Raw genomic sequence first — 56,118 nt, 5'->3', positions numbered from 1 at the left:
CGGCGGCGTCGATGTAGGTAGCGACATTGCCCTCGATGCGAGGCCGTGGCAGGTCCTTGAGCCATGACAGGGCGAAGCGCTGCCCCTTGTCACGCTCCAGAGAAGCGAACGGCCCATTTCCACCCTGCGAGAACCGCACGTCGGCCTTGGCCAGCTTGGGCTTCAGGACACCATCCTTCTCCACCAGCGTGGTGTCGATCCATGCCCACGAACCATCCACCTGTTTGAGCTGCGAGGGACCGGCGTATGACTGCGTTGTTAGATGCCCGTCCGGATATGCCCAGGTGCGAGATGTCTCCGTATAGGCGGTCTCAACCGCGACCGGCGCGTTCCTTTTCTTCGCCTCTTGGATCGCGGCACGTAACGGCGCGTCCGGATCTTCGGGGCGCGGGAACGTGGTACTGACAGGACCTGTAGGGGTGGCGGCCGGTTCGGGGTCCGCCTGTGCGCTGCCGGAAACGCCTGCGACCAGCAGCGATGCTGTCACGGCGAGCACCGAAGCCGTCGCGACCGGCCCTAAGGCAGATCGGCCCCGTTTGGGCGTGCTGACTAGCTTGTTCACTAACACCCTCAATCTAACGTGGGCAAGAAAAAAGCAAACAAGCTTTACCGTTTGTCAAGATCACTCTGCAATATGAGAAAGATCACCATTATGCGATGATGGATAGGTGTAACGTCCCAGACTTTAATAGCGATATATATCCTCATGAGAAGCATGTGAACTGGTAATTGCTCTTCTCAAAGTCGCCGCCGACGCCGTTCGCGCCTTCATCGGCCCGACGTTCGTGCGGTCTCAGTAGACTGCCACTGAAACGTTCGCTCTATCTAACGTCCGAGCGGTTCCTCACGGCATCGAGCGACGGGGGGCGATCAGCAGGTCACCATCACCGCCGAGGTGTTGCGCGATATTCTGGCCCGTCAGCAGGCAACGGCACGGACAAATCTGGTGGTGCCGCACCACCAGTATCAACGGCGCCACCTCCTTCCGACATGGACGTGTAAGCCGTCCTCCGCGACCCCGTCACCAGCGAAGTCACCTGACTGCCACGGCGTATGGCGGCTGGACGCACTCTCGACAGGGTGATCCCGAACCGCCGCCCGGTCCGCAACCAGGAAGCACGTCCCAACCGCTGGGATTCCATGGTCCACATCAGACAGCACTAAACGCCCACTTAATCGGGCCCGCGCACGGTCAGCGGTGGCGGGTCGTGCTGCCTCGGACGACGAGGGTGGTGGCGAGCTCGATGCGGGTGCCCGCGGGCCCCCTCGGATGGGTCAGCTCCTCGGCGACGAGCCGGACCGCCTCGTTGGCCATGTCGTCGAGCGGCTGCCGGACGGTGGTGAGCGGCGGCGAGAGCATGTCGCACAACATCGAGTCGTCGAACCCCACCACCGACACGTCGTCGGGCACGCGCAGGCCCCGCTCGGTGGCCGCCTGGTAGACGCCGGCGGCCTGCAGGTCGTTCCCGGCGAAGACGGCGGTGGGCGGGTCGTCGCGGTCGAGCAGCCAGCCCCCGAGGTCCTTGCCGCCCGTGACCAGGAAGTCGCCGTAGCGGGTCAGCGCCGGGTCGGAGTCGATGCCGAACGTACGGTGCGCGGCGAGGTAACCCTCGTACCGGTCGAGCGTGCACTGCGTGTCGAGCGGCCCGCCGATGAACCCGATCCTGGTGTGCCCCAGCTCCAGCAGGTGGGTGGTGGCCATGACGCCGCCCAGCCAGTTCGTGGCGCCGACCGTGGACAGGCGCGGGTCGCGCTGGCCGACCGGGTCGAGCAGCACCAGGGGCACGTGCAGGAGCTCCTCGATGGCGGTGATCTCGCGCTGGTCGGCCCGGGAGAGCACCAGCACGATGCCGTCGGTGTTGCGCTTGCGCACCATCCCGATCCAGCGCCGCAGGTCGAAGTCGGACCGGGCGGAGGAGGTCACGACGAGCGAGAACCCCCACCGCGCCGCCGCCTTCTCGGCGCCGCTGATGAGCACCTGGGCCCACGGGGAGCCGAGCCCGTCGATGAGCAGGTCGACCACGCCGACCCTGGGCCTGCTGGGCGGGCGCGGGGCCTCGTATCCGGAGGTCCTGACCGCTTCGAGGACCTTGTCCCTGGTGGCGGCGGAGACGTGCTTCTTCCCGCTCAGGACCTTGGAGACGGTCGGCACCGACACTCCGGCCGCCGCCGCGACGTCAGCCAGCGTGGCTCGAGGCACATGACCTCCTGTTGCCGTGGTGCCGCCATCCGGCGACACCGGCGAGTTCGACTTTCGGAAAACCACCTTGAAACACGACAGCCCTCTGACCTGGCCCGACCAGCGAAATGCCGGCAATTAACCCAGACTGTTGACATGGCTACGAGCGGCAGCCTAGCGTAACGGTTCGGCAATGTCACGGTAACCTTTCGGAAAGTTAACCAGAAACTTTCCGGTCGGTCCAGGCATTGCGAACCACCGTTTTGTTAGCGCTATCAACGATGAAGAGGGTGTATGCCTGCACGTGCTGAGCGGCCGGAGATCACCGAGCGCCGCTTGCGACGGGTCGAGAAACTGCTGGCCGACATGTCCCTCGGCGAGAAGCTCGCCCAGCTGGTCGGCGTGTGGCTGAACGTCAACCGCGACGAGGGCGTCGTCGCGCCGCTGCAGGACTCGATGCAGGGTGAGGACGTGCAGTTCGAGGCGTTCGCCCGGGACGGCCTGGGACAGATCACCCGCCACTTCGGCACCAGGCCCGTCGATCCCGGCTGGGCGCGCTCGGCGCTGGCCGAGCGGCAGCGCTGGCTGCGCGAGAACACGCGGCTCGGCATCCCCGCCCTCGTGCACGAGGAATGCCTGACGGGGCTGGCGGCGTGGCGGGCCACGACCTATCCTGCGCCGCCGTCGTGGGGTGCGTCGTTCGACCCGGACCTGGTGGAGGAGATGGGCCGCCGGATCGGGGCGAGCATGCGCGCGCTGGGGGTGCACCAGGGTCTGGCGCCTGTGCTCGACGTGATCCGCGACCAGCGGTGGGGGCGGGTGGAGGAGTGCGTCTCCGAGGACCCGTACGAGGTCGCCACCATCGGCGCCGCCTACGTGCGCGGCCTGCAGTCCACGGGCGTGATCGCGACGCTGAAGCACTTCGTCGGCTACTCCAACTCCCGCGCCGGCCGCAACCTCGCCCCGGTGCACGCGGGCGCCCGCGAGGTGGCCGACACGCTGCTGTTCCCGTTCGAGGTCGCGGTGCGCGACGCGGGCGCCGGCTCGGTCATGAACTCCTACGCCGAGATCGACGGCGTCCCGATCGCCGCCGACGACCACTACCTGACCCGCGTCCTGCGCGACGACTGGGGTTTCGAGGGCACGGTCGTCGCCGACTACTTCGCCGTCGCCTTCCTGCACACGCTGCACGCCGTGGCCACCGACGCCGAGGACGCCGCCGTGCAGGCTCTGACGGCGGGCATCGACGTGGAGCTGCCGACCGGGGTGGCCTACCTGGAGCCGCTGGCGCGGGCGGTCACCTCCGGCCGGATCGACGAGGCGCTCGTCGACCGGGCGCTGCGCCGCGTGCTGCGGCAGAAGGCCGGGCTCGGGCTGCTCGACGACGACTACGACCCCGAGCCGGGCCGCGCGGAAGAGGGCCCCGTGAACGGCCCCGTGAACGGCCCCGTGAACGGCCCCGTGAACGGCCCCGAGAACGGCCCCGAAGACGGCCCCGAAGACGGCCGGGTGGACCTCGACGATCCCGCCTCCCGCGACGTCGCGCGGCGGCTGGCCGAGGAGTCGGTCGTGCTGCTGACCAACGACGGCGTGCTCCCGCTCGGCGACGCCTCGGGCAGGAAGGTCGCGGTCGTCGGGCCGAACGCCGACGACGTGGCCGCGCTGTTCGGCTGCTACTCCTTCGTCAACCATGTGCTGCCGCACTTCCCCGATGTGGAGACGGGGCTGGCCGCGCCCACGCTGCTGGAGGCGCTGCGGGCGGAACTGCCCGGCGCGGAGCTCGCGACCGAGCGGGGGACGGGGGTGGACGACGGCGATCGCTCGGGGATCGCCGCCGCCGCCCGCCTGGCCGCCGCGTCGGACGTCGCGATCCTCGTGCTGGGCGACCGGTCGGGGCTGTTCGGCCGGGGCACCTCGGGCGAGGGCTGCGACGTGGAGAGCCTCGACCTGCCGGGCGCGCAGGCGGAGCTGGCCGAGGCGGTGCTGGCCACGGGCACGCCGACTGTGGTGGTGCTGATGACCGGCCGCGCGTACGCGGTGCCGGGGCTGCTCCGCGACGCCGCCGCCGTCGTACAGGCGTACTTCCCGGGCGAGGAGGGCGCGGGCGCGATCGCCCGCGTGTTGAGCGGCGCGGTCAACCCGTCGGGCCGGCTGCCGATGAGCATGCCGCGCGGCACCGCCGGCCAGCCGTACAGCTACCTGCACCCGAGGCTGGGCGCGGCCGGCTCGGTCAGCAACCTCGACCCCGCCCCCGCCCTGCCTTTCGGGCACGGGCTGAGCTACACGAGCTTCGCCTACGCGGACCTGACCGTGGCCGCGGAGGTGCGGGCCGGGGAGCCGATCCGCTGCTCGGTGGTGGTGCGCAACACCGGGGAACGGGCGGGCGCGGAGGTCGTGCAGGTGTACGCCTCCGATCGGATCGCCTCGGTCACCCGGCCGCTCGCGCAGCTCGTCGGGTACGCCCGCGTCGAGCTGGCCCCCGGCGAGAGCGCGCGGGTCGCCTTCGACGTGCCGGCCCGGCTGCTGTCGTTCACCGGCCGCGACGGGCGGCGCGTGGTCGAGCCGGGCGAGGTCGGCGTGTCGGTGCGCCGCTCGGTCGCGGACGTGGTCGAGGAGCGCACGGTGCTGGTGACCGGCCCGGTGTACGCGTTCACCGGCGACGAGCGGCGCCTGACGACCGTGTCTGTCGAGCTCTGACGATCACCAGTAACGGGAGTACCTGAAATGTCACGTATGGAAGCCTTCCGGCGGCGCGTGGGCGGTTTCGCCTTCGGCGGGGACTACAACCCCGAGCAGTGGGACCGTGCCGTCTGGCGGGAGGACGTCCGGCTCATGCGCGAGGCCGGCGTCAACACCGTCAGCCTGGGCGTGTTCGCGTGGGCCTCGCTGGAGCCCGAGCCCGGCAAGTACGAGTTCGGCTGGATGGACGAGATCATGGATCTCCTCCACGAGAACGGCATCAGCGTCAACTTGGCCACCCCCACGGCGGCGCCGCCCGTCTGGCTCACGCACCTGCACCCCGAGGTGTTCCCGATCAGGGAGGACGGGCAGCCGTTCGGCTTCGGCAACCGCCTGCACTACGACCCGTCCTCGCCGATCTACCGCGAGTACGCGGCGAACATCACGACCAAGCTGGCCGAGCGCTACTCCTTCCACCCGGCGCTGGCGATGTGGCACATCAGCAACGAGTACGGCCCCACGTCGTACGGCGAGGCCGCCTCGGTCAACTTCCGCCGCTGGCTGCAACGCAAGTACGGCACCCTCGACGCGCTGAACGAGGCGTGGACCACCCGGTTCTGGGGTCAGGTCTACACCGACTGGGAGCAGGTCGACGTCCCGCACATCCCGCGTAACTGGATGAACCCGACCCGACGGCTCGACTTCAAGCGCTTCACCTCCGACGCGCTGCTGGAGTGCTACATCGCCGAGCGGGACATCGTGCGCTCCTTCCGCGACGACATCCCGGTCATGACGAACTTCATGCGCTTCTTCCGCCACGCCGACTACTGGAAGTGGGCGCCCGAGGAGGACGCGGCCGCGCTCGACATCTACCCGAACCCGGCCGACGCCGACTCCCACGTGTCGGCGGCCTTCAACTACGACCTGTTCCGCTCGCTCAAGGGCGGGCAGCCGTGGATGCTGATGGAGCAGTCCAGCAGCGCGGTCAGCCAGTGGGCGCTCAACATCGTCAAGGAGCCGGGGCGGATGCGGCTCGGCTCGCTGCAGGCGGTCTCGCGGGCGGCCGACTCGGTGATGTTCTTCCAGTGGCGGGCCAGCCGGGGCGGCCAGGAGCGCTTCCACTCGGCGATGCTGCCGCACTCGGGGCCGGACTCGCGCACGTTCAGGGAGATCACCGATCTCGGGCGGGAGATGAAGCTGCTCGCCCCGGTGGCCGGCACGCGCTCCCAGGCGGAGATCGCGATCCTGTTCGACTGGGACGGCTGGTGGGGGCTGGAGGAGGTCTTCGGCCTGCCGCGGTCCGACTTCAGCTACACCGACACGGTGATGCGGCACTACACGCCGCTGTGGGAGCGGCACCACGCCGTGGACGTGGTGTCCCACGGGTCGTCGCTGGACGGGTACAAGGTGCTGGTGGTGCCGAACGCGTACCTGATCTCCGACGAGGCGGTGGCCCGGATCGACGCGTTCGCCAGGAACGGCGGCACGGTCATCATGTCCTTCTTCTCCGGCGTCGTGGACGCCGACAACCGGGTGCGCCCGGACGGCTACCCGGGGGCGTTCCGCCGGCTCATCGGTGCGAAGATCGACGAGTACTGGCCGGCGCGGCCGCACGAGGAGTTCGCCGTGTCGTTCGCCGACGGGCGGCGCGCGACCGCGACGTGGTGGCGCGACGACCTGCACCTGGAGACGGGGACGGCGCTGGCGACGTACGCGGACGGGCTGCTGGAGGGGCGGGCCGCCGTGGTCGAGAACCGGTACGGCGCCGGGCGGGTCGTCTACTTCGCGACCCTGCTGGAGCGGGACGCCTTCGACGCCGTGGTGGCCGAGACGGTGGCGCGGGCGGGGGTGCGCTCGCGCTTCGAGGGCGTTCCGGCGCACGTGGAGTGCTCGGTGCGGGGGGACGCCACGCACGAGTACGTGTTCCTGCTCAACCACAGCGCCGAGGCGGGCGCGTCCATCCCCGTGGGAGGGGAGGGGACGGACCTGCTCACCGGGCGGCCGGTGGCGGGCGAGGTCACGCTGGAGCCGCTGGGGGCCGCGGTGATCCGCATCGCTCACACGTAACGGCCCACGCAGTCGGCGAAGCGGTCCGCGCGCACCTCGCAGTCGTAGGTGAAGTGCTCGCGGCCGCCGCCGCCGGTGTCGTAGTCGCACTCGGCCACGACCCGCCCTTCCCGGCCGGGGGTCAGGGCGAGCAACGTGTACCGTCCACCGGCCCGGATGACCTCGGGGGCCAGGAAGCGGTCCATGATCTCCGCCCGCCCCTGGTAGATCCGCCCCACGCTGTCGAACCGGGCCTCGGGGGCGAAGGTGTCCCTGACGCCCGCCTCGTCACCGGCGTTGACCGCCCCCACGAACCGCTCCACCAACGCCCGCTGCCCCTCCGGCACGGTCCCGCCTGAAGGCGTCCCGGGCGGGGACGTGGAGGTGGCGCCGGCTCTCGAGGCTGTGCCGCCGGGCGGGGTGGCGCCAGGCGGGGTGGCGCCGGGTCCGGGGCCCTGCGAACAGCCGGCCGTCGCGGCAACCACCACCGCCGCGAGCGCCACCACCTTCGCCGCCACGCGCATCATGATCGTCATGCCCTCATGCTGTGCCCGGCCCACGCTTGCCGTCCAAGACCTGTCGCCATGACCATCGGCTATGGCACGGCTCCCTCCAGCATGCGGCGGCCCCTGGCGGTGTCCATGTACTCGCGTACCCGGTGGATCCGTCCGTCCCGGAGCTCGAAGACGAAGCAGTAGTCGTTGCGGTAGGCGTTCCCGCCGGCGAGCGTGGCCTCCATGGTCTCCTCCACGACCACCACGTCACCGTCGGCGTGGAAGCCGCGGAAGGTCAGCGAGACGTCGGCCACGAACAGGCGGGGGAAGTCGACGGTCAGGAAGTGGATGATCGCATCCCTGCCCACCATGTGGTGCGAGCCGCCGAGGGCGACGGCGGTGGCGTTGCCCGGGGGCGCCAGCCATTCGGCGTCCTCGGTGAAGAAGGAGGCGATCACGTCGCGGTCCCGGGTCGAGAACGCCCGCCAGGCGCCCTTGACCAGGTCACGGCTCTGTTCGGAGGTCATGGCGAGGCAGTCTAGGCAGCCTGCGGGGCGGGAGGCTGGCCATATCCGGTCATGGAGCCCGGGACACCACGAACTCCTCGTAGCCGTCGGGCAGCGGCACTCCTCGCGACAGCATCCAGTGCACCCGTCCCGCGCCGGTGAGGGCGAGCGTCGCACGGTACCCCAGCTCGACGTCGGCCCGCCGCAGCCGCCCGTCCGCCCCGGTCAGGAAGTCCTCCACGGGGTCCGTGGACGTGCTGAGCGCCAGTGCCGCCAGGTCCGCCCCGGGTGGCCCGGTTCCCAACGTGGCCCAGTCCAGCACCACCGTCGCGCCGTCCGGGGACCCTGGCGCGATCAGGTTTCCGGCCGAGAAGTCGCCGTGCGACAGGACCGCCGGTAGCCGGGTGAGGAGCTCGTCGCGCCGTCGCCACAGCCGCTCGATGCGCGGGTCGGCGTCCACCGGCGTCCACTCGGTGGCCGCCACGCGCTGGGCGAGCTGGTGGCCACCGAGCCAGGGCACGTCCGGCACCACCGCGCCCGCCTGCCACGCCCCGAGCCGGCGAGCGGCCACGTCCGGGGGACTCGTGCCGCCCGGTGCGTACGGGCCGGGACTCCTTGCGTACGACCCGGAACGGCACCTCCACTCCCCCGCTCAGCGCGATCCCGGTCAGCCTGGCCACCACACCGGTCGCCGCCCCGCTGCCGCCACCGATCGGCTCGGCGCGACAGCGCAGGACCGACCCACCCGACCGACCCAGAACCGCCTCCAGCACCGTCGCGGGCAGCCCGTCACCCATCGCCCATCGCCCCCATGCGATCCTCCCTCCGTCCCATCCGCCGCCCGGCCGCGCCAAAAGCAGCCAGAACGCCGGCAGGCGGGGGACCACCCGCCACGGAGTCCTGCGCCACACCCCCGCCGGGCGCGGCGGTCACGAAGCGTCCGGTGGGGAGGCGGTGGGCGGGGCGGCGAGCCACGCGTCCACCCCGGCCCGGAGCTCCGCCTTGAGCGGCTCCGGGGCGAACGAGGCGTCGATCGAGGCCCTGGCCAGCGCGGCCAGCTCCCCGTCCCCGTACCCGAAGACCTCGCGCAGCCGGGTGTACTCCTCCGCCAGCGCCGTCTCCCCGTCCGTGTTGACCGTGACCGCCAGCCCGGCCGCCCGCAGCCGGGGCAGCGGGTGCTCGGCGAGCGACGGCACGAGCCCGAGCAGGACGTTCGAGGTGGGGCAGACCTCCAGCGGGATGCCGCGCTCGCGCACCTCCGCCACCAGCGCCTCGTCGTCGAGCACCCGGATGCCGTGGCCGAGCCGCTCGGTGTGCCCCACGTCGAGGGCCTCGCGGATGCTGGCCGCCCCGGCCGCCTCGCCCGCGTGGTGCACCAGGTGCAGCCCCGCGTCCCGGGCCGCGTCGAACACCTCCGCGAACGGGGCCAGCGGGTGACTCTCGTCCCCGGCCAGCCCGATCCCGATCACCCGGTCGTGGCGGCCGGCCAGCTTGTACGTCCGCCACAACCGCTCCACCGGCCGCCGCCTGGAGTGGTCGAGCAGCACCCGGCACACGATCCCGTGGCGGGCCTGCCCCTCCGCGAGCCCGTCCAGCACCGCCTCCAGCGGCATCTCCGGGTCGCCCACGCGCTCGCCGTGGGAGGCGGCGGTGAAGGTCACCTCGACGTACCGGGTGCCCTGGGCCGCCTCGTCCGCGCAGAACTCCAGCGCGATCCGCCGGAAGTGCTCCGGCGCGCGCAGCAGCTCACGCACCCGGGCCCGCTGGTCGGCGAACTCCCTGAAGGTCCTGAACACCCCTTCGGGCTCGGGCGCGCCGCCCAGGTCGCGCACGGTCCCGGGGCGTACGGTGCTCTCCAGGTGGACGTGCAGGTGGGCCTTGGGCAGTGACCGTACGTCTCTCACGTGCCCCAACCCTAGGGTCGGCCCCGCATCGTCCGCACCTGAGTATTCGCTACGACGATCTGGTGACGCGGATCTTCGACTGCTTGTGCGGCAGCCGCTCCCAGTCCTCCATGAACTCCGCCCGCAGCCCGTGCTTGCCGGCCAGCGCGATGAGGGTCTCGGTGCGGTAGTAGAAGTCCTCCCGCAGCACCTGGTGCTCCTTGCCCTCGGTGCGGTCGAAGGTGAAGTCGAACCAGCCGCCCGGCTTCATCACCCTGCCCACGTGGGCGAAGCACTCGTCGATCACCTCCAGCGGCGAGTGCGAGAAGACGCTGTGGGCGTGCACGACGTCGAAGTGCTCGTCGGGCAGGAAGGCGAACCGCAGGTCGCGTACGGGGGTCAGGTGCGGCAGCTTCTCCCCCAGCCCGTGCTGGACGAGCGTGTCCTGGGCGGCCATGAGGATGTCGGGCGAGATGTCGATGCCGTAGTAGTTGCCGGTGTGCAGGTAGTCGATGAACAGGTGGCCCGCCCGCAGGTTGCCGCACCCGATCTCCAGCATCCGGCATTCCGGCTTCAGGCCGTGCTCGACGAGGTAGTCGAACTGCATGCGGCCCAGCGCCAGCCACCGCCGGTGGTTGTGCGAGCCGACGGCTCCCTCGGGGTCGCGGGCGGTGTCGGACCTCATGACGGCCCGGTAATAGGAGACGTGGTCCCGCGTACGCAGCCTGAACCACGTGTCGCGGGCCAGCCGCCGCACGTGGGGAGGGATCTTGTGGGGATTCTTGATCGCGTACGTCACTTGGTGGACGAGGCTCGAACGAGAGCGTTTCACGCCTTGGAATCTAGGCCAGCCACATCGCCTCCCAAAGGGCTGTGGCGACAGTCTTGAGTTCCCGTTTGCGCAGCCTTTCAGTCCGCACCTCGTAACCAAGCGGCGGCGGGCGGTCAGCTCAGGTAGTCGCGCAGGGCCAGTGAGCGGGACGGATGGCGGAGCTTGGACATGGTCTTGGCCTCGATCTGGCGGATCCGCTCGCGGGTGACGCCGTAGACGCGCCCGATCTCGTCGAGCGTCATCGGCTTGCCGTCGGTCAGGCCGTAGCGCATGCTGATGACCCCGGCCTCGCGCTCGGAGAGCTGGTCGAGCAGGGCGTGCAGCTGCTGCTGGAGCAGCGTGAACGAGACCGCCTCGGCCGGGGAGACGGCCTCGGTGTCCTCGATCAGGTCGCCGAACTCGCTGTCGCCCTCCTCCCCCAGCGGCATGTGCAGGGAGATCGGCTCGCGGCCGTAGCCCTGGATCTCGGCGACCCGCTCCACTTCGAGCTCGCACTCCTTGGCGATCTCTTCGGGGGTGGGCTCGCGCCCGAGGTCGCTCTGCAGGCGGCGCTGCATCCGCGCGACCTTGTTGATCAGCTCCACCATGTGCACCGGGATGCGGATCGTCCGGGCCTGGTCGGCCATGGCCCTGGTGATGGCCTGCTTGATCCACCAGGTGGCGTAGGTGGAGAACTTGTAGCCGAGCCGGTAGTCGAACTTCTCGATCGTCCGGATCAGGCCCATGTTGCCCTCCTGGATGAGGTCCAGGAAGAGCATGCCGCGCCCGGTGTAACGCTTGGCGATGGAGACCACCAGCCGCAGGTTGGCCTCCAGCATGCGGCGCTTGGCGCGCTCGCCGTCCTCGGCGATCCACTCCAGCTCGGTGCGCAGCCCGGCGGGCAGTCCCGGCTCGGTGTCGAGGCGCTCTCTGGCGAACAGCCCGGCCTCGATGCGCTTGGCCAGCTCGATCTCCTGCTCGGCGGTGAGCAGCGGCACGCGGCCGATCTCCTTGAGATAGGTCTTGACCGAATCGGCGCCGACGGCCGTGCCACCGTCGGCAACGTTGTCGTCCAGTTCGAGAACCTCTGCTGCTTGGGACAAAACACACTCCTCGCTCGCTTTGGGGGCGGTTGGACGGCGGGCCTAAACTTAGGTCGCGCCTAACTTTAGGTTCCCTCCAGTGGAGAGTCAACCTAAAATAAGGTCGAACCTAAAAATTTGTGGAAGACTGCGGCTATGAGCATCGACACCTTGGGCTTGAGGGAACAGAAGAAGCGAGAGACCAGGCAGGCCATCTCTGACCACGCTACCCAACTGTTCCTGGAACGTGGCTTCGACCGGACGACGATCGCCGACATCGCCGCCGCCGCCCGGGTGGCCAAGATGACCGTGACCAACTATTTCCCCCGCAAGGAGGACCTGGCCCTCGACCACCACGAGGAGTTCGTGGCGGGCCTGGCGCAGGCGGTGGCGCGGCGCCCGGCCGGGGAGTCGGCGCTGGGGGCGGTGCGGCGCGAGTATCTCGCGGCGCTGGAGCGGCGCGATCCGGTCATCGGCTTCACCGGGCCGGTCTTCGCCCGGATGATCGCCGACAGCCCGACCCTGGTCGCCCGCCTGCGCGACCTGCACGACCAGCGCGAGGAGGCCCTCGCCCGGCAGCTCGCGACGGAGACGCCCGGCGACCCCCTGACAGCGCGGGCCGTGGCCGCGCAACTCGCCGCGGCCGACCGGCTGCTCTTCCGCGACCTGCAGTCCCGCATGCTGGCGGGCACCGCGGGTGACGCAGGTGACCCCGGGCACGCGGGTGACACGAGCAACCCGGGCCATGCGGGCGATGGGAGTGACCTGGGCGACGACGCGCATGGCGACGGGCAGGACGACGACGCGCGGGACGACGGGACCGCCGCCGCGCTCGCCGAGGTCGCGCGGCGGGTCTTCGGCCTGCTGGAGCCGGCCGTCGGCGCGTACGCCGTCCGCGCCGACCGCTGAGCGCCCGCGCCCGGCCCGCGCGGTCAGCGGGTCAGGCCTTCCACGTAGGTGGCCGCCTCCGTCAGCAGCCCCCGCCACACCTCCTCGTCCGGCACCCGCAGCCCCACCCACTCCCGCATCCGCCGGCTCCCCATCTGCACCACCTCGGCCGTGCCGTCCGCCACCAGGCCGCCCGCCCGCGCCGCGGGAAGCTTGACGATCACCCGATCCCGGGCGAAGAAGGCGTAGACCTTCCCGTTGACCCGCAGGCCTGCGGCGTGCAACATGCGCCCCATGCTCACCTCGGGCCTGGCGAGATGCTCCATCACGAGGTCGTCATAGAGCTCCTGGGCGGTGACCATGCGATCTCCCTTTCCTGGACGCCGGCGAAGGCCATCAGGCGCGCCCCCTCGGTGGCCAGCTCCGCCATCACCGCGTCGGGCAGCGGGTGGAAGGGCTCGACCGTCAGCACGCCGTCCTTAAGGTCCCACATGCCACCGACAGTTCCGTCGACCAGGAAGGTGGGGTAGACGGCCGCGCCCACGCACACCGCCTTGCGCTGCTCGGCGGTCATCATGCGGGTGCGGTCGGCGAAGGCGACGACGAGGTTGTCGAACCAGGGCAGGAAGCGTACGGGGGCGGGCACGTCCTCGGCGGCGAGCGGGGCGTCCGGCAGGTCGTAGAGGACACGACCCTCGCTGTCCTGATATTTCCGGAGAGATGGCATCGCCTCCATGACCGCGCGCAGCCGGGTCAGGCCCGACCACATCTGCACGTCCATCACGCTCGCCGGCCCGAACGCCGCCAGATAGCGCGCCACCAGCCGCTCGATCGGGGGCGAGCACTCCATCGGCCGCCCCAGCCACTCCTCCGCCAGCGTGAACGGCGTCGCCCCGCCCCGCCCCCAGAGCCCGTTCGGCGGCGTGTGCACGATCGGCAGCAGCGCCTGCGCCGAGAAGCCCAGCGCCGTCGGATCGGCCTGCGGCCACCGCTCCAGCAGCAGGTCGCGCAGTTGCGGGCGGGTCAGCGTGCGGCCGGTCAGGTGCCCGCGCGCCAGGGTCACCAGCTCCCCGACGTCCACGCCGCGCGTCACCCGCCCGAACGCCGCCTGCCGCGTCCGGTTGAGGATCACCTGCATCAGCGGCCGGACCCACACGTAGTCGTCGGCCAGCGCCAGGTGCTGGGTCCCGCGCAGCAGCGAGCCCCGCACGACCTGCTTGCCGTGCAGCAGCGCGGCCAGGTCGTCCTGGGTGAAGGAGGCCAGGCGGGTCCACAGGCCGATGTACGGGGCGTCGACCTCCTGGCCCTGCACCGCCACCAGACGTTCGATGGCCTGGGCGGCCGTCAGGGGCGCGCGGCTCAGCAGGAGCTGGCGTTCCAGGGTCGTGCGGTTCAGCGCCCGGAGGCTCAACGTCTGGGTCATGCGCCCAGCGTAGGGATCAATGCGGCAAGTTCCCTTCCGCATTGCGCAGCTCGTCGAGGGCCGCGCGCAGGTCCCCGGCCAGCTCCCACGCGTCCGGCACCATCTCCCTGTCGGTCACGACGCCGATGTCCAGGGAGCCGTCGTAGGAGAAGGCCGTGATGTTCACGCCGCCGCTGACGTCGGTGATCACCGAGACGGGGTAGTGGGTGAGCAGCCGCGCGCCGCACACGTACAGGGGGAACTGGGGGCCCGGCACGTTCGAGACGATCACGTTGATCGGCGGCGCGGCCTGCCCGACCAGCCCGAACGCCGAGCGCGAGGCCAGCCCCATGAGCGCGGCCGGCATCGACTCGCTGAACTCGCGCAGCCACCGCGCGGGCGCCAGCGAGAAGCGGTCCTTGATCCGGTGCATGGCGTGCCGCACGTGGTGCAGGCGCGAGACGGGGTCGGCGACGTGCACGGCCAGCGGCGCCGTCATGATCGCCACCTGGTTGCCGGGCCCCTCGACCCCGGCGGCCCGCAGCGAGAACGGCACCCCCGCCACCAGCGGCTGGCGCGGCACGCCCCCGTGCGCGGCCAGCCACCTGCGCAGCGCGCCCGCGCACACGGCCATCACGACGTCGTTCACGGTGACCCCGAACGCCTTGCGCACCTGCTTGATCTCCTCCAGCGGCAGCGACACGAACGCGAAGCGGCGGTGTCCCGACAGGGGGCCGCTGAACGGCGTCCTGGGGGCGGGCAGCGGCGGCAGGTCCGGGGCCCGGCCGCTGCCGGCCAGGCGGCGGGCCAGCCCGGAGACGAGGTTGGCGCCCGGGATCGAGGAGACGACGGGGATCTCGTCCAGGTGCGGGATGGCGCGGGCGGCGAACCGTACGGCGTAGGCGGGGTTGGTCGCCAGCCTGGCCAGGCCGCGCGCCAGCATGCCGGCCGGCCCGGGCGGCGGCGAGTCGCGCTCCGGCGCGTCCGCCGGCGCCGGCGCGGGCTCGGGGCTGGTGTCGAGCAGCGCGGCCAGCACGTCGGCGCCGCCGATCCCGTCCACGGCCGCGTGATGGATCTTCGTGTAGAGCCCCATGCGGCCGTCGGACAGCCCGTGGATCAGGTAGATCTCCCACAGCGGGCGGCCGCGGTCGAGCCGGCGGGAGTGCAGGCGCGAGACCTGGTCGGCGAGCTGCCGGTCGTCGCCGGGCGGGGGCAGGCCGATCTCGCGTACGTGGTAGTCGAGGTCGAGGTCGTCCTCCTGCATCCAGTACGGGTGGTCCAGCCCCAGCGGCACCGTGGCCAGCTTGCGCCGCAGGGCGGGCACGTACGGGAGCCGCCGTTCGAGCAGGGCCTGAAGGTCGGCGCGGTTCAGGTCGCCGTCGAGCACGGCCAGGCCGGCGATGTTGGCGATGTTGGTGGCGGTCTCGAAATGGAGGAACTGCGCGTCCAGGGCGGTCAACTGCGGCATCGTCCCACCTCCGCCCCGAACAAATCAGACTGTGTCCGCCACTTCAAGGGAAAGGGTGACAGCATCCGGTTCGGCGAAGGCCAGCAGCCGCGTCCCCTCCTCCTCCAGGACACCGAGGTCGGCGCCGGCGAAGGGGCTGACCAGCAGCCTGGCCTTCTTCCCCGAGCGCTTGATCTGCCACGTCCCGGCCGCGAACCCGTCCACCAGGTACACCGCCCTCACCCGCAGGTTCTTGGTGGCCACCCGGCCCTTGTACTCCTCGGCCAGCACCCGGGTGCGGTCGGCGTGGCCGAGGATCAGGGTGTCGAAGTCGGGCAGGAATCGTACGGGCGCGGGCACGTCGCCGCCCGGCCTGGGCGCGCCGGGCAGGTCGAACAGCTGCCGGCCCGCGAAGTCGGCGACCCGCTCCAGGTCCATGCCCTCCATGACCTTCCTGAGCCCGCCCAGCCCCGACCAGGTCTGCACGTCGGCGGGGGTGGCGGGGCCGAACGCGGCCAGGTACCGCTCGATCAGCGCCTCCGGGCCGGCGGGTGCCGGCTCGATGCCGGGCAGGCCGAACGACGGCTCGCGCGGGAAGCTCCACCGGTCCTCGGTCGGCTCCATGACCAGCGGGGTGAGCATGCGTACCGCGTAGCCGAGCGCGCGGTCGTACGCGTCGGGGAACTCCGCCAGCAGCCGCGGCCGCAGCTCGTTGAACGTCATGGGCCCCGCCGCCAGCAGCCGGTCGGCGGCGGCCACGACCGCGTCGAAGTCGACCTCCGGGAAGCGGCGCGCGGCGGCGGCCAGCACGGGCCGCACCACCGGCCGGAACGCGGCGAAGTCGGCGGCCGTCACCAGGTGCAGCGTGGCCCGCCACATGGTGGCCCGTACCAGCGTGCGCGCGTGCAGCGCCGCGTGCAGGTCGGCGCGCTCGAACCCCGCCAGCCGGCTCCAGATCCCCAGGTACGGGGGCCGCGGCTCCTGCGCCTGCAGCCCGCCCAGCCGGTGCACGACGTCGGCCACGTCGCCCTCGTGGCGGGAGAGCAGATGCTGGCGGGCCAGCGTGGCACGGTTGAGGTCGCGCAAGGTGAGCATCTACCTATCATGCCTTTCCCCATTAAAGAGGTACGCGCCACGTACCCCGCGCTCTCCGACGGTTACGCCTACCTCGACGGCGCCGCCGGCACCCAGGTGCCCCGGCCCGTGATCGACGCCATCGCCACCGCCTACCGGACGGGGATCGGCAACGTCGGCGGCGCCTTCCCCGCCAGCCATCGCTCCGACGCCATCGTGGCCGCCTGCCGCGCCGCCGTCGCCGACCTGGTCGGCGGCCATCCGGACGGCGTGCTCCTCGGCCCGAACATGACCACCCTCACCTACCGCCTGGCCAGGGCCATCGCGGGGCCGGGCGACGAGGTGGTGGTCTCCCGGCTGGACCACGACGCCAACGTCCGTCCCTGGACCCAGACCGGCGCCACCGTACGCTGGGCCGAGGTGGACCCGGTCACCGGGGAGCTGCCGGTCGAGCAGTACGCCGGCCTGATCAACGAGCGCACCAGGGTGGTCGCGGTCACGGCGGCCAGCAACATCCTCGGCACCCGCCCCGACGTGCCCGCCATCGCCGCGCTGGCGCACCAGGCCGGGGCACTGGTGTACGTGGACGGCGTGCACGCCACTCCGCACGGCCCGGTGGACATGCGCGCGCTGGGCGCCGACTTCTACGCCACCAGCGCGTACAAGTGGTCGGGCCCGCACATCGGCGCGGTCGTCGCCGATCCCGCGCTGCTGGAGACGATCAGGCCGGACAAGCTGGCCTCCTCACCGGACACGGTGCCGGAGCGGTTCGAGATGGGAACGGCCGCGTTCGCCGACCTCGACGGGGTGACGGCGGCCGTGGATCATCTGGCCGCCATGGTGCCGGGCACGGGCAACCGCCGCGACCGCCTGCTGACCTCGATGACCGCCGCCGAGGAGCACGAGCTGTCGCTGTTCGCGGTGCTGGTCGCGGGGCTGGAGACGATGCCGCACGTCACGTTGTACGGGAAGCCGGCCAGGCGCACGGCCACCGCCTACTTCAACGTCGCCGGTCGTACCCCGCGCCAGGTCGCCGAGCACCTGGCCAAGCTGGGGGTGAACGTCTGGAACGGCCACAACTACGCCTGGGAGCTGACCGGCGTGCTCGGCCTGCGCGACACGGGCGGGGCGGTCCGCGCGGGCCTGGTCCACTACAACGACCGCTCCGACGTGGACCGGCTCCTCGACGGGGTGGCCCGCCTGGCCTGAGCCGGCGCCGCCCAGTGCTCGATGCCGGCTGAGCCGTGCCGAGCACTGGGCCGCGTCACCGGCGGCCCCGATCTCCTTCGTGTCCCGGCTCGACGGGCGAGCCGGGACACGAACGCGGTGCCGCCGCGGGCGGGTTCACCGGGACGAGGGATCAGTCCAGCCCGTCCGGCCACCACCAGTTACCGTCGTCGCGCTTCTCCGGCTCGATCTTGTCGATCTTGTCTTCCTTGTCGTCCTTCACCGGCTCGGGCTTGACGACGTCACGCCTGACTTCCTCGTGGCGCCGGTCGAAGCGGTGGTGCTGCCTGTTGCGGGACCGGTTGTCGTTGTCGATGATGACGTCGATGTTCGGAGGACGCCACCGCGGGTGGTGCAGGATCGGCTTCTCCCTCGGGACGTACCTAGGCTTCGAGACGTGCTTGACCGGCTCGGCCGGCGGACCCCCGGCCTGGACAGAGGGGAAGCCCGCGCTCGCGTTGGCCACCCCCATGCCCAGGGGAAGGGCCATGACGCCGGCGGCGATCGCGCCGGTCAGAGCCAGTGCCGCGAGCCGCCCATGGCGCGGCGCCCACGACTGCCGAATCTTGGTGTTCATTTGCTCTCGTTTCCGTTCATGGATACATCGGCCAGACTCCGGCACCCACGCTTCTGGCGGGCACCCAGACGGAAGCAGACGTACCCATACAGATATTCTCAGTTACCTCCTTAAACCCAAACAACCCGTCAAAACCCACAGATCCCATCAATAGCAGGGTTCTCTGCGATCACCCACGTCACAGAGCTGGAACCCCCACCGGTAGATCGTTCTTGGGCTCGGGCGCCCCATGCGATCGGGCCGATTACCTTTCCCTGGTGCCGGCGCCGCATTTCCCCCAAAAAGTCGTACGAAATGTTCTGTTCGTCGTATTAGGGGTTGTTTCGTGCGGCCGATTATGCGCGCGAGCCGCGTTCCGCCCGGAGTTCGGGGCTTGACGATCTTCCCTGAGGAGGGATCCGTGGCGGGATCCGCCCGGCCGACGTCCGGCATGCCAGGGAGACCGTGGCCGAGCCGGCCAGGCCGGCGCACGAGCCGATGCTCGGGGCGAAGGTCGAGCCGCGCCAGGGTTCGCGATGGCGCGGCGGAGGCTCGCGATGCGGCGGCGGAGGCCGTGCCGGACGTCCAGTGGCGGCTCATCAGGTCCCAGGCCGGCGTCGCCACCACCGGGAGCCCCCTGGTCAGCACCGTTCACCACGCCTGACGGCCCGCACCTCGGCCCCCGAAGGCGCGAGCGGGCGTTCGACGCTCGCGCCACCCGAAGGCTCCCCTTCAGGGAACAAGATCCATTGCCGGGGGCGTCCGCACCTTGAGGGGGAACCTCAGACTCCCAGCAGCCATCAGTCTTCCCGCCACTACCGCGCCTGGTAATTCACGCGCCCTTTCCAACGGGCGGCGTCGGCCTGTGCCTTGACTACTGTCGTCATGTTGATCAGATAGCCCTGGAGCGCGAACGCTCTCGCCTGCGTTTCGGCCATTTTCAGCGCAGTGATCCTTGATGAAACCGTCGCTGAATACCAATCGCAGGGAGTGGCACAGGCCAGAGCCGCCTGAGCCGAAACGGCCCGATTCGCGGTTGTGGCCGACACGGGCGAGGCGGTGACAGCCCAGGACGTCGACCGGCCATTCTCAGGACATTGGAAAGCACAGCCCCTGACCTGCATCAAGGGCATCGTCGGCCAGACCGCGCTACGCGGCCGGTCGGCCGAGTACATCGGACTCCAGTCACGAGCGAAGAGCTGACTCTCCTGGGTGATGTCGCGCCGGAGCCGACCAGACCTATCGTCAACGGCAGGTCTCCGCCGGGGCTCCGTCGCTGGTGAGGAATGCACATCTCCTGGTGACAGACCGCATCTAGGCCGGCCCGCGCCGCGCTTCTACGGTCAGACCATGACTCTCCGACGCTTCGCCGCCGCGGCCGGCGCCGCGCTCCTGGCCGTCTCGCTCGCCGCCGCTCCCGCCCGGGCGGAAGGCTTCCATGAATGCTTCTCCGGCACCCGCACCCCGGACGGCGAGTACTACGAGCTGTCCGGGTGGGGCTGCGCTGGAGGCGGCTATCACCAGGTGACCGTCGTCGTCATGGTCGGCGACGCCGCGGGCACCTACTCCTGCACCAGCGTCTTCTCCTGGCACGGGGACCTGTCTGGGGACCGGTGCCGGCTGACGTAGATCTTCGTGTTGTACGGCTACGCTCGCCCATCCGCTCTGAGGCCGTCGCCGGCACCCGGTGGCACACTGTCGTCGGCCACTTGGGCGGCCGTGACGGCGACGGTGGTGACGATGTCGGCCAGTACTGATCATTCCGGGTGGCTTGCGTGGCGGCAGACCGGACAGCATGATCCCAGTGCTTTCTCGATACCCTCCCTGTCAAATGGACAGAGGTAGCAAACAGGCATGAAACTCTGTGCTGAGGGTGGGGAAGGAGACATCCCTTCGTGGGAGCAAGCAAGCCGGATCCGGAGGTTCCCGATCCTCAGGTGCGCGAGCGTGGGCGTCCGCGTTCCTGCTCCGCCGCCTACAAGGTCCGGATTCTGGAGGAGTACGACCGCCTGGACAAGGCGGGTAGGGGCGCGTTGCTGCGGCGGGAGGGCCTGTACTCGTCGCTGATCTCGAGCTGGCGTACCGCGCGGGATCAAGGGCGTGGAGCAGGCGCCGGCCCGCCCGGTCGGCCGGTCGGCCGGCCGAAGGCCGACCCGCGCGACAAGCGGATCGAGGCACTACAGGCGGAGGTCGAGCGGCTACGCGCCGAGCTCGGCCAGACCCGCCAGGTGATCGAGGTGCAGGGAAAGCTCTCCGCGCTGCTGGATCAGCTCGCCACCAGCAGTGAGACGCCACCGGGCCCGGGTGAGCAGTGACCGAGGCCTTCCAGGCCTAGGCCGAGGCGATCGAGGAACTCCTCCCACTCCTGGGCCGGCGCAACGCCTGCACAGCGGCCGGAGTGTCGCAGGCCACCTGGTACCGCCACCACCGCCAGAGCCCGGCCCCGCTGCGGCCGGCCCGGCCGCGCAAGCCGCACCCCGCCGCGTTGTCGCAGACCGAATGCGACCAGATCCGCGCGCTGCTGAACGAACGCATCGAAGCAGCTTCAAGACGCTGAAGTACTGTCCCACCTTCCCCGCCCGGTTCGGCTCGATCGAGCACGCCCGCGCCTTCTGCCAGGAGTTCTACACCTGGTACAACCGGGATCACTTCCACTCCGGAATCGGCTACCACCACCCCATCGACGTGCACTACGGCCACGCCGCCACCATCCGCGACCGGCGCGTCGCCGTCCTGGCCACCGCCCACGCCACGCACCCCGAACGGTTCGCCAGCGGCGGCCTGCCCACCCCACCCGACCTACCCGGCCCCGCCTGGATCAACAAGCCCAAGACCAACGAACCGAAGGACGCCACAGAATTAGCCCAGCTCAACTGCCTTGATCAAATTGACAGGCTCCGAGACGAAGCGCACGCGTAAGCGCCCAGGATCACGTGTCGCTGTCGCATCCCTTGAGCTTCACCACGTAACGCGCCAACTCTTCTGTCGTGACGCTCTCCTCTCCCATGGGAGGCGGCCCTTCCATCACCTTCACGTCCATGTAGGGAGAGAACGTCGGCGTGATCTCAGGGGCGGGCTTCTGGACCGTCACTGGCGCATGCTCGGCGATCCAAGCGTCAACCAGCTTCTCGCGCGACGACGACGAGAACAGGCAGGACACCCCGGCCGGCGTTGCTGCCGGGATCGTCGGGACCGCGGCGAGACCCATGCCGATCAGGATTGCGATACGCCACCCCACTGCCGCCTCCCGATCGCTTCGTTTAGCGACCTAGCGTGCCGTACCTAGATCACAGACAGAACAAGAAGGGCCGAGCCACCCCGAAGGGTGATGCGCTTGTCGAGTCCGCCCACCACCGCGGAGCCGTTGGAGTAGGCGGTGGTCTCCCTGCTAGCTGCCGCCATACCAGGCGACATGGCCTGCGGCGATACTCTCGGCGGCGACCTTCTTCCGCCAAGTAACCAGGCCAGTGCTGCCGAGTGAGCACGAGGGTCGTGCGGACGATGACGCCGCTGGCGCCCCGGGTTGGCGAGCATCATCGCGTGCAGCTTCTCCAGCGCCGCACGACTTGCTGGTGCCGGCCGGGCCGGAGAGCAGAACCTCGGGGGCGCGCCAGGCGAACACCTCCGCCGCGGCACCACACGGGCGGTAGGCGTGACGCAAGGTGAGGGTCATAACTCGAGGGTTACGACGCAAGTTCCTGGTTCATCTGCTCACGAAGGACATGAACAGGCGGCTTGTAGTTTCCTGCGCGCGTCGCTGCGTTCGTCTCAGAGGTCCGACTTGGCACCGGGATTATCCTCGATGAACTCGCGGAGTCGAATGTGGGCGCCGATCACGGCCCGTTTGCGCTCTACCCAGCTGGCCAAGCGATCCCGCACTGCCAATGTCCCATAGATGCCGACCTTGGCGCTTATGGCGAGCTCTTCCTGCCGTAGTGCGGTGAGTATCTCCCTCTCCTCTTCTGGATCCATGAGCGACTGGCTGATCATCATGAGGGTTTCGGTGTTGCCGATGACCATCGCGAGCGCATCTGCGTAGGCATCCTCGCGTCGCGCTTCGCGGTCTTTGGCAAGGGCGTGAGCGGTATTCTCCCGCGCGACTCGCTCAGCATGCTTGCGTCCTTGGTGGCCGGCGTACCAGGTGAAGAAGATGCCTAAGGCGCCCGTCGCGCCACCGGCAAACGCCTCACGGTACGCAGGCCACCGGCTCCAGCGGACAGGTTGCCTGCCGCCTTCCTATGGCGGCCTGCGGAGGCGTGGGATTCCTGTCGCTACCACTAATGTCGGGCCGTGGCATACAAATTCGCGCCCCTGGACCACCTCGTCGCCCTGGTTCCTCCGCCGTCGTCGCCGCGCTTCGGTACTCGTGCATGGGGCGACCTCTTCGCCGACATCGGGATCCGGCTCCCAGACGACTATGTCGCCTTCATCGAAGGCTATGGCAGCTGTCAGTTCGCTCGCTGGCTCGGCATCGGTGACATGCGCCTTCTCAGCGAGGAGGATCGTGCCCGATTGCCTCAAGAGATGGACTACTACCGAGAGTGTCGAGATGACGCCCCCGAAGAGTATTCCCTTGCCATGTGGCCTGAGCCCGGCGGGTTCTTCTCGTGGGGTAGCACGATCGACGGCGACTCGGTCGGTTGGTTGACCTTAGGTGAACCTGAAGAATGGCCGGTGATCGTCGTTCCGCACGACTCCGATCAGGAGCCGCCCATCGCGGAGACCATGACGGAGTGGCTGGTTGGGTGGGCTTCCGGCAACCGATATGACAGCAGTGGATTCATGGAAGGCACCGAAGGCCACCCGCTGGTGTGTGAAAGGTGGTGAGGGCCTGTCTCGTCGCGCGGGCGAGTGGGCGGCCCTTCTCAGCACGGCCGTTCGTGCCGGACCACCTGTTGGGGTAAGGCCGTCACCTGCCCATCGTGTCGGGGCCGCTGGATGAGGGATTTTTGGATACCGCACCCCAAATGCACCAGGCGCCCCCGCCACCTCTGCGGAACCGAGATCGAGCCGCTACTCAGTGGGCGTTTGATCCCGGCAATTCTGTTTGGTCCCGCACCTGATTTGGGTGAAAGCTCTCATCCGAGACGGCGGCGCCGGGCGACATGGCCAAGCGGTTCCCGGTACAGCCGAGCAATCATGTGATCGGTGTGTGCCTGCCGTACGGACATCGTGCGGGTGCGTGTGTGAGCACGCTCTCGCAGGCACGGTGCACTCTGATGTGTCGAGCCGGGGCTGTCGTAGGCGGCCCATGTCGGCCGCCTCCATCAGGACGCTGGACTAGAAAACACACTGTGGACGCGGACGAGAAGATCATTCCGCGTGGATTTCGCAACCGCGGCACTCAGAGGCCGTCGCCGGCACCCGGTGGCACACTGTCGTCGGCCACTTGGGCGGCCGTGACGGCGACGGTGGTGACGATGTCGGCCACGGTGGCGCCGCGGGACAGGTCGTTGACCGGCTTACGCAGGCCCTGCAGCACCGGCCCCACCGCGACGGCGCCGGCGCTGCGCTGGACGGCCTTGTACAGGTTGTTGCCGGTGTTGAGGTCGGGCACCACGAAGACCGTGGCGCGGCCGGCCACCTGGCTGCCGGGCATCTTGGCCAGCGCCACCGTGGGATCCACCGCGGCGTCGTACTGGATCGGCCCCTCCACCTGGAGGTCGGGACGGCGCTCGCGGACGAGCGCGGTGGCGGTGCGGACCTTGTCGACGTCGGCGCCGGCTCCCGAGGCGCCCGTCGAGTACGACAGCATGGCGATCCTGGGATCGACGCCGAACAGCGCCGCGGTGCGCGCCGAGGCGATCGCGATGCCGGCCAGCTGCTCGGCGGTCGGGTCCGGATTGACCGCGCAGTCGCCGTAGACGAGCACCCGATCGGCCAGGCACATGAAGAACACGCTGGAGACCAGGCCCAGGCGCAGGATCTCGAACGCCGGCCTGATCGTGTGCGCGGTGGTGTGCGCCGCTCCGGACACCATGCCGTCCGCCATGCCGGTGTGCACCATCAGCGTGCCGAAGTAGGAGACGTCGGTGACGGTGTCGCGGGCCAGCTCGACGGTCATCCCCCGGTGCGCCCGGACCTCGGCGTACTCGCGGGCGAACCGCTCGCGCAGCTCCGCGTCGAACGGGCTGAGCACCCTGGCCGCGTCCAGGTCCAGGCCGAGCTGGGCGGCCTGGACCCGGATCCGCTCCTCGTCGCCGAGCAGGGTGAGCTCGGCCACGCCCCGCCGCAGCAGGACGTCGGCCGCGCGCAGGATGCGCGGCTCCTCGCCCTCGGGCAGCACGATGTGCCGGCGCGGTGTGCGGGCGCGGTCCAGCAGCTCGTACTCGAACATCAGCGGCGTGACGACGTCGGTCTTGGCGATCGCCAGCCGCTCCAGCAGCAGCCCGCCGTCCACGTGCTCGGCGAACAACCGCAACGCCGTGTCGATCTTGCCCTCGGCCTCGGGCGTGAACCGGCCCTCCACCGCCGACAGGCGGGTCGCGGTGTCGAACGTGTCGTGCTCGGTGGCGATCACCGGCAGCGGGATCGTCATGCCGCGCAGCAGCCGGTCCACCGGGTCCCGCAGATCCGTGCCGCCGGTCAGCACCACCGCCGACAGGGCGGGGAAGCTCGGCGAGGCGTGCGCCGCGATCAGCCCGGGCAGCAGCGCGGCGGCCCGATCGGACGGGATGATGACCGCGGCGCCCTCGGTGTAGCGCTCCAGGATGCTGGGCAGCGACATCGCCCCCACCATCAGCGCGCTCGCCTCGCGGCCGAGCCCGTCCCGCTGGCCCAGGAAGAATCTGCCGTCACACGCGTTGAGCAGGTCGGCGACGGTCGGCGCGCGCAGCGAGGGGGCCTCCGGCAGCACGAACAGCGGCGTGTCGTGCGCGATCGTGAGCGACCCGGCATTCGCCCGGGTGACCACGACCGCGAGCTCGTGGGCATGATGCTGCGCCAGCTCCCTGGACGACAGCTCGACCGCCGCGGAGATCTCCGTGGCGGTCCTGCCCCTCCCGTTCACCACGTTGATCACCGGGGTGCCCAGGTCCGCGGCCAGCCTGGCGTTGAACCCGAACTCCGTCGGCGCCCCCACGTCGGTGTAGTCGGTGCCGACCACCACCACCGCGTCGCACCTGCGGGCCAGGGCCCGGTAGCGGGCCACGACGTCCCCGGCCGCACGCTCGACGTCGGCGTGCACCTCGTCGTAGGTGACGCCCGCGCACGCCTCGTAGGGCAGGGCGAGCTGGAACCTGCTCCGGATGGTGTTGATCAGGGCGTCCTCGCGGCCCTCCCGTACCACCGGCCGGAACACCCCCACGGCCTCCACCTGCCGGGACAGCAATTCCACCAGGCCCAGGGCGACGGTTCCCTTGTTGCTAGCCGCCTCGCCCGCCGCGACGTACACCGCACGTGTCATGTACCTCATTGTCGTCGCCCCCGGCGCACTCTTGATCGCCGGGGCGGCCGGGAGGCGGCTCGGCCCCGCTTGACCGGCCCTCCCGGGACACGTGACGGTGAGATCATGCGATCAACGCCTCTGTTCCAGAAGATCGACGCGGTCATCGTCCCCGTTCCGGACCTCGACAGCGGGCTGCGTTTCTACCAGCACCGTCTCGGTCACGAGCTGCTGTGGCGAAATGATCAGCTCGGTCAGGCGGGGCTCGGCCTGCCGGACAGCGATGCGGAGATCGTCCTGGACACCCGGCTCAACCTGGCGCCGACGTGGCTGGTCCGGTCGGCCGACGAGGCCGCCTCCGAGATCGTGGCCGCGGGCGGCCGGGTGGTCGCCGATCCGTCCGACATCCCGGTGGGCCGGGTCGCGATCGTGGCCGACCCCTTCGGCAATGAGCTCGTTCTGGTCGATCTGTCGAAAGGGCGGTACGTGACCGACCCGTCGGGGACCGTCATCGGCATCGCCGAGTGATTGCGGCTTCGCCGCCGGCCACGGTACGGGAGCGCGGCATCCAGCCGGTCCGCCGCGTCCCGGAGCCGGACGTCGCCGCCTGTCCTGTGAGCGGCTGAGCGCCGACGCGACCCCGGGCCGATCGGCCACTTGACGTTATGCAGGTAAATACCTGCATAATGGTGGCGTGAGCCTCGAAGCGAGAGCGATGGACTCGGTCTTCAAAGCGCTGGCCGACCCCACCCGGCGGCTCCTGCTCGACCGTCTGCGCGAGCACAACGGCCAGACCTTGAGCGAGCTGTGCGAACGCCTGAACATGGCGCGCCAGTCAGCGACCCAGCATCTCGACATTCTCCAGCGCGCCAACCTCGTGACCGTCGTACGACGTGGGCGGGAGCGGCTGCACTACCTCAACCCGGCCCCCATCCACGAGATCGAGGAGCGCTGGATCTCGGGGTTCGACAGGCCCCGTCTGCAAGCGATCAGTGCCATCAAGAACCAGGCAGAGGAGTACGCCATGACCGACGCAACCACATCCGTGCCGACCTACGTCTATGTCACCTACATCCGCGCAAGCGCGAAGCAGGTGTGGCAGGCCCTGACGGACGCGGACCTCACGGCCCGCTACTGGGGGCACGCCAACGTTTCGGACTGGCAGCCGGGCTCGCCCTGGGAGCACCGGCGCGTCGACGGATCAGACGTCGTCGACGTCGTCGGCCGGGTGATCGAGACCGAGCCGCCGACGCGCCTGGTCATCACCTTCGACGACGCCCCGGACGCCGAGAAGCCGAGGGACCCGTCGGTGGTCACCTTCCTCGTCGAACCGCACCAGGACATCGTCCGCCTCACCGTGACCCACGAGAACCTCCCCAACCAGGAGATGGCCAACGGCATCTCGCACGGATGGCCGGCCGTCCTGGCGAACCTCAAGTCGCTGCTGGAGACCGGCGAGGTCCTTCCGCAGGCGCCGTGGGAGATGTACCGCGCGCACGCCTGAGCCGGCATCGTCCCAGCCTTGTCGTTCGCCTGCAGAAAGCAGACCCTGATGGACACCATCCCCCTGCGGAACGCCTACCGCGCCCTGCTGGACGCCGCCGCCACCGTGGCCGGACACGGGGCCGGCTCCACAACCGGCTCCGGCGGTGCCGGTCCGCTCCCGCCGGCCGGTGAGTGGAACGCCGACCAGATCCTGGCGCACGTCGCCATCCTCAACGCCACCACCCTCGCAGCCGTCTCCACCATCGCGATGGGAGCGAACACGACCTACGACAACCGCATGGCACTCGACACCTGGACCATCGAACGCCTCATCACGCTCACCGGCGGCAACGCCGGGCTCCGCGAGCGCATCCGCCTCCAGGCGGACGCCCTCTGCGCGCTCGGCGGGCCGGCGCTGAGCGACGCCGAGCTCGACACGCCGGTGCCCACCCGGCTCCTGTCCAAGGACACCGCCCTGGTCGACGCGCCCGTACCGCTGAGGGACCTCATCACGGGCCTCGCGGAGGTCGAGCTGCCCGGCCACACGCGACAACTCCTGGCCCTCCTCCCGAGCGGCGGCGCGGCCGAAGCCGCAACCTGACGACGATCATCAGCCGGCCCGGTCAGCCTCCCGGACCGGAAAGTTGGACCGGAAGACGTTGTGCGGATCGTGGCGACGCTTGATGGCGCGCAGGCGGGTCAGGGCGGCGGGGGCGAAGGCGTCGGCAGCCGTCTCGGCGGGGTTGAGGAAGGTGAACGGCTTGCGTCCGCTGACGGGGAGGGCCTCGGCGAGGTCGCGTTGCCTGGCGGTGACGGCCGCGGCGGTGGCGGGGTCGGCGGGGATGCCGAACAGGTAGAGCGCGTAGGGGTCGGTCAGCGGCCCGTGCGGGGTGTCGGACGGCCGGGTGAACGCGCCGCCCAGGTGCCGGATCTGTACGCTCAGCAGCGGGGCGATCGGTCCGGCGAGCAGGGCCTCGGCCGCGGCGTCGTCCAGTTCGGTCAGCAGTTCGGCGCGTGACAGGCCCGGCCCCGGGTCGGTGGGTTCGGCGGTGATGGACCCGAGTTCGGAGACCGGCATGACCCGCCTGCTGTCGGACAGGGGCCGGGCGAGGCGATCCAGCGGCGCCAGCAGGTCGCGGGCCTCGTCCTCGTCGCCGAGGTAGGTGGCGTCCACGGCGACCATGGGCGCGGAGCCGGGGAAGTGCAGCAGGTCCAGCCAGGCCGTCAGCTCCTCCGGCGCGGCGGCGGTGATCTGCCGGTAGGCGTCCATGACCTCGGCGGCGTGCTCCCCCGGCCACAGGATCCGGCCGCCGAACAGGCGCGGCGCGGGATGCAGGGTCAGCTCCAGGGCGGTGACCACGGCGAAGTCGCCGCCTCCGCCGCGCAGCGCCCAGAACAGGTCGGGGTCGGAGCCGACGGTGACGTGCCGCCGCCGCCCTTCGGCGTCGACGATGTCGAAGGCGGTGACGGCGTCGGCGACCCAGCCGTGCGCGCGGCCGAACCAGCTCAGCCCGCCACCGAGGGCCACGCCCGTGACACTGACGACGGGAGAGCTGCCGGGCAGCCCGGTCAGCCCGTACGCCGCCGCCGCGGCCTGAACGCGTCCGGACGGCACGCCCGCGCCGATGCGGGCCCGCCGGGCCACCGGATCGACCTCCAGGGTGTCCAGCCTGCCGGTACGCAGCAGGATCGTGCCCTCGGCCCGGCCGCTGGCCCCGTGCCCGTTCGGCTGGACGGCCACGCCCAGCCCGGCGGAACGGGCATGACGGACGAGGGCGGCGATGTCATCGGCGTCGGCGGCCTCGACCACCGCCGCCACCGGTTGCTCGACGGCCAAATTCCAGGGACGGCGGGCCACGTCGAACCCGGGGTCGGACGGCAGCAGGACCCGGCCGCGGACGACGGAGCGCAGGCTGTGCGAAGCGTTCATGATCGTCCGCCCAGCGGTCGCAGCGGCGGCAGCAACGGCCCGGGCTCCGGGACTCGATTGTTCTCGTTCGTCATGATCCCCACGCTAGGGCGGAGAAAGCTCCGAGTTTGGGGGCATTTTCGGGGCAGATTCGTGGGCCAATTCGCCGGAACGGTACGTACGGCCGACGCCTCCAGAAAGAACTACGGCCGCGACGCGTAAAAGGAGGTGAACCCCTCCAGGCTCGGTGCGAGGCTGGGCCCGTGAGCGACACGCATACCGTGGTCCTGGTCGAGGGAGCCAGTGACAAATCGGCGATCGAAGCGTTGGCCGGGCGCCACGGCCGGAACCTGGCGGCCGAAGGCATCTCCCTCGTGGCGATGGGCGGTGCCACGAACATCGGGACGTACGTCGGGAGGTTCGGCCCTGCCGGTCACGGCCTCCGGCTGGCCGGCCTGTGCGATGCCGGGGAGGAGGGCGACTTCCGGAGGAGTCTCGAGCGCGCCGGCCTCGGGTGCGATCTCGGCCGAAGCGACCTGGAGGCGCTCGGGTTCTTCGTGTGCGTCGCCGACCTGGAGGACGAGCTGATCCGCGCCCTCGGCACCGCCGCGGTCGAGCGTGTCGTCGACGCCGAGGGCGAGCTCAGCTCGTTTCGTACGCTCCAGAGGCAACCCGCGTGGCGCGGGAGCGCCACTCACGACCAGTTGCGCCGGTTCATGGGATCAGGCAGTGGCCGCAAGATCCGCTACTCCGGCCTGCTCGTCGCGGCACTCGACCTCGATCGCGTGCCGCGTCCGCTGGATCTGCTGCTGGCCCACCTGTCGGGCAGCCGGAGCTGGTGATCTCGTCATCGCCGGGTGAGGCGTTCCGCCGGCGGAACCAGCGGACCCCCCGTCTCACCACCTGCCCGGAAAAGCCCGGCGCCAGGCTGTGACCAGCGGCTCGCCGGACGCTTCAGGGTCGGCCCCCGCCATGACCCGTCGAGAGCCTCCACCCCGGACGGGGAGAGGCTCTCGACGTCGTCAGCACATGCCGCGCTACCCGGCGAGGTGCTGGCGCAGAAGGTCCTTGCCCTGCTCGGCTCCCTTGCGGCTCTCGGCCTGAGCGCGGCGGAAGAAGTCAGCGAGCTTGTCGTCCCCGGCGCGTTCGGCGTCGGCGATGTAGTTCTCCAACCGCAGCACGTTGCTCAGGCACTGCTCGACGAACCAGATCAGGTTGTAGTCCTTGTCCTGAGTTCCGGTGACGCCGCCGGTCTCCTGTCGTGTCGGATCCATCTGCTTTTCCTCTGCCTCGACTGGTCGGGTTCGTCTCGCCGGCCGGCGCTCTCGCGCGGCCGCTCCGAGGGCTCCCCCCTTTCCCAAGGACGGGGTCCTATGCCTGCGCCAGGCCACCTCCTGTGTCCGGCCCATGGGTCTTGTGCGGTCGGGCCGGGGCGCGGCGTCCGTGCCGGGTTCGTACGCGACGTCCGCGCCATCCCGTCCTGGAAACCGGACTCGCGGCGGTCCTCGTTCCTTCCGCGGGGTTTCCCTTGGCGTCTTCCGTTTCGGGGACGCAGCGGTGGGCAGCGGCACCATCCATGATGCGCAACCTGCTTCGCGGCGCGATCAGCGGTGCCGTGGCCACCGCCGCGATGAGCGCGGTGATGGTGGCGGGCCAACGGGCGGGGATGATGGCCGACCAGCCGCCGAAACGTATCGCGCGTGCCGCCCTGCCCGGGCGCGAACACCGGCGCAAGCCTGGGGAGGGACTGCTGGGCGCGGCCGCTCACGTGGGTTTCGGCAGCGCCTCCGGCGCGTTGTTCGGCCTCATGACGCGGGGGCGACATGCCCCGGTCGCGCTCGGAGTGGCGTACGCGCTGACGATCTGGGTCGGCAGTTACGCGGGGTGGGTGCCGCGGCTGGGCGCCCTTCCGCCGATCCAGCGTGATCGCCCCGGCCGTCAGGCCGTCCTGGCGGCCGGTCATCTGGTGTACGGCGCCGCGCTCGCGCGTACCATGAACCGGCTGACGTCCGGAGGCCGGCATGACCGGGAATCCGGCGCGTAGCCGTCCGCGATGAATGCGCCCTCCCGGGCGGGGTGAGCCGGGCCGCGGTGACCGTTACTGTGCCGTAGACGGGCGCGACGTTCGCCGCCGCGGTGGCGGCTCCGGCGGTCGGGGGACCGCACGCCGCGCGGCCGCCAGGACGAAACCGCTGGCGGGACGGGTGGGCACGCGCCGCAGGGAGATGCTCAGGTCCTGGTCGGGGACGTCGTAGTCCAAGCGGGCGAGCCGTACCGCCAACGCCCGCACCAGTGAGACCGTGATGTCCTCCCCGGGGCATCGATGACCGGTGTCCGGATCGCCGCCGCCCTGCGGGATCAGGTCGAAGGCGCCGAGCTCGCGCCCGGCGAACCGCCCGGGGTCGAAGGTGTAGGGCTCATCCCACAGCTCTGGGTCGTGATTCTGCCCGTAGACGTCGAGCAGCACCAGGCTGCCCGCGGGGATGCGTTCTCCGGCCCACGACAGGTCGCGGACCGCTCGGCCGCCGACGAACGGCGCGAACGGATAGAACCGCCGAAGCTCGTGCACGAAGGCCTCGGCGTGGGCGGCGTCCCCGTCCCGCAGCGCCTCACGCTGCTCGGGCCAGCGGTGCAGGGCGTGGGCGGCGAAGGTCACGTACCAGGCCACCGCCGCGGTCGGGCGGATGACGTTGAGCAGCTCCACCGCCGCCGTCCGGGCGGCGAGCGGCCTGCCGCCGGCATCGCGGTGACCGGCGACGACGTCGAACGCCGAGCCCGCCGGCGCGGTGTCGGTGCCGTCGCGCAGGTCGCTGATCAGGTCGGTCAGCCAGGCCTCGCGACGCCTGCGGGCCAGCCGGCCGCGCCAATGCCGGGGCCCGCCGCTGCCGAACCCGTCGACCATGGCCGTCAGATCGGAGGCCAGGGCCGGCACCTCGGCGTCGTCCAGCGGGATGCCCGCCCATCGGCACACCCCTCGGGTCAGCACCTCGGCGACCTCGTCGAAGAGCACGACCTGACGCCCGTCGCCCCACGTTCGGGCCGCCTCGTCCCAGGCCACGCCGGTATGCGCCACCAAGGAGCCGACGCCCACACCGGTCAGCAGCGACATGAACATCGCCTTGCGCACGCGGTGCTCGACGCCGTCCAGATGGTGCACCGCCCCGTTCCCGATCAGCGTGCTCGTGACGGGCTCGGGCAGTGCCGTACGACGGTGAACGTTGTTCTCGTCGTAGAAGAAGCGCGCCGCTTCGGGCCCGCACAGGCCCACCGTCCGGCGGCCCATCAGCCGGGTGCGCACCACCGGCCCCCGGGCGCGCCGCCGCAGACCGGGCAGCCACCCGTAGCCTTCGAGCAGCAGGAAAGGCGTGTCATCCAGCACCAACATGAGGTCCGTCCCTGCCCTTGGGCTCACGGGCGAAACCGCCGGGCTCGGCTCCTGTCCCGCCCGTCAGCGGGCGGCGGGCCCGCCGGGAAGCGTGGCGGGTCATGCGCCGCTCGGCGCCCGCGCCTTCGGGCCTCACTGCGGCGGCAGCGCAACTGTGAGAATGCGGTTGAGACGATGGTCTCAGGGTACGGGAGGGGACTCGGCGCACCCGAGCGCTGAGTCAGCACCAGCGAGGAACCCTCATGAGACTGGATCTCAGTGTCAGCATGTCCGCAGGCACTCCCGTCGTCGGCGTGGACGGCGACGTCGATCTCCTCACCGCCGACGATCTGTACGAGTTCCTCGCCACGGTGATCCACCAACGGGGCCCGCGGCTGAGCGTGGACCTGCGGCGCGTGTCCCTCATGGACTCGCGCGGCGCCGCCGCCCTGCTGCGGGCACGCCGGCTGGCCCGGTCACTCGGCGGAAACCTCACCCTGATCGGTCCCAACGCTCCGGCGGCGCTGGTGCTGCACGCGCTTCTGCCCGATCAGGACCTCGCACCGCCCGGCCGGGCCCCGTCGGCCCCTCAACACCACTGACTTCCGCACCGCCGTGCCCGTCTCCCCCGCCCTGGATGACTCCTGCGGCCCGGGAGACGGGCACGATCAGGCGCGGGTCAGCGGTTGTGGGCCAGGCTGTGCACGGGGTGCTCGCCCTCGGTCTGCAGCCGGTATTCGTGGCCGGACTTGGCGCGGTTGTCGTCGATGACCCGTTCGGAGGGTGCCTTGTCGCCGCCCATCAGCGCTTCCTGCATCTTCTCGAACCGCTCGTGGGCCTCCTGCACGTAGCCGGTGCCCAGGGTGGTGTAGTCGATCTGGGTGGCGATCAGTTCGCGGATGTAGCCCTTGTTCGGCTCGAAGGTGACCGGGGCGGGCAGCTCGGGGGCGCACACCTGCTCGGGGTCGCGGCCGTCGTGCTTCTTGAACAGCTCGGCGGCCAGCCGCAGGTGCTCCAGCTCCATGTTGAGGTGCAGCTCCCAGATGTTCTTCACCTTGGGGTCGGACTCGGTCTCCATGAAGGAGTGGTACAGGTAGCACTCGTTGTACTCGTGGTTGAGCAGCATCTCCCACCAGCTCTCGCCCGGGTCGACGAGCGATTCGTAGTGGGTGACGTGCTCTTCCTCGATGAGGCCGATCTCCTGGTAGAGCTGGCGGGCGATGGGCTCCATGTAGGTGGGGCCGACGTTCATGTAGAAGTTCATGGTCTGCTGCTCGGCGGCCATGATCGTCAGGGCGTGCAGCCGGCTGATCGGCGCGGTGGAGCTCTTGTCGTAGGGCTCGCGCACGTTGTCCATCGGGTCGCGGTGGTGCAGGTAGGTCGGGCGGCCCGGCATGACCTCGGTGAGCTGGTCGACGATCTTCTCGGCCTTGCGGTGCTCGATCATCTCGTACAGGTTGGCGTAGCGGTAGAGGTGGTCGAAGTCCTCCAGCACGCCGAACTGGTAGGCCTGCGTCAGGTAGGAGTCCGGCTCCATCCGGGCCACCCACGCGGTCAGGTCGACGGCGACCTGCTCGTAGGCGATGGTGGTCTCCAGCACCGAGGCCAGGCCGGGCAGCAGCCAGTTGACCACCTTCTGCTGCTGCGCCTCGATGTAGCGGACCCGGGCCAACTGCTGCTTGACCTCCAGGTCCGGGCAGTGCCGGGCGAGCTGGTGGCTGAACAGGATCGCCTCCACCTCGATCCCGTTCATCGTGATGATCCGGCACCGCGTGTACGGATCGGCATGGTCGGGATCGATCGGCGTGACGTTCAGCTCACGCCAGTTCCGCAGCTGCCTGTCCAGCGGGATACCCCGCTCGCGCAGTGGGTTGAAGGTCATGTGCCTGGGCTCCTCGGCGTCGGTTCGAGATGTGCGGCGTGCCCGCCTACCCGAGGCTTCCCGGCTGAACTCCGCATGTTCCCCGTCGCGATTCCGGATTCCGTAAGGACCTTGGCAGCCCTTTCCCATGCGCGCGTGCCGGTCGCCCCGCCGGGTAGGCCACGCCCGTACCCGAAGGAGGGCATCCATGACCAGAACAGCCCCGGAGACGATGGGCGAAACCGACGTCATCGACCTGCTCCTGGCCCAGCACGCCATGATCAGAGACCTGTTCGACGAAGTCGAACAAGCACCCACCGACCAACGCGCCGAAGCATTCACCCAACTCGTCCGCCTCCTGGCCGTCCACGAAACCGCCGAAGAGGAAATCGTCCACCCCTACGCCCGCCGCACCATCGACGGCGGCGACGGAGTCGTCGACGACCGGCTCACCGAAGAAAACCAGGCCAAGCAACTCCTCTCCCAAATGGACCAGGCCGGCCCCGACGCCCCCGACTTCGCCGCCAACCTCGCCATGCTGCGCACCGCCGTAGAAGCACACGCCCGCAGCGAAGAACGCTACGAATTCACCCAACTCCGCGGCCACACCAGCCAAGCCCAACGCCGCACCATGGCCGCCGGCGTCAAAGCCGCCGAAGCCATGGCACCCACCCACCCCCACCCCGGCACCGAAACCGCCACCAAGAACCTCCTGGCCGGCACACCCACCGCCATGATGGACCGGGTCCGCGACGCCATCCGCCAGGCCATGGGCAAGAACCCCTGACCATGACCACCCGCGGAACAGGGCTGGGCGGGTTCGTCGGCGTCCTGCGGTGACCTCGACATCGGTCCCCAGGCGGCCGATCAAGGACGGCGCGCAGGATCTCCACCCAGGGCGGCTGGTGGGGTGCGGCGGTTTCGGGTTCCGGCGGTCAGCCGGCGGAAGGAGGGACTGGTCGTACGGGAGGCTTCACGAGGTGTTCACGGAGCGTCAGGCGACCACCCGAACGCTCTCCAGGGAGGGGTCGGCGGCATGGACGTCGGAGCGCGGGACGCCCAGGTGGTCGCCGTGCCCGCTGCCCTCGGCCTCGATGCTCGTCGTGCGCCTAATCGGCGGGCGCGGGGGAAGACGTCGCCTATGGCATCGCTTCCCGGAGTGCCCGAGTCGTACTGGATCGAATCGACGGCCACGACGTCGTTCCCGCCGCTTGAGCAGGACGTCACCGCCGATGTCGCCGTCGTCGGCGGCGGGATCGCCGGGCTGTGCGCGGCGTGGGAGCTGACGCGGGCGGGCCGCTCGGTCGTGCTGCTGGAGGCGGATCGCATCGCCGCCGCCGTCACCGGCTACACCACCGCCAAGCTGTCCGCCCAGCACACCCTCATCTACGCCCGGTTGCGCCAGTCGCACGGGGAGCAGGCCGCCAGGCTGTACGCGACCTCGCAGCAGGACGCGATCGAGCACGCGTTCGCGACCGTGGCCGACCTGGCCGTCGACTGCGACCTCGAACGCCTGCCCGCCTACACCTATGTGGAGTCCACCGAGGGGAGCGAGCAGATCACCGCCGAGGTCGACGCGGCCCGGCAGGCCGGCCTGCCCGCCTCCATGGTGACCGGGACGGGCCTGCCGTTCGACGTGGCGGCCGCCATCCGGGTGGAGGACCAGGCGCAGTTCCATCCCCGCAAATACCTGCTCGCCCTGGTGCGGCAGATGGTCCGCGACGGCACCCGGGTGTACGAACGTACCCGGGTGACGGGATTGGAAGAGGGACGGCCATGCCGGCTGGCGTGCGAGAGCGGCACCACGGTCACCGCCACCGACGTCGTGGTGGCCACGCACTACCCGATCTTCGACCGGGCGCTGCTGTTCTCCCGTCTGCAGCCGCGGCGTGAGCTCGTGGTCGCGTCGCCCATCCCACCCGAGCGGGACCCGGGCGGCATGTACATCACCACGGAGCACAACACCAGGTCGGTCCGCACCACCCCCTACCGGCACGGGCAGCGCCTGCTCATCGTCACCGGGGAGATCGCCGAGCCCGGCTCCGGTGACGCCGGCGAACGATTCCGGCGGCTGGCGGCCTGGACCAGCGAACGCTTCCCCGGCACGCAGATCACCCACCGGTGGGCGGCGCAGGACAACGCCACCACCGACCACCTGCCCTACGTGGGGCACCTTCACCCGGGAGCCGAGCACGTCTACGTGGCCACGGGATTCAGCGGCTGGGGCATGAGCAACGGCATCATGTCCGGGAAGCTCCTGTCCGCTCTCATCACCGGCCACGAGCTGCCGTGGACCGAACTGTACGATCCTCGGCGGCTTCACCCGCTTCGCGAGGCCGGCCCCATCGCCAAGCTCCAGGCCAAGGTCGCACGCCACTTCATCGGGGACCGCCTGCGCTCCTCCCACGTCGACTCGATCGACGACGTCGACCCGGGATCGGGCGCGATCGTCCGTATCGGCGGCCGGCGTTGCGCGGTCCACCGCGACACGGCGGGGGTCGTTCACGCGGTCTCCGCCACCTGCACGCACCTCGGCTGCATCGTGGCCTTCAACCAGGCCGAACAAACGTGGGAATGCCCCTGTCACGGATCGCGCTTCGGAACCGACGGAACCGTCCTGCACGGTCCGGCCACCCAACCCCTGGAACCGATCGACCTGGACAACCCATGACGCCCCCTGCCGACGCGGCGCCGGCACTCCACCTGGCCGTGCGCCAGGTCAGGCCAGGGCCGACGAGCCGCATCGGCCCAGCCTGTGGGCGCCATTCGGACGCGGAGGCCCCCGGCGGGCCGTCGCCTCGGAGATCATCGCTACTCTGCGACCATGTCCCTCCATCATCGATCGCGCGGCGCGGCGGCCCTCGCGGCGGCCCTCGCGCTCACCGCGAGCACCCCCTCCATCGCGCAGGCGCACGAAGCGCCCGCGGCCGCGGCGGACCGAGTCCTGCGGGTCTACAACAACAACATCGAGAACCTGGTCAGGAACAACGCCGACGGCACGTGCACCCGCATCTCGGGCCCGGACCACCTGTCGTCGATGCTGGTCGACGACAACGGCCGGTCGGGCACCTCCGGCGTGCGGGCCCCCGATCTGCTGATCGTGCAACAGGTACGCGGCACCGGGCAGGCCACGGCCTACGCCGACCAGCTCTCCGCCAAGTTCGGATATCCGGCGGGCACCTACCGGGCGATCGTCGCCTGGGACGACCCCGAGCCGTGGGGCAGCACGCACAAGTGCAGTCAGCAGGAGCTCGGTGACCTGAAGAAGAAGCAGACCAACGGGATCGTCTACAACACCAGGACGCTGAGCCTGGCCGCGGGCGACATCTCGAAATACTGGAGCGCGGGCTGGCTGAAGCCCGGAACGGCCTACGCCGGCGGGGCCGGGTGCACGCTGTACAAGCCGCCGGACAACGACGACGGCGTCACCAACGCGTACAAGTGGAAGCGTACGAGCGCGATCGCGGCGAGGTTCACGATCAGGGAAACGGGGACGACGGTCTTCGCCGCGACCATGCACCTCCCGGAGCAGAACGGGGCCAATGCCTGCGCGGGCGCCGGCTACACCGGGATCGCGAACACCGGCATCCATGTCGGCGCGGACGCCACGAGCCTGCTGAACGCCTCGACGATCCGCGTGATCGGGATCGACGCGAACCGCACGAACATCGCCCCCACGACGCTCGGCGGCTTCGGCATGACCGGTTACGGAGCGAAGGCCACCGCCGGTTCCAGGAAGATCGACTATCTGTTCGTCAAGGGCGCCGTGCAGCCGTCGAGCATCGACCACACGGTGAGCAGCACGAAGTCGAACCATCTCGCGCTGTACGGATTCATCACGTTCTGAACCCGGCCGGGACGTCACTCTCCAACGGCCCCATGGCGTCCCGGCCCGGGCCTCGCGATGGCGAGGTAGGTTGTGACGATCACCGACCAGGCAGGACAGCGATGAGCGAATCTGCGGCCGAGCTCTACGCCGCCAAGGCGGACCATGCGCCGCTCCCTCGACCCGCTCGCGGTCGCGCCGGCCGCCGAGCACCACAGCGGCGAGGCCGAGGCCGATGCCTGACCCCTGGCATCGGCGCTCCGTCCGACCGGCTTCCCGTCGATCCGTAGAAGGGTTCCCGTCATGACCATCGTCACCGCCGACCTGTACGACGAGCGCGGCGACCAGCTCGACTCCTGCGACCTGCAACTTCGCCAGTACGGCGGCCGCCACGCCTTCGCCGGCCCCATCGTCACCGTCCGCTGCCACGAGGACAACGCCCTGCTCAAGTCCGTCCTGAGCGAGCCGGGCCGGGGCCGGGTGCTGGTCGTGGACGGCGGCGGCTCGCTGCACACCGCGCTCATGGGCGACGTCATCGCCGGCATCGCGGTGACCAACGGCTGGGCCGGCGTGGTGATCAACGGCGCCGTACGCGACGTCGCCGCCCTGCGCGAGCTGGACCTCGGCATCAAGGCGCTCGGCTCCAACCCCCGAAAGAGCGGGAAGCAGGGCACCGGGGAACGAGACGTGCCGGTCACCTTCGGCAACGTCGTCTTCCATCCCGGCGCCGAGCTGTTCAGCGACGACGACGGCATCCTCGTGACGCGGATGTGACGGGCGCCGACGGCCACCGGGCTGTGCGCCGGGACGTGGCCGCCGCCGTCAGCCCTTGATGGCGCCCTGGGTGATGCCGCTGACGAAGCTGCGCTGGAAGACGAGGTACACGACCAGGATCGGGGCGATGACGATCAAGCACGCCGCCGCCAGCAGCGGGATGTCCGTCGTGTACTGGCCGACGAAGAGCCCCAGCCCGCTCGGCGCGGTGCGCTGGTCCGGGTTCTGCATCATGACCAGCACCAGCATGAACTGGTTCCACGACCACATGAAGTACAGAACGGACAGCGTGGTGACCGCGGGCCACGAGATCGGCAGCAGCACCCGCGCCAGCACCACGAGGTCCCTGGCGCCGTCGATGCGCGCCGCCTCGACGAGTTCCTCGGGCACGTTCGAGAAGTGGGTCTGCATCCAGTACACCCCGAACGGCATGAACAACGCCGCCTCGGCCAGGATGACGCCGACGTAGGAGTCGGTCAGGCCAACCTCGCGCAGGTTGAAGTAGAGCGCCACCACGATGACCTCGATCGGCAGCGTGAGCCCCATCACGAACCCGAACGACAACGTCCGGCGCCCCCACACCTTGAGGATCGCCAGCCCGTAGCCGGCGAGCGTGGCCATCACCACCGCGAGCGGCACCACGCAGACCGCGATCAGCACGCTCGAGCGCATGAGGTTGGTGAAGTTGCCCTGCTCCCACGCGAGTGCGAAGGTCTCCCACGACCACCGGTCCGGGATGCTCAGCCCGTCGAGCTGCGAGCCCGAGGGATGCAGGGCGGCCAGGACGATGCCGGCGAAGGGCACCAGCACCATGACCGCCAGCAGGACGAGGACTCCGTACCGGAGACTGACACCGCCGCGCATGCTCAACTCTCATCATCCCTGGTGAAATATCGGACGGCGCTGACGACGGCGACCACGATGACGGTCAGCACGACCGCCAGCGCGCTGGCGCCGCCGATGTCGCCCTCGTTGAAGGCCAGCCGGTAGACGAGCAGGCCGGGCACGTTGGTCTGCCCTGCCGGGCCGCCGTTCGTGGTGACGAAGACGAGGTCGAAGCTGGCCAGCGCGGCGATCGTGGTGATGACTCCGGCGACCGTGATCTCCCTGCGCACCCCGGGCACGGTGACGTGCCGGAACTGCCGGAGCGCTCCCGCGCCGTCGAGCTTGGCGGCCTCGTACAGGGACGGGTCGATCTTCTGCGCGCCGGCCAGGAAGAGCATCATGCACAGACCGCTCATCGTCCAGGTGCCGATGAGGCCGAGCGCGATCAGCGCCAGCTGGTAGTCGCCCAGCCAGGCGCGGGTGATCGCCCCCAGCCCGACGAGGTCGAGGAACTGGTTGACGACGCCGGAGTCGCTGTAGAGCCAGCGCCAGGTGATGCCGACGGCGACGAGGGGCAGCACCTGGGGGAGGAAGAAGACGATCCGGAAGAACGTCATGCCCCGGCGCACCTTGCCCATCAGCAGCGCTGTCATGAGCAGCCCGATGCCGATGGGGATGACCGAGAAGAAGACGATCAGCGCGAGGCTGTGCAGGATGGCTTCGTACAGCGCCGAATCACGAAAAATCTTGATGTAGTTGGAGAAGCCCGCCCAGACTGGCGGCAGGATGCCGTCCCAGGTCAGGAACGACAGGCGGAGCGTGTTCAGCGCCGGCCAGATGGCGAAGCCGAGGTACACCGCCAGCGCGGGCAGCACGTAGAGCCAGCCGCGCACCCGTCGTCCACGCCGGCGCGGCGGGCGGGCGGGCCCGCCGGCCGCCCGCCCCTCGCCGCGGGCCGGAACCGCCCGCGGCGAGGAGACGGCCGGGCTCAGCTCACGAGCCATGGTGGGCGTCCCACGACTCCTGCAGGGACTTCAGGAAGGCGTCGGGGGTCATCTTGTCGCTGATCAGGCCCTGGATGCCGGGGGTCAGCTTGTCGATCATGCCGGGCGAGGCGAAGTCGGGGAAGGGGACGATCCCGTTGCCCTGCGCCACGGGCGCGAAGACACTCGCGATGTCGCCGCGCAGCCCCGTCGCGCCCAGCTCGGCCTTGGTGTCGACGGGCAGGAACCCGCCGTCGAACTCGATCTTCGCCGCCTCCGGCGAGCTCAGGTAGTCGAGGAACGCCGCGGCGACGTTCGGGTGCTTCGACTTCGACGAGATGGCGTACGCCACGCTCGCCCCGGAGGCGACGTTCGCCGGCTTGTCCGCCGACTCCGTAGGCATCAGGAAGAAGCCCACGTCGTCCTTCATCTCGGTCTCCAGGGTGGAGGCGGCCCAGTTGCCGGTGATCAGGAACGCGCTGTCGCCCTTGGCGAAGCTCGCCAGGGCGTCGGCGTCCGCCGTGGCGCTCGCCCCGCTGGAGACGTATCCCTTCTTCGCCCAGTCGGTCAGCGTCTGGGTGGCCTTCAGCGCGGCCGGGTTCTCGATCGTCGCGCCCGGCTTGCCGTACACCCACGACCGGTAGTCGTTGATGTCGCCGGTCACGTTGAGCAGCGCGTTCCACAGGTGGAAGCCGCCGACCTGCAGCGCGCCGTTGCTCAGCGGGGTCTTGCCGGCGGCCTTGGCCTGCTGCATCGCGGCCTCGAAGTCGGCCAGCGTCTTCGGCGCCTCTTTCACGATCTTCTTGTTGTAGAAGACGCCGAGCACGGACAGCCCGCCGGGCACGGCGTACAGGCTGCCGGTGCCGAACTGCTTGGCCGACTTGTCGGAGCTGAGGACCTCGAGGCTGGCCGGCGGGAACTTGGTGGTCCAGTCGTACGCCTTGGCCCACGGGCTCAGGTCGAGGATGAGGCCGGCCGGGACCAGGGAGTTCATGGCGCCCGGGTTGTACTGGGCGATGTCCGGCGCGGCGTCGGACGACATCGCCAGCTTGATGGACTTGATGTAGTCGTTGAACGGCGTCATCTGGGGTTTGACGGTGACGTTCGGGTGCTTCTTGGTGAAGCCGTCGATGAGCGCCTTGGTGGGCGGGTCGTTGGTGTAGGCGAGGGTGAGCGTCACCGGGTCGCTGGGAATGGTGGTCGATACGTCGACCTTGGTCGCCGTATTCCCGCCCGAGCTGCTGGCGCCCGCGCAGGCCGTCAGCGCGAACGCCGTCGTGACGCCGAGCGCCACGACCGCCGCGCGCCGGGCTGGTCTCGTCATACGCATGACCTTTCTCCTCAATCGGGTGGTGGCGTCGGCTGGCGCGTCGTTTCCGCAACGGCCTTCATGACGACTGTTCCTCACCAGGCCGAGCCTGGTCTGACCAGGCCGAACCTGGTCCGCTCGATCTCGTCCAGGGAGTGGAGCAGGGCCCCGTGGACGACGGCGTCTTCCTGGAGCGTCGAGACCTCCAGCGCCGGCTGGTCCAGCGGCTCGCCGGACAGGTGCCGCCGCAGCGCGGCGAGCAACGTCTCGCCGCATCTGGCCAGCGGCCCGCCGATGACCACGAGCCGCGGGTTGAGGATCGCCCGGATCACGGCGATGCCCTTGGCGAAGCGGCGGGCCACCACGTCGATCGCCTCCAGCGCGGCCGGGCTGCCGTCGACGACGGCGTCCAGCACGGCCTCGAGCGCGTGCTCTCCCCCGGCCTCGATCCGGGCCAGGAGCGCGCCATCACCGGCGCGTCCGGCGGCCGCCGCGGCCTGGCGCACGATCTCCGCGCCGCCGACCCGATCCTCGAACGGGCCCAGGCCCCGCGGATGGCGGGGCGTGGCGTGGCCGTCGGTGAACAGATCGAGGAAGCCGACGTCGCCGGAGTCGTTGGAGGCGCCGCGGTAGAGCTCGCCGTTCAGCACGATGCCGGCGCCGACCCGCTCGCCCCAGTGGATCATCACCAGGGAGTCCTCGCGCTGCTCCGCGTCGCGCCGCCGCTCGCCGTGTGTGGCCAGCTTGACGTCGTTGTCCAGGTAGACGGGGCAGCCGAGCGTCTCCGTCAGCCGGCGGACGAGCAGGTCGCCGGCCAGGCCGGGCATGCTCGGGATGAGCTTGATGATCCCGGCCGCCGGGTCGACGATGCCGGGGGTGCCGACCGAGGCGAACCAGAGGTCTCCGGTCGTGATCCTCGTCGCGCGCAGCGCCCGGTCCACCGTGGACAGCAGCGTCTCCACCACCTGGTCGCCGCCGGGACCGGAGCCGAGCTGCACCGCTTCGGCCGCCGTGACCGTGCCGGCCAGGTCCGCCACCGCCACGCGCACGTCCTGCGGGCTGATCGACAGGCCCAGCACGTGGCCCGCCTCCGCCCGGAACCGCACGAGCTGGGCCGGCCGCCCCGCCCGGGTGGAGTCGCGATCGAGGGGGCCGAACTCGACCAGGCCCTCGGTGACGAGCGCGTTGAGCGAGCGGGAGACCGCCTGTCGGGACAGCCCCACGGCCTTGGCCAGCGCGGAGACGCTCATGCTGGCCTCGGCCCGCAGCTTCCGCAGCACGGCGGCGGCGTTGACCTCGCGCATGAACTGGGTGCCCGCGGCCACGACCTGCTCCATGCTCTCTCCCTGCGATCGGTTGCCGGTACGCTAGCATATTAATTATGGACCGTACGGAACTAATTAGTCGAGGGGTGTGACCTGCGATGTTGTCCGGTGACGGCCCGCCGTGGGCGGAAACTGTGCGCGGCCTGGCCTATCGCGTGCTGGGGCCCGTGGCGGAGTCGGTACGGTTCGCCGCCCGCGACGGCGACGGGCGCGAGTACGCCTACGAGGCGGCCGGCGGTGTGCTCAGCATCGCGGCGACGGACGGCGTGAGCGCTGCGGTGGCGCTCCACCACTACCTCCGGGAACGCTGCGGCACCTCCGTGGGCTGGGACACGGAGCTGCCCCTCGGGTTGGCGTCCTTGCCCGACACCCCGCTCCGCCAGGGCGCGGCGCGGGTCCGGGAGGGCTACTACCTCAACTTCTGCACCTTCAGCTACACGATGCCCTACTGGGACTGGGCCGACTGGGAACGCGAGATCGACTGGATGGCCCTGCACGGCATCACCATGCCGCTCGCCGTCACCGGTCACGAGGCCGCGCTGTACGCCGCCTATTCAATGCTCGGGCTCGACGACCGGCAGATCCGGAGCTTCCTGGGCGGCCCGGGTTATCTGCCGTTCCAGTTCATGGGCTGCCTGGACAACTTCGCCGGCCCGCTCCCCTCGTCCTGGATCGAGAGCCATCGCGAGCTCGGGGCGCGCATCCTCGACCGGGAGCGCGCCTTCGGCATGACGCCCGTGCTGCCGGCCTTCACCGGGCACGTCCCGCCCGAGATCGCCGCGGCGGCGCGCGCCGGCCGCCGCCACTGGCAGGGGTTCGAGACGTGGGTCCTCGATCCCGCCGACCCGCTCTACGAGCGGATCGGCGCCGAGATCGCCCGCGCGCAGATCAAGCTCTTCGGCACCGACCACCTGTACGCCGCCGACCCGTTCATCGAGATGATCCCCATCGACGCCGACCCCGCCTTTCCCGGGGCCGTGGCGGCGGCCACGCTGGCCGGCCTGCGGGCCGCCGACCCGGACGCGGTCTGGCTCATGCAGGCCTGGCCGTTCTCCTACCAGCGGGAGTTCTGGACCGAGGACCGCGTCAACGCCTTCCTCACCGCGATCCCGGACGACCGGATGCTCGTGGCGGACCTGTGGGCGGAGCACGACCCGCTGTGGAGCCGATTCCAGGAGTTCTCCGGGAAACCCTGGCTCTGGTGCGCGCTGCTGAACTTCGGCGGCCGCACCGATCCGGGCGCCGACCTGCGCGGCGTACCGGCCGGGATCGACGCGGCCCTGGCGGCGGCGAGCCCGCCCGCCGGCCTCGGCCTGTCCATGGAGGCCACCCGCAACAACCCCGTCTTCTTCGAGCTCGTCGCCGACCAGATCTGGAGCCGGGTCCCCGACCTCGACGCCTGGCTCGACGCCTTCGTGAGCCGCCGTTACGGCACCGGCGACCGGTGGACGGCCGAGCTGCGGGCGGCCTGGCGCGGGCTCCTCGGCACCGTCTACGGCGCCCAGGGCGTGCGGATCGCTCCCGACCAGTTCAAAGGCGTCCTCACCGCCGGCCCCTCCTACGCGCGGATCCCCGGCGACCTGGCCGGGCTCCGCGCCGACGCCGCCCGCGTCCTCTGGTACGAGCCGGGCGTGCTCGCGGCGGCCTGGGAACGGCTGATCGAGGTGGCCGAGGGCGACCGCGACCTGCTGGCCGGTCCGCTCGGGCACGATCTCGTCGAGGTGGGCGTCGCCTTCATGGCAAGGGTCGCCGACCGCTGCCACCTCGACGCCGTGGAGTGGTCGGTCCTGCTGGGCGCGGCGAGCGCGCCGGAGATCGACCGGTTCCTGCGGGTCTTCGATGACCTGGACCGGATGCTGGCCTGCCGGCCCGAGTACACCTTCCGGCACTGGGAGTCGAAGGCGCTGTCGCACGCCGGCGACCCGGCGGACCGCGACGTCCTGGCCGACAACGCCCGCCGCATCATCACGGTGTGGGGCACCTCGGACAGCCCGCTGCTCGACGACTACGCCGGCCGGCACTGGAGCGGGCTCGTCGGCGGCTACTACCGCGACCGCTGGGCGCTGTGGGCCGACGGCCTCGACCGCGCGCTCGCCGCGCCCGGCGGCTCGGAAGCCGAGCTGCAGGACCGGCTCCGCGAACGCGCCGAGCGCTTCCTGCGGGAAGGCGCACCGCCGGCACCGCGCGACCTGGGTGACCTGGCCACGGAGTCACGCCGGCTGTTCACCTCCTACGCGGGTCAGGCCGGCCCGCTCGCCCAGCCGTACGAACACGATCGATGAGGAGCACGATGCCCCAGGTGGCACCACCGACCGAACGCCGCAACCCGCGCACCGCCGACATCGACACGCTGGAGTCGGCGGACGTCCTCCGGCTGCTGCTGGACGAGGACGCCAGGGCGGTCGAGGCCGCCCACGCCGCCACCGGGCCGCTCGCCCGGGCGGTCGACGAGGCGCACCTGCGGCTGGGCCGCGGCGGCGGCGTGCACTACTTCGGCGCCGGCGCGTCGGGGCGTCTGGCGGTGCTGGACGCCACCGAGATCACACCGACGTTCGGGGTGGCGCGCGAGCTGTTCACGGCGCACTTCGCCGGCGGGCCCGGCGCGCTCACCGACTCGTCCGTCGACCGGGAGGACGCGGAAGAGCTCGGCGCCGCCGACGCCGCGACGCTCGGCGAGAGCAGCGTGGCGATCGGGATCACGGCCTCCGGGTCCACCCCGTACGTGGCCGGTGCGCTGCGCGCGGCCCGGGCGGCGGGCGCGCTCACCGTGCTGATCACCTGCAATCCCGCCGCGCCGCTGCGCGAGCTGGCCGAGATCCTCGTCGTCGCCGACACCGGCCCGGAGGCGCTCACCGGGTCCACCCGGCTCAAGGCGGGCACGGCGACCAAGGTGCTGCTGAACGCGTTCTCGACGGCGCTCATGATCAAGGCGGGGCGGACGTACTCGAACCTCATGGTCGGGCTGGTCGCCACCAACGCCAAGCTGGAGGCACGGGCCGTGAGCCTGCTCGTGGAGGCGACCGGGGAGGACGCCGCGGCCTGCCGCGCCGCGCTGGCCGAGGCGGACGGGCGGATCCCGGAGGCGCTCGTGCGGCTGCTCACGGGCTGCCCGCCGGAGCGGGCGCGGGCCGCGCTCGCCGCGCATCCCGGCGTCCGCGCGGCCGTCGCCGCGCTGGGCGGGCACGCCGGATGAGCGGCGTGGTGGGTGTGGACGTCGGCGGTGGAGGCATCAGGGTCCGCATCGAGAGCGGGGGGTGGACCGCGTACGGCGAGGACGCGGCGCCGGTGCCCCGCACCGGGGGCCGGGTCGATCTCGACCGGCTCGCCACCGGGATCGCCACGGTCGTCGAGCACGCCACCTGGACCCCTGACGGGCAGGCGGGCAACGCCCCGCCTGCCCGGGACGCGCACGCCGAGAGCGCCGTCCGGGCCCATGACGCGCACGCCGAGAGCGCCGTCCGGACCGGGCGTGCCGGCGGCGCGGCACCGGTCCCGGACAGGGGCGCCACGGCGGTGGCGATCCCCGAGCGGTTCGCCGCGATGGCCGTCGGGGTGACCGGGCTGCCGGGGCTGGTCAGGGATCCGGAGACGTTGTGGCGGGCGTTGCGCGGGCGGTTCGGGCTCGACGCGCTCGCGGTCGCGGGGGACACGGTCACCACGCACGTCGGCGCGCTCGGGTTCCGGCCCGGGGTGGTCGTCGCCGCCGGGACCGGCGTCATCACGCTGGGCACCGACCTGGACCGCGTCTGGAACCAGTCCGACGGCTGGGGTCACCTGCTCGGCGACCACGGCAGCGGCGCGTGGATCGGCAGGCACGGCCTCCAGGCCGCCCTGCGCGCCCACGACGGCCGGACCGGCGGGTCGCCCGCCCTGCTGGAACGGCTGACCGCCCGCTTCGGCCACCCCCTGGACCTGGTGGCACTCGTCTACGAATCGGCCTCGCCCGCACACCACCTGGCGTCGTTCGCGCCGTCGGTCGCCGACGCGGCCCGCGCCGGGGATCCGGTCGCGCGTGGCATCTGGGACGAAGCCGGACGGCAGCTCGGCCAGACCGCCGTCGCCGCCGCGACCGGACTCGAACCGGTCTTCTCCTGGGGAGGACGCCTCTTCGACGCGGCCGACCTGCTGATGAAGCCGTTCCAGAGCACCGTGCGCGCCCTGCTGCCCGCCGCCCGTTTCACGCCGCCGCAGGGCACCTCGGCGGATGGCGCGCTCGCCCTGGCCAGGGCCGCCGCCGGCGGCGAGGTCCGGGCGCGGCACCCGTACCTTTACGTCTTCTCCGCTGATCGGGGCCGGACGGGCGCCGCAGCCGCGCCACCGTCTCCCCTTACTCGCTGATCGTGCCCGGACCGCCTCGGGGGGTCACGCGACGGACGATCAGGGCAGCACGGTTGCCAAGCCGGTGATGACCTTGGAGCATCTCCTTACCGACGCGTGCGACGTTCCAGGAGTGCCCCTGTGATGATCGAGGATCTTTCCGAGCCGGAACGCGCCCTCTGGGAGGCGTTCCCCGCGGCGCGTCCGGTAGATCTCCCCGGCTCCCCGGTTCGGGCCGCGGTCATCGCGCGGCTGCTGCTCGGGGCCCAGGAGCGCCTTCCAGGGCAGACGCCCGGCGTGCGTCTGTCCGGAGCCCGGATCGCCGGCCGGCTGGACCTGTCGTACGCCGAGGTCCAGCACCCGCTGATCTTGACCGGCTGCGACTTCGAGGAAGCGCCGGTCCTCACCGGAGCCCGCACCGGCCTGGTGGACCTCTCGGTTTCCCGGTTACCCGGGCTGCGGGCCGGAGACGCCGTGATCGGCGGGGGCCTGCGCCTGGAAGGGTGCCGGATGGACGGCCCGGTTCAGGTCGGCGGGGCGCACGTGTCCGGGACGCTGGATCTCAGCGGTACGGCGATCAACGCCGATCTGGCCGTCGACGCCGCCGGCCTGATCGTCGACCGGGACCTGCTGTGCGCGAACGCCGTCATCGACGGTGAGATCCGCATGGCGGGCGCCCGGATCGCCGGGACGATGATCCTCGACGGCGCGCAGGTCGGGCGGCCGGGCGGCGGCAGCCTCACCGCCGACGGGACCGTCATCGACGGCGGGTTGTCGTGCGGCCACGGCTTCCGCTCGTACGGCGAGCTGAGCGTGCAGGACGCCCGGGTGGGACGCACGTGCGCGTTCAGCGGAGCTCGGCTGTCCAATCCCTCCGGCGTCGCCCTCAACGCGGAGAGGCTCACCGTCGAGGGTGGGCTGCTGCTGAATGAGAGCTTCACCGCCGAGGGCGAGGTCCTCCTGCGGGGGGCCCGCGTGGCCGGTTCGCTCTCACTCGCTCACGCGACCCTCGTCAATCCGGGAGAACGCGCGCTCAACGCGCCGCTGATGGAGCTCGGCAGCGGGCTGCGCGCCACACCGGGCTTCGTGGCCACCGGGGAGGTCTTCCTGGACTCGACGCAGGTCCGCGGATCGGTCAACGTCGACGGCGGGCAGCTGTCCAACCCGGGTGCGACGGCGCTCTCACTGCGGCGGCTGGGGGTGACCGGCAGGCTCAGCTGCAGCGAGGCCTTCAGCGCCGATGGGGAGATCGTGCTCATAGACGCCAGGGTCGAGGGCAGCGTGGCCTTCCACGGCGCTGTCCTCAGCAATCCTGGCGGGAGGGTCCTGTCCCTGTGGCAGGTGATCGCGGGCGGTGGCGTCGACTGCTGCGAAGGCTTCACGGCCAAGGGAACCCTCTCGATCAGAGACTCCCGGATCGCCACCACCCTGTGCTTCGCGGAGACCACCATCGACGGTGACCTTCACCTGCGTGGCGTCCAGGCGGCTTCGCTGAGGATAGGGCCGGAGACCGTCCTGCTCGGCGCCGTCGATCTTCGCCACACCCGGGTCGGCGTGCTCGACGACGTTCCCGGCCGGTGGCCCGATCGGCTCCGGCTGAACGGTTTCACCTACGACAACCTGGAGGCTCTCCTGCCTGTCCAGGAGCGCCTTGACTGGCTGGCCAAGGAGGGTTACCTGCCCCAACCGTACGAGCAGTTGGCCACCGTCTACCGCAGGCACGGTCACGACGAAGCCGCCAGGGACGTGCTGCTGGCCAAACAGCGGCGCCGTCGGGCGGGGCAACGGCTCGGGGCGCGGCTCTGGGGGTATCTGCAGGACTGGACCGTCGGGTACGGCTACCGCCCGTTCCGTGCCGCGCTCTGGCTCGCGGCCCTGCTCCTCATGGGTACGCTCGCCTTCACCGCCCACCACCCGGTGGCCTTCAAGCCGGCCGAGGCGCCCCCCTTCAACGCCTTCCTCTACACCCTGGACCTGCTGCTCCCGATCATCAGCTTCGGCCAGGAGGGCGCTTTCGGCGCGCGCGGCACACATCAGTGGCTCGCCGCCGCGATGATCGCCGCGGGGTGGATCCTCGCGACGACCATCCTGGCGGGCCTCACCCGCGCGCTCTCCCGCCAGTAGCCCGGGACGCTCGCGGGCTTGTGTGCGGGGATGTCGGCGGTCAGGGCGACCCAGTGGTCAGACGGGGAGTTCCCCGCCCGTGGTAGGTACTCCTGCCATGGAGTTCTTCTGTTATCACCGGGACCGGCCTGACTCCGCGGCGCTGCGCGAGGAGTTGCTGGAAGCGCACTGGTCCTACATGGACCGGTACGCGGCGGAGCTGATCGCCCGTGGCCCGACCTTCGCCCGCGGCGGCGAAACGGCCACCGGCAGCGTGCACATCGTCGACCTGCCGGATCCCGCCACCGCGCGCGCGTTCGCCTTCGACGAGCCCAACTACCAGGCCGGGGTGTACCGGGATGTGATGTTGCGTCGCTGGCGGAACGTGCTGGGGCGCACCATGTGGGACTTCCCCGGCGGCCGGGAAGGCGGCCACCGGTATCTGGTGCTGGGCCTCGGCTCCGGGCAGGCCGCGGACCTCCTCCCGCCGCCCGACCGGGCCGACCTGATCGCGTACGGGCCGCTGCTGTCCGACGACGGCGCCGCCTGGCTGGGTACGGCGGCCCTGGTCCGGGCTCCGGACCCGGACGCGGCACGCGCCGTCCTGACCCTGGACCGGTACGCCGGCATCGAGGTCCACGACTGGGAGTTCGGCGGGCGACGCTGATGAGCAGGTGACCGTGCCGGCGCGCTCGGGCGCGGACCCGTGAGCCCGCGGAGCGCATCAGGATCCCCGCTGAGCACGGGCGGCCGATCGGCTGCGCCGCCGGTATTCGGTGGGTGTCAGCCCGACCAGCGTCCGGAAGCGGCGGGCGAAGTAGGTCGGGTCGTCCCAGCCGACGGCGGCGCCGACCCGGGCGGCCGGCAGGGTCGACTGCGCCAGCAACGTGGCGGCGCGCTCGGCCCGCAGCCGGGCCAGGAAGCCCAGTGGCGTCAGCCCGACGTGCCGCCGGAACAGCCGGCCGAGGTGGGTGGGATCCAGGTTGATCGATCGGGCGAGCTCGTCCAGCCGCCACGGGTGGGCGGGCGCCGCCTCGAGCCGGGCGATGGTGGCGGCGACGGCGGGGTGGACGGCGGGCTCGATCGTCTGCTGCCCGGGGTCACGGCCGTCGGCCAGGATGCCGAGCACGGTGACCAGTCGGCCCAGCACGCGGCCCGGCCGGCTCTGCTCGGCCCCGAGGTCCCGTTCGAGCAGGGTGATCTCCGCGATGGCCTCCTCGGCGGCGGCCGGATCGGCGGTCGTGACCGCCACGCCGTGCGTGCCGGAGGCCACTGGGTCGGTCCACAGCATCCGGCGCAGCATCGGGAGGTCGTGCAGCGCCGCCAGGTCGGCCCGTAGCGCCTGGGCGGACAGGCAGCAGTTGGCGACGGTCAGGCCGGCGCAGTCGCGGAACCCGTGCCAGGCACCGGGGCGGAGCACGATGACCTGCCCGCGCCGCAGCGGATGCTCGCCCTGGCTGGTCACGTGCCGGCCGTGACCGGCTCCGATCACGGCGATCTCGAGGAAGTCGTGCGCGTGCGGCTCGATGTCGAGATCCAGGTGGTGGACACCTGCCAGGACCGGGTCCCCGGCGAACAGCGCGTGCTCGTGCAGCGTGGCAGGCATGTCGGGATCGTACGACCACACGCCGGGATCGGCCTAGCCCCGGGCGGCACGCTACGACGACGCTTGGAGCATCCCAACGGCAAGAACCTCGGAGGTCAGTGATGGCGACGACCACGACCCGGCAGCCCGGCAGCGATGTCGGCCCCGACGGCCGGGTGCCGGACGAGCTGGTGGCGGCGTATCGCGAACACGGTTTCGTCCGAGTGCGTGGCGTTCTCGAGCCCGGCCGGATCGAGCGCTTCCGGGCCGGCGCCGAGGCGTTCCTGCGGGCGCACCGCGCGGAGAGCCTGGAGACGCGAGGCGTCTTCAGCCAGCTGGTCAACGTCTGGCGACAGGACCGGACGCTTCGGGAGCTCACGCTCGACCGGCGGCTCGGCCGGATCGCCGAGCAGCTCGCCGGGTTCCCGCTGCGGCTCTGGCACGACCAGATGCTGGTCAAGGAGCCGCACAACAACGCCGCCACCGAGTTCCACCAGGACCGCCCGTACTGGCCGCACGCGGGCGACCGGCTCCCGCTGTCGGCGTGGATAGCGCTGGTCGACGTTCCCCCGGAACGGGGGTGCATGACCTTCCTGCCCGGCACCCAGCATCGGACCGGCCTGCGCCCGCAGGACCTCCACCGCGAGGAGGACCTGTTCGAGATGGACCCGTCCCTGCGCTGGATCCCCCGGGTCACGGTGCCGCTCCGCGCCGGCGACTGCACCTTCCACAGCGGCTACACCGGCCACATGGCGCTGCCCAACCGCACCGATCAGGCCCGGTTCGCGCACGTCGTCATCTACATGGACGAGGCGACCCGCTACAGCGGGACCGAGCACATCGTGACAGATCCCCTCGGGCTCGCCGTGGGTGCCGGGTTGGACGGCGACGCCTTCCCCCGCCCCTGGGCCTAGATCACCACTTGTTCGGGCAGACCCGGATGGTGCGGGTCGAGAACGACCGGATCGAGATGGACCGGGTCTTCGGTGCGATCCGCCCGTTCGCGAGGCGCTTCACGGTGAAGACGCCGGGACGGCCCCGGAATGGGGGGTGAACCCGACGGCGGCCATGGCGACGCCCATGGCGAGCGCGCCCGCGAGGGCGGAACGCCGAAGGCTCACCAGTTGGTGAAGGCCCCGTCCGGAGTCCGCAGGTGCGGGCGCTCGGCGGCGACGGCCTGGTAGCGGCGGGCCGCGGTCCGGTCGAGGTCCACGCCGAGCCCGGGCAGCTCCGGCAGCTCCACGCGCCCGGCCCTGATCGTGGGCCGGGCCGTGAACAGCGCGTCGATCGCGGGCTCAGGCGGGGCCTGGTGCTCCTGGACCGCGGCGTTCGGGGTCGCGAGGTTCAGGTGCAGCGAGGAGGCCGCGGTCACCGGGCCGAGCGGGTTGTGGGTGGCGAGCCTGATGTAGTGCGTCTCGCACATCGCCGCGATCTTCCTGGCCTCGGTGAGCCCGGCCGCCACGGCCACGTCCACGCGGGCGTAGTCGATCAGGTCCGGCTCCACCAGGCGCTGAAACTCCCACTTCGAGCCGAACTGCTCGCCCGCCGCCAGCGGCACCGCCGTACGGGCCCTGAGCATGCGGTAGGCGTCCAGGCCCTCGCTGCGCAGCGGGTCCTCCACGAAGTACGGCCGCGCCGGCTCGATCTCCCTGCACAGCGTGACCGCCTCGGGCGGGTCGAACCTGGTGTGCACGTCGAGGATCAGCTCCACCTCCTCGCCCACCACCTCCCGCATCCGGTGGAACAGCGCGATCCCCGCCCGCATCGAGGCCCGCTGGTCGAGCACCCCGTCCGGCGCGTGCGGCACCGCGAAGCGAAGGTGCCGCCAGCCGTCGGAGACCAGGCCGCGCGCCTTGTCCAGGAACGCCTCCACGTCGTGGTAGTCGTCGCCCAGGTGCGTGTAGGCCGGCACGTGGTCGCGCACCCGCCCGCCGAACAGCTCGTAGACCGGCACGCCGAGGGCTTTGCCGCGGATGTCCCACAGGGCCACGTCCACTGCGGCGATCGCGGCCGACAGGAACCGGTCGGCGGGGAAGAACCCGCGCCGGAACAGCACCTGCCACAAGTGCTCGATCCTGGTGGGGTCCTCGCCGATCAGGAGCTCGCCCAGGTGCTCGATGCCCCCGGCCACGGCCTTCTGCCTCGATCTGATGCCGACCTCGCCCAGGCCGTACAGGCCCTCGTCGGTGTCGATGACCAGCAGCATCATGCTGTCGCCGTGATCGGGCAGGGTGAGCAGTTCCCAGCCGGTGATCTTCATCTGACTCCTTTGAAAACGATCCCGCAAACACTCAGGGATGCATCATGACAGAGCACCGCAGAGTTGAATAGGTCAGGGATTTTCCTGGATGAAACACTCTTGACGCATTCCGGGAACGTTTGCAACGATCCTCCCAACCAGTGACACGGGAGGGCGGAACCGGTGGCGGTAACGATCAAGCAGGTGGCGAGCGCGGCCGGGGTGTCCGTCTCGACGGTCTCCCGCGCGTTCACCGCGCCGGAGCAGGTGCAGCCGCAGACCCTGCAGCGCGTCCGCGAGGCGGCGGCCGATCTGGGCTACTCGCCCAACCCCGCCGCCCGCTCACTGCGCGGCGGCAGGACGGGGTCGATCGGTCTGATCATCCCCGACATAGCGAACCCGTTCTTCCCGCCGATCTTCAAGGCGATGCAGGCCCGCGCCAGGCGGCTCGGCTACACCGTGCTGGCCGCCGACACCGACGAGCGCGAGTACGACGAGCTGGAGACCATCGCCGCGGTGTCCAAGCAGGTGGACGGCCTGATCCTGTGGGCGTCCACCCTGCCGGCGGAACGGCTGCGCGAGCTCGGCGCCGAGATGCCCACCGTCCTGGTCAACCGGCACGTCGAAGGGCTGCCCGAGCTGCGCATCTCCCTGTCGCAGGGGATCGCGCAGGCCGCCGAGCACCTCAAGGCGTACGGGCACACCCGGTGCGTCTTCGTCAACGCCGAGCACGGCGAGCACGGCCGCGGCAAGTCCATCAGGGAGGTCTTCGAGGCCCACGACCTGACGCTGACCGAGCTCGGCCCGTACGACCCCCGCTTCGAGACCGGCGTGCACGCGGCGACGCTCGTCGCGGCGGGCGAGGCGACGGCGGTGCTCGCGCACAACGACCTGGTGGCGCTCGGAGTGCTGCACCAGTTCGCCAAGCTCGGCATCGGCGTGCCCGACCGGGTGAGCGTGATCGGAATAGACGACACGCTGCTCGCCGCCACCTCCACCCCGTCGCTCACCACGATCAGGATCTCGGCCGACGAGGTCGCCACCCGGGCCGCCGACCTGCTCATCAACACCATCACGGGCAGGGGCGAGGCGCGGACCGTCGAGATCGGCTCGCGCCTGATCCCCCGAGCCTCCACGGGCCCCGCCCCCGGCTGAGCCCTCCCTCCCTTCAGCGAAACCCCTTTCCGGCACGGCCGCCGCGCCCTGCCGCCATCTCGACGTGCGCCACCTCCACCACAGGAGTCATCATGAAGCTGACCGCCGGCCTCCTCGGCTGCGCCGTACTCACCACGGCGCTGACCGGATGCGGGTCCCCCTCCTCCGGCGAGCCCGGAACCGTCGTGATCCGGGTCCAGGGCATGCCTCCCGCCACGGACAAACCGGGTCTGGAGCAGTTCAAGAAGATGGTGGCGGAGTTCGAGAGGCAGAATCCCGGGATCAAGGTGCAGGGCTCGACCACAGTGTTCGACCCGCTCACGTTCTCCGCCAAGCTGGCGGGCGGCAAGGTCGAAGAGGTGATCAAGGTCCCGCTGACCGAGCCGCAGGGCCTCATCGCCCGCAAGCAGGTCAGGCCGCTCACCAATGAGCTGTCGGGGTGGGCCCACTACAAGGAGTTCAACCCCCAGGTCCTGCGCCCGCTCAGCGACGCGGCCGGCGAGGTGTACGGCGTCCCGCAGGCGCCCTTCGCCCAGGGCCTGGTCTACAACCGCGACCTGTTCACCAAGGCCGGGCTCGACCCCGACAAGCCGCCGAAGACGTGGGACGAGGTCCGCACCGCGGCCAAGGCCATCGCCGACAAGACCGGCAAGGCGGGCTTCGTCCACGAGTCGAAGAGCAACCAGGGCGGCTGGCAGCTCACCATGCTCGCCTACGCGCACGGCGGCGAGATCGAGCGCGAAGAGGGCGGCAGGCACGTGGCCGCCTTCAACGCCGACCCGGTGAAGAAGGCGCTGGGCCTGCTCAAGGAGATGCGCTGGACGGACGACTCCATGGGCGACTCGCAGCTCAACGACCAGAACGACGTGATCAAGCGGTTCGCCGCAGGTGAGATCGGCATGTACATGGGCACGCCGGGCACCTACCGGCTGGCCAAGATGACGTACGGGATGGAGAACACCGACGCGTTCGGCGTCGGCCCGCTCCCGCAGGCCGGCGGGAACGCCACGCTGACCGGCGGCGACGTCTACCTGGTGCCCAAGTCCGTGACGGCGGAGAAGGCCGCCGCGGCGGTGAAGTGGCTGCTGTTCGCCTACGCCGAGCCGCAGCACGACCCGGCCGTGGCCGCCTCCAGGGCCAAGCAGCTGGCCGCCGACCCCGAGTCCGCGGTCGGGGTGCCCACGCTGCCGATGTTCGACGCCACGCAGCAGGCCAGGATCGACGAGGCCGTCAAGCCGTACGTGAACGTCAAGCTCGAGCACTTCCGCCCGTGGCTGGAGGGCACCCCGTCGCTCACCCTGCGCCCCGAGCCCGCCGTCCAGGCCCAGCAGGTGTACGCGGTGCTCGACACAGTGGTCCAGGCGGTGCTCACCGACAAGAACGCGTCCGTGGAAGACCTG

At 70.8% G+C, this 56,118-nt stretch carries 52 protein-coding genes and 1 pseudogene (2 of these 53 running past the window's edge); 26 read left to right on the top strand and 27 right to left on the bottom strand.

All coding sequences use genetic code 11. The features are described 5' to 3' along the window. Positions 1–487, bottom strand: the beginning of a protein-coding gene (locus tag ACBJ59_RS55750) for a LamG-like jellyroll fold domain-containing protein (protein ID WP_375118103.1). Its footprint begins 5,003 nt before the window's first position; only the first 487 of its 5,490 coding nucleotides appear in the window; it begins with the start codon at positions 485–487; the stop codon falls past the left edge of the window. Between the two features lie 705 nt (positions 488–1,192). Further along, the gene (locus tag ACBJ59_RS55745) at positions 1,193–2,200 is read right to left on the bottom strand and encodes a LacI family DNA-binding transcriptional regulator (protein ID WP_375118102.1); all 1,008 of its coding nucleotides are present in this window, start codon (positions 2,198–2,200) and stop codon (positions 1,193–1,195) included. 273 nt (positions 2,201–2,473) lie between these two features. Between ACBJ59_RS55745 and ACBJ59_RS55740 the strand changes: the two genes are divergently transcribed. Both ACBJ59_RS55740 and ACBJ59_RS55735 read left to right on the top strand, forming a co-directional pair. After that, positions 2,474–4,876 (top strand): beta-glucosidase, encoded by a 2,403-nt coding sequence (locus ACBJ59_RS55740; RefSeq protein ID WP_375118101.1) that lies wholly within the window; start codon positions 2,474–2,476, stop codon positions 4,874–4,876. 27 nt (positions 4,877–4,903) lie between these two features. After that, complete coding sequence (locus tag ACBJ59_RS55735; RefSeq protein ID WP_375118100.1) at positions 4,904–6,925, top strand: beta-galactosidase; 2,022 nt, start codon at positions 4,904–4,906, stop codon at positions 6,923–6,925. Here ACBJ59_RS55735 and ACBJ59_RS55730 read toward each other — a convergent pair. The 6 genes and pseudogenes from ACBJ59_RS55730 to ACBJ59_RS55705 form a co-directional block, all read right to left on the bottom strand. Beyond that, complete coding sequence (locus ACBJ59_RS55730) at positions 6,916–7,440, bottom strand: hypothetical protein (RefSeq protein ID WP_375118099.1); 525 nt, start codon at positions 7,438–7,440, stop codon at positions 6,916–6,918. The two genes, ACBJ59_RS55735 and ACBJ59_RS55730, sit on opposite strands and share 10 nt — an antisense overlap. 59 nt (positions 7,441–7,499) lie before the next feature. Then, the gene (locus ACBJ59_RS55725) at positions 7,500–7,925 is read right to left on the bottom strand and encodes a nuclear transport factor 2 family protein (RefSeq protein ID WP_375118098.1); all 426 of its coding nucleotides are present in this window, start codon (positions 7,923–7,925) and stop codon (positions 7,500–7,502) included. Between the two features lie 49 nt (positions 7,926–7,974). Then, positions 7,975–8,475: a phosphotransferase family protein gene (locus ACBJ59_RS55720; RefSeq protein WP_375118097.1), complete on the bottom strand. Its 501-nt coding sequence runs from the start codon at positions 8,473–8,475 to the stop codon at positions 7,975–7,977. Positions 8,476–8,833: 358 nt separating this feature from the next. Next, entirely contained in the window at positions 8,834–9,808 is a 975-nt protein-coding gene (add, locus tag ACBJ59_RS55715) for an adenosine deaminase (RefSeq protein ID WP_375118096.1), read from the bottom strand. A gap of 49 nt (positions 9,809–9,857) precedes the next feature. Continuing rightward, the gene (locus tag ACBJ59_RS55710) at positions 9,858–10,619 is read right to left on the bottom strand and encodes a class I SAM-dependent methyltransferase (protein ID WP_375118095.1); all 762 of its coding nucleotides are present in this window, start codon (positions 10,617–10,619) and stop codon (positions 9,858–9,860) included. A 113-nt stretch (positions 10,620–10,732) separates the two neighbouring features. Then, positions 10,733–11,725: pseudogene (locus ACBJ59_RS55705) on the bottom strand (RNA polymerase sigma factor); the annotation flags it as partial. A 111-nt stretch (positions 11,726–11,836) separates the two neighbouring features. Here ACBJ59_RS55705 and ACBJ59_RS55700 point away from each other — a divergent pair. Further along, positions 11,837–12,589, top strand: a complete 753-nt coding sequence (locus tag ACBJ59_RS55700) for a TetR/AcrR family transcriptional regulator (RefSeq protein WP_375118094.1) — start codon at positions 11,837–11,839, stop codon at positions 12,587–12,589. Between the two features lie 23 nt (positions 12,590–12,612). On the opposite strand, the gene ACBJ59_RS55695 is transcribed toward ACBJ59_RS55700, so the two are convergent. Genes ACBJ59_RS55695 through ACBJ59_RS55680 form a run of 4 tightly spaced genes read right to left on the bottom strand, consistent with a single transcriptional unit; the run spans position 12,613 to position 16,512 of the window. After that, complete coding sequence (locus ACBJ59_RS55695; RefSeq protein ID WP_375118093.1) at positions 12,613–12,930, bottom strand: hypothetical protein; 318 nt, start codon at positions 12,928–12,930, stop codon at positions 12,613–12,615. Next, on the bottom strand, positions 12,894–13,991 hold the full coding sequence (locus ACBJ59_RS55690; RefSeq protein ID WP_375118092.1) for a winged helix DNA-binding domain-containing protein: 1,098 nt from the start codon (positions 13,989–13,991) through the stop codon (positions 12,894–12,896). Before ACBJ59_RS55690 ends, ACBJ59_RS55695 begins: the two co-directional genes overlap by 37 nt. 16 nt (positions 13,992–14,007) lie before the next feature. Further along, the gene (locus ACBJ59_RS55685; RefSeq protein ID WP_375118091.1) at positions 14,008–15,438 is read right to left on the bottom strand and encodes a wax ester/triacylglycerol synthase family O-acyltransferase; all 1,431 of its coding nucleotides are present in this window, start codon (positions 15,436–15,438) and stop codon (positions 14,008–14,010) included. 24 nt (positions 15,439–15,462) lie between these two features. Beyond that, the gene (locus tag ACBJ59_RS55680) at positions 15,463–16,512 is read right to left on the bottom strand and encodes a winged helix DNA-binding domain-containing protein (protein WP_375118090.1); all 1,050 of its coding nucleotides are present in this window, start codon (positions 16,510–16,512) and stop codon (positions 15,463–15,465) included. Between the two features lie 9 nt (positions 16,513–16,521). Here ACBJ59_RS55680 and ACBJ59_RS55675 point away from each other — a divergent pair, with 9 nt between their 5' ends. Then, a complete protein-coding gene (locus tag ACBJ59_RS55675) occupies positions 16,522–17,700 on the top strand; it encodes a cysteine desulfurase-like protein (protein ID WP_375118089.1) in 1,179 nt (392 codons plus the stop codon). Between the two features lie 151 nt (positions 17,701–17,851). On the opposite strand, the gene ACBJ59_RS55670 is transcribed toward ACBJ59_RS55675, so the two are convergent. Both ACBJ59_RS55670 and ACBJ59_RS55665 read right to left on the bottom strand, forming a co-directional pair. Next, complete coding sequence (locus tag ACBJ59_RS55670) at positions 17,852–18,295, bottom strand: hypothetical protein (protein WP_375118088.1); 444 nt, start codon at positions 18,293–18,295, stop codon at positions 17,852–17,854. Between the two features lie 794 nt (positions 18,296–19,089). Continuing rightward, positions 19,090–19,212, bottom strand: coding sequence for a hypothetical protein (locus ACBJ59_RS55665; RefSeq protein WP_375118087.1), 123 nt, complete (start codon positions 19,210–19,212; stop codon positions 19,090–19,092). Positions 19,213–19,624: 412 nt separating this feature from the next. On the opposite strand from ACBJ59_RS55665, the gene ACBJ59_RS55660 reads away from it, so the two are divergent. The 3 genes from ACBJ59_RS55660 (at position 19,625) to ACBJ59_RS55650 (ending at position 21,193) form a co-directional block, all read left to right on the top strand. Then, positions 19,625–19,903 carry a hypothetical protein gene (locus tag ACBJ59_RS55660; protein WP_375118086.1) on the top strand — a complete coding sequence of 93 codons (279 nt, stop codon included), beginning with the start codon at positions 19,625–19,627 and terminating at the stop codon, positions 19,901–19,903. A 266-nt stretch (positions 19,904–20,169) separates the two neighbouring features. After that, positions 20,170–20,589: a hypothetical protein gene (locus ACBJ59_RS55655; protein WP_375118085.1), complete on the top strand. Its 420-nt coding sequence runs from the start codon at positions 20,170–20,172 to the stop codon at positions 20,587–20,589. Positions 20,590–20,773: 184 nt separating this feature from the next. Then, entirely contained in the window at positions 20,774–21,193 is a 420-nt protein-coding gene (locus ACBJ59_RS55650; RefSeq protein WP_375118084.1) for an integrase core domain-containing protein, read from the top strand. Positions 21,194–21,203: 10 nt separating this feature from the next. On the opposite strand, the gene ACBJ59_RS55645 is transcribed toward ACBJ59_RS55650, so the two are convergent. Together ACBJ59_RS55645 and ACBJ59_RS55640 are read right to left on the bottom strand one after the other, a co-directional pair. Continuing rightward, positions 21,204–21,482 (bottom strand): hypothetical protein, encoded by a 279-nt coding sequence (locus ACBJ59_RS55645; RefSeq protein ID WP_375118083.1) that lies wholly within the window; start codon positions 21,480–21,482, stop codon positions 21,204–21,206. Between the two features lie 560 nt (positions 21,483–22,042). Continuing rightward, a complete protein-coding gene (locus ACBJ59_RS55640; protein WP_375118082.1) occupies positions 22,043–22,294 on the bottom strand; it encodes a hypothetical protein in 252 nt (83 codons plus the stop codon). A gap of 270 nt (positions 22,295–22,564) precedes the next feature. On the opposite strand from ACBJ59_RS55640, the gene ACBJ59_RS55635 reads away from it, so the two are divergent. Beyond that, positions 22,565–23,101, top strand: a complete 537-nt coding sequence (locus ACBJ59_RS55635) for an SMI1/KNR4 family protein (RefSeq protein WP_375118081.1) — start codon at positions 22,565–22,567, stop codon at positions 23,099–23,101. A 517-nt stretch (positions 23,102–23,618) separates the two neighbouring features. On the opposite strand, the gene pta is transcribed toward ACBJ59_RS55635, so the two are convergent. Beyond that, a complete protein-coding gene (gene pta, locus ACBJ59_RS55630; RefSeq protein ID WP_375118080.1) occupies positions 23,619–25,679 on the bottom strand; it encodes a phosphate acetyltransferase in 2,061 nt (686 codons plus the stop codon). A 105-nt stretch (positions 25,680–25,784) separates the two neighbouring features. Between pta and ACBJ59_RS55625 the strand changes: the two genes are divergently transcribed. From ACBJ59_RS55625 to ACBJ59_RS55615, 3 genes are all read left to right on the top strand, one after another. Next, a complete protein-coding gene (locus ACBJ59_RS55625) occupies positions 25,785–26,186 on the top strand; it encodes a VOC family protein (RefSeq protein ID WP_375118079.1) in 402 nt (133 codons plus the stop codon). 166 nt (positions 26,187–26,352) lie between these two features. Continuing rightward, complete coding sequence (locus ACBJ59_RS55620; protein ID WP_375118078.1) at positions 26,353–27,162, top strand: ArsR/SmtB family transcription factor; 810 nt, start codon at positions 26,353–26,355, stop codon at positions 27,160–27,162. Positions 27,163–27,210: 48 nt separating this feature from the next. Beyond that, entirely contained in the window at positions 27,211–27,744 is a 534-nt protein-coding gene (locus ACBJ59_RS55615; RefSeq protein WP_375118077.1) for a hypothetical protein, read from the top strand. Between the two features lie 9 nt (positions 27,745–27,753). Here ACBJ59_RS55615 and ACBJ59_RS55610 read toward each other — a convergent pair whose 3' ends face one another. Further along, complete coding sequence (locus ACBJ59_RS55610; RefSeq protein ID WP_375118076.1) at positions 27,754–29,073, bottom strand: FAD-binding oxidoreductase; 1,320 nt, start codon at positions 29,071–29,073, stop codon at positions 27,754–27,756. 242 nt (positions 29,074–29,315) lie between these two features. On the opposite strand from ACBJ59_RS55610, the gene ACBJ59_RS55605 reads away from it, so the two are divergent. Then, complete coding sequence (locus ACBJ59_RS55605) at positions 29,316–29,894, top strand: TOPRIM nucleotidyl transferase/hydrolase domain-containing protein (protein WP_375118075.1); 579 nt, start codon at positions 29,316–29,318, stop codon at positions 29,892–29,894. A gap of 195 nt (positions 29,895–30,089) precedes the next feature. Here the strand turns inward: ACBJ59_RS55605 and ACBJ59_RS55600 are convergent, their stop codons facing one another. Further along, positions 30,090–30,326 carry a hypothetical protein gene (locus ACBJ59_RS55600; protein WP_364132571.1) on the bottom strand — a complete coding sequence of 79 codons (237 nt, stop codon included), beginning with the start codon at positions 30,324–30,326 and terminating at the stop codon, positions 30,090–30,092. A gap of 302 nt (positions 30,327–30,628) precedes the next feature. Between ACBJ59_RS55600 and ACBJ59_RS55595 the strand changes: the two genes are divergently transcribed. Then, positions 30,629–31,096 (top strand): DUF6789 family protein, encoded by a 468-nt coding sequence (locus tag ACBJ59_RS55595; RefSeq protein ID WP_375118074.1) that lies wholly within the window; start codon positions 30,629–30,631, stop codon positions 31,094–31,096. 54 nt (positions 31,097–31,150) lie between these two features. On the opposite strand, the gene ACBJ59_RS55590 is transcribed toward ACBJ59_RS55595, so the two are convergent. Continuing rightward, entirely contained in the window at positions 31,151–32,437 is a 1,287-nt protein-coding gene (locus ACBJ59_RS55590; RefSeq protein ID WP_375118073.1) for a cytochrome P450, read from the bottom strand. Positions 32,438–32,679: 242 nt separating this feature from the next. On the opposite strand from ACBJ59_RS55590, the gene ACBJ59_RS55585 reads away from it, so the two are divergent. Continuing rightward, the gene (locus tag ACBJ59_RS55585) at positions 32,680–33,018 is read left to right on the top strand and encodes an STAS domain-containing protein (RefSeq protein WP_375118072.1); all 339 of its coding nucleotides are present in this window, start codon (positions 32,680–32,682) and stop codon (positions 33,016–33,018) included. A gap of 77 nt (positions 33,019–33,095) precedes the next feature. On the opposite strand, the gene ACBJ59_RS55580 is transcribed toward ACBJ59_RS55585, so the two are convergent. After that, positions 33,096–34,298 carry a hypothetical protein gene (locus ACBJ59_RS55580; RefSeq protein ID WP_375118071.1) on the bottom strand — a complete coding sequence of 401 codons (1,203 nt, stop codon included), beginning with the start codon at positions 34,296–34,298 and terminating at the stop codon, positions 33,096–33,098. Positions 34,299–34,485: 187 nt separating this feature from the next. On the opposite strand from ACBJ59_RS55580, the gene ACBJ59_RS55575 reads away from it, so the two are divergent. From ACBJ59_RS55575 to rraA, 4 genes are all read left to right on the top strand, one after another. Continuing rightward, positions 34,486–35,064 (top strand): hemerythrin domain-containing protein, encoded by a 579-nt coding sequence (locus tag ACBJ59_RS55575; protein WP_375118070.1) that lies wholly within the window; start codon positions 34,486–34,488, stop codon positions 35,062–35,064. A 354-nt stretch (positions 35,065–35,418) separates the two neighbouring features. Continuing rightward, a complete protein-coding gene (locus tag ACBJ59_RS55570; protein ID WP_375118069.1) occupies positions 35,419–36,948 on the top strand; it encodes an FAD-dependent oxidoreductase in 1,530 nt (509 codons plus the stop codon). Positions 36,949–37,101: 153 nt separating this feature from the next. After that, positions 37,102–38,124, top strand: a complete 1,023-nt coding sequence (locus ACBJ59_RS55565) for a hypothetical protein (protein WP_375118068.1) — start codon at positions 37,102–37,104, stop codon at positions 38,122–38,124. A gap of 282 nt (positions 38,125–38,406) precedes the next feature. Next, a complete protein-coding gene (gene rraA / locus ACBJ59_RS55560; protein ID WP_375118067.1) occupies positions 38,407–38,877 on the top strand; it encodes a ribonuclease E activity regulator RraA in 471 nt (156 codons plus the stop codon). Between the two features lie 48 nt (positions 38,878–38,925). Here the strand turns inward: rraA and ACBJ59_RS55555 are convergent, their stop codons facing one another. The 4 genes from ACBJ59_RS55555 to ACBJ59_RS55540 form a co-directional block, all read right to left on the bottom strand. Further along, positions 38,926–39,741: a carbohydrate ABC transporter permease gene (locus tag ACBJ59_RS55555; protein WP_375118066.1), complete on the bottom strand. Its 816-nt coding sequence runs from the start codon at positions 39,739–39,741 to the stop codon at positions 38,926–38,928. A 2-nt stretch (positions 39,742–39,743) separates the two neighbouring features. Continuing rightward, on the bottom strand, positions 39,744–40,706 hold the full coding sequence (locus ACBJ59_RS55550) for a carbohydrate ABC transporter permease (protein WP_375118065.1): 963 nt from the start codon (positions 40,704–40,706) through the stop codon (positions 39,744–39,746). After that, positions 40,696–42,009, bottom strand: coding sequence for an ABC transporter substrate-binding protein (locus ACBJ59_RS55545; RefSeq protein ID WP_375118064.1), 1,314 nt, complete (start codon positions 42,007–42,009; stop codon positions 40,696–40,698). The genes ACBJ59_RS55550 and ACBJ59_RS55545 overlap by 11 nt, the downstream gene beginning before the upstream one ends. Positions 42,010–42,089: 80 nt before the next feature. After that, positions 42,090–43,331 carry an ROK family protein gene (locus tag ACBJ59_RS55540; protein WP_375118063.1) on the bottom strand — a complete coding sequence of 414 codons (1,242 nt, stop codon included), beginning with the start codon at positions 43,329–43,331 and terminating at the stop codon, positions 42,090–42,092. Between the two features lie 86 nt (positions 43,332–43,417). On the opposite strand from ACBJ59_RS55540, the gene ACBJ59_RS55535 reads away from it, so the two are divergent. The 5 genes from ACBJ59_RS55535 to ACBJ59_RS55515 all read left to right on the top strand — a co-directional run bounded on the left by ACBJ59_RS55535 (position 43,418) and on the right by ACBJ59_RS55515 (position 50,406). Further along, positions 43,418–45,601: an alpha-N-acetylglucosaminidase TIM-barrel domain-containing protein gene (locus tag ACBJ59_RS55535; RefSeq protein WP_375118062.1), complete on the top strand. Its 2,184-nt coding sequence runs from the start codon at positions 43,418–43,420 to the stop codon at positions 45,599–45,601. Positions 45,602–45,609: 8 nt separating this feature from the next. Then, positions 45,610–46,512 carry an N-acetylmuramic acid 6-phosphate etherase gene (locus tag ACBJ59_RS55530; protein ID WP_375118105.1) on the top strand — a complete coding sequence of 301 codons (903 nt, stop codon included), beginning with the start codon at positions 45,610–45,612 and terminating at the stop codon, positions 46,510–46,512. Continuing rightward, a complete protein-coding gene (locus ACBJ59_RS55525; RefSeq protein ID WP_375118061.1) occupies positions 46,509–47,657 on the top strand; it encodes an N-acetylglucosamine kinase in 1,149 nt (382 codons plus the stop codon). The genes ACBJ59_RS55530 and ACBJ59_RS55525 overlap by 4 nt, the downstream gene beginning before the upstream one ends. A 123-nt stretch (positions 47,658–47,780) precedes the next feature. Continuing rightward, the gene (locus ACBJ59_RS55520) at positions 47,781–49,760 is read left to right on the top strand and encodes a hypothetical protein (protein ID WP_375118060.1); all 1,980 of its coding nucleotides are present in this window, start codon (positions 47,781–47,783) and stop codon (positions 49,758–49,760) included. A 97-nt stretch (positions 49,761–49,857) separates the two neighbouring features. Then, complete coding sequence (locus ACBJ59_RS55515) at positions 49,858–50,406, top strand: YciI family protein (protein WP_375118059.1); 549 nt, start codon at positions 49,858–49,860, stop codon at positions 50,404–50,406. Between the two features lie 57 nt (positions 50,407–50,463). Here ACBJ59_RS55515 and ACBJ59_RS55510 read toward each other — a convergent pair whose 3' ends face one another. Continuing rightward, entirely contained in the window at positions 50,464–51,345 is an 882-nt protein-coding gene (locus ACBJ59_RS55510; protein ID WP_375118058.1) for a helix-turn-helix domain-containing protein, read from the bottom strand. Between the two features lie 101 nt (positions 51,346–51,446). Between ACBJ59_RS55510 and ACBJ59_RS55505 the strand changes: the two genes are divergently transcribed. Continuing rightward, on the top strand, positions 51,447–52,238 hold the full coding sequence (locus ACBJ59_RS55505) for a phytanoyl-CoA dioxygenase family protein (protein ID WP_375118057.1): 792 nt from the start codon (positions 51,447–51,449) through the stop codon (positions 52,236–52,238). A 203-nt stretch (positions 52,239–52,441) separates the two neighbouring features. Here ACBJ59_RS55505 and ACBJ59_RS55500 read toward each other — a convergent pair whose 3' ends face one another. Next, entirely contained in the window at positions 52,442–53,584 is a 1,143-nt protein-coding gene (locus ACBJ59_RS55500; protein ID WP_375118056.1) for a mandelate racemase/muconate lactonizing enzyme family protein, read from the bottom strand. Positions 53,585–53,746: 162 nt separating this feature from the next. Here ACBJ59_RS55500 and ACBJ59_RS55495 point away from each other — a divergent pair, with 162 nt between their 5' ends. After that, positions 53,747–54,718, top strand: a complete 972-nt coding sequence (locus tag ACBJ59_RS55495) for a LacI family DNA-binding transcriptional regulator (protein ID WP_375118055.1) — start codon at positions 53,747–53,749, stop codon at positions 54,716–54,718. A 92-nt stretch (positions 54,719–54,810) separates the two neighbouring features. Continuing rightward, positions 54,811–56,118, top strand: the 5' portion of a protein-coding gene (locus ACBJ59_RS55490) for an ABC transporter substrate-binding protein (protein ID WP_375118054.1). 54 nt of this gene lie beyond the right edge of the window; only the first 1,308 of its 1,362 coding nucleotides appear in the window; its start codon is at positions 54,811–54,813; the stop codon falls past the right edge of the window.

The organism is Nonomuraea sp. MTCD27, assembly GCF_041950495.1.
Taxonomy (GTDB): domain Bacteria; phylum Actinomycetota; class Actinomycetes; order Streptosporangiales; family Streptosporangiaceae; genus Nonomuraea.
Note: the sequence above shows the minus strand (reverse complement) of the source record. Positions and strands in the feature narration are given on the sequence as shown.

Bases quoted from the DNA above. Each gene is read 5' to 3' on its own strand.
- ACBJ59_RS55615 (WP_375118077.1), top strand. From the start codon at position 27,211: ATGGACACCATCCCCCTGCGGAACGCCTACCGCGCCCTGCTGGACGCC.
- ACBJ59_RS55665 (WP_375118087.1), bottom strand. From the start codon at position 19,212: ATGGCCGAAACGCAGGCGAGAGCGTTCGCGCTCCAGGGCTATCTGATC.
- ACBJ59_RS55640 (WP_375118082.1), bottom strand. From the start codon at position 22,294: ATGGTCATCGGCAACACCGAAACCCTCATGATGATCAGCCAGTCGCTC.
- ACBJ59_RS55520 (WP_375118060.1), top strand. From the start codon at position 47,781: ATGATCGAGGATCTTTCCGAGCCGGAACGCGCCCTCTGGGAGGCGTTC.
- ACBJ59_RS55575 (WP_375118070.1), top strand. From the start codon at position 34,486: ATGACCAGAACAGCCCCGGAGACGATGGGCGAAACCGACGTCATCGAC.
- ACBJ59_RS55555 (WP_375118066.1), bottom strand. From the start codon at position 39,741: ATGCGCGGCGGTGTCAGTCTCCGGTACGGAGTCCTCGTCCTGCTGGCG.
- ACBJ59_RS55580 (WP_375118071.1), bottom strand. From the start codon at position 34,298: ATGACCTTCAACCCACTGCGCGAGCGGGGTATCCCGCTGGACAGGCAG.
- ACBJ59_RS55610 (WP_375118076.1), bottom strand. From the start codon at position 29,073: ATGAACGCTTCGCACAGCCTGCGCTCCGTCGTCCGCGGCCGGGTCCTG.
- ACBJ59_RS55730 (WP_375118099.1), bottom strand. From the start codon at position 7,440: ATGACGATCATGATGCGCGTGGCGGCGAAGGTGGTGGCGCTCGCGGCG.
- ACBJ59_RS55695 (WP_375118093.1), bottom strand. From the start codon at position 12,930: ATGGTCACCGCCCAGGAGCTCTATGACGACCTCGTGATGGAGCATCTC.
- ACBJ59_RS55735 (WP_375118100.1), top strand. From the start codon at position 4,904: ATGTCACGTATGGAAGCCTTCCGGCGGCGCGTGGGCGGTTTCGCCTTC.
- ACBJ59_RS55530 (WP_375118105.1), top strand. From the start codon at position 45,610: ATGCCCCAGGTGGCACCACCGACCGAACGCCGCAACCCGCGCACCGCC.
- ACBJ59_RS55540 (WP_375118063.1), bottom strand. From the start codon at position 43,331: ATGGAGCAGGTCGTGGCCGCGGGCACCCAGTTCATGCGCGAGGTCAAC.
- ACBJ59_RS55685 (WP_375118091.1), bottom strand. From the start codon at position 15,438: ATGCCGCAGTTGACCGCCCTGGACGCGCAGTTCCTCCATTTCGAGACC.
- ACBJ59_RS55690 (WP_375118092.1), bottom strand. From the start codon at position 13,991: ATGACCCAGACGTTGAGCCTCCGGGCGCTGAACCGCACGACCCTGGAA.
- rraA (WP_375118067.1), top strand. From the start codon at position 38,407: ATGACCATCGTCACCGCCGACCTGTACGACGAGCGCGGCGACCAGCTC.
- ACBJ59_RS55595 (WP_375118074.1), top strand. From the start codon at position 30,629: ATGATGCGCAACCTGCTTCGCGGCGCGATCAGCGGTGCCGTGGCCACC.
- ACBJ59_RS55700 (WP_375118094.1), top strand. From the start codon at position 11,837: ATGAGCATCGACACCTTGGGCTTGAGGGAACAGAAGAAGCGAGAGACC.
- ACBJ59_RS55590 (WP_375118073.1), bottom strand. From the start codon at position 32,437: ATGTTGGTGCTGGATGACACGCCTTTCCTGCTGCTCGAAGGCTACGGG.
- pta (WP_375118080.1), bottom strand. From the start codon at position 25,679: ATGACACGTGCGGTGTACGTCGCGGCGGGCGAGGCGGCTAGCAACAAG.
- ACBJ59_RS55645 (WP_375118083.1), bottom strand. From the start codon at position 21,482: ATGGGTCTCGCCGCGGTCCCGACGATCCCGGCAGCAACGCCGGCCGGG.
- ACBJ59_RS55505 (WP_375118057.1), top strand. From the start codon at position 51,447: ATGGCGACGACCACGACCCGGCAGCCCGGCAGCGATGTCGGCCCCGAC.
- ACBJ59_RS55670 (WP_375118088.1), bottom strand. From the start codon at position 18,295: ATGAACACCAAGATTCGGCAGTCGTGGGCGCCGCGCCATGGGCGGCTC.
- ACBJ59_RS55585 (WP_375118072.1), top strand. From the start codon at position 32,680: ATGAGACTGGATCTCAGTGTCAGCATGTCCGCAGGCACTCCCGTCGTC.
- ACBJ59_RS55675 (WP_375118089.1), top strand. From the start codon at position 16,522: ATGCCTTTCCCCATTAAAGAGGTACGCGCCACGTACCCCGCGCTCTCC.
- ACBJ59_RS55545 (WP_375118064.1), bottom strand. From the start codon at position 42,009: ATGACGAGACCAGCCCGGCGCGCGGCGGTCGTGGCGCTCGGCGTCACG.
- ACBJ59_RS55570 (WP_375118069.1), top strand. From the start codon at position 35,419: ATGGCATCGCTTCCCGGAGTGCCCGAGTCGTACTGGATCGAATCGACG.
- ACBJ59_RS55680 (WP_375118090.1), bottom strand. From the start codon at position 16,512: ATGCTCACCTTGCGCGACCTCAACCGTGCCACGCTGGCCCGCCAGCAT.
- ACBJ59_RS55740 (WP_375118101.1), top strand. From the start codon at position 2,474: ATGCCTGCACGTGCTGAGCGGCCGGAGATCACCGAGCGCCGCTTGCGA.
- ACBJ59_RS55550 (WP_375118065.1), bottom strand. From the start codon at position 40,706: ATGGCTCGTGAGCTGAGCCCGGCCGTCTCCTCGCCGCGGGCGGTTCCG.
- ACBJ59_RS55660 (WP_375118086.1), top strand. From the start codon at position 19,625: ATGACTCTCCGACGCTTCGCCGCCGCGGCCGGCGCCGCGCTCCTGGCC.
- ACBJ59_RS55725 (WP_375118098.1), bottom strand. From the start codon at position 7,925: ATGACCTCCGAACAGAGCCGTGACCTGGTCAAGGGCGCCTGGCGGGCG.
- ACBJ59_RS55600 (WP_364132571.1), bottom strand. From the start codon at position 30,326: ATGGATCCGACACGACAGGAGACCGGCGGCGTCACCGGAACTCAGGAC.
- ACBJ59_RS55525 (WP_375118061.1), top strand. From the start codon at position 46,509: ATGAGCGGCGTGGTGGGTGTGGACGTCGGCGGTGGAGGCATCAGGGTC.
- ACBJ59_RS55500 (WP_375118056.1), bottom strand. From the start codon at position 53,584: ATGAAGATCACCGGCTGGGAACTGCTCACCCTGCCCGATCACGGCGAC.
- ACBJ59_RS55625 (WP_375118079.1), top strand. From the start codon at position 25,785: ATGCGATCAACGCCTCTGTTCCAGAAGATCGACGCGGTCATCGTCCCC.
- ACBJ59_RS55535 (WP_375118062.1), top strand. From the start codon at position 43,418: ATGTTGTCCGGTGACGGCCCGCCGTGGGCGGAAACTGTGCGCGGCCTG.
- ACBJ59_RS55510 (WP_375118058.1), bottom strand. From the start codon at position 51,345: ATGCCTGCCACGCTGCACGAGCACGCGCTGTTCGCCGGGGACCCGGTC.
- ACBJ59_RS55650 (WP_375118084.1), top strand. From the start codon at position 20,774: ATGCGACCAGATCCGCGCGCTGCTGAACGAACGCATCGAAGCAGCTTC.
- ACBJ59_RS55515 (WP_375118059.1), top strand. From the start codon at position 49,858: ATGGAGTTCTTCTGTTATCACCGGGACCGGCCTGACTCCGCGGCGCTG.
- ACBJ59_RS55565 (WP_375118068.1), top strand. From the start codon at position 37,102: ATGTCCCTCCATCATCGATCGCGCGGCGCGGCGGCCCTCGCGGCGGCC.